This window comes from Fictibacillus solisalsi, assembly GCF_900103485.1.
GTDB lineage: Bacteria > Bacillota > Bacilli > Bacillales > Fictibacillaceae > Fictibacillus_C > Fictibacillus_C solisalsi.
Window position 1 is genome coordinate 1 of sequence record NZ_FNHW01000008.1, and the last position, 54,734, is coordinate 54,734.

The 54,734-nt window shown below is 45.3% G+C and carries 57 protein-coding genes, 2 tRNA genes and 2 rRNA genes; 1 reads left to right on the plus strand and 60 read right to left on the minus strand.

Features of this window, described 5'->3' with window-relative positions; all coding sequences use genetic code 11:
- The 49 genes from BLT53_RS23205 to metG form a co-directional block, all read right to left on the minus strand.
- A 16S ribosomal RNA gene (locus BLT53_RS23205) occupies positions 1–220 on the minus strand; the annotation flags it as partial.
- 377 nt (positions 221–597) lie between these two features.
- Entirely contained in the window at positions 598–2,091 is a 1,494-nt protein-coding gene (lysS, locus tag BLT53_RS23210; RefSeq protein WP_090239441.1) for a lysine--tRNA ligase, read from the minus strand.
- Between the two features lie 9 nt (positions 2,092–2,100).
- Positions 2,101–2,523, minus strand: coding sequence for a GreA/GreB family elongation factor (locus BLT53_RS23215; RefSeq protein WP_170834485.1), 423 nt, complete (start codon positions 2,521–2,523; stop codon positions 2,101–2,103).
- Between the two features lie 123 nt (positions 2,524–2,646).
- Entirely contained in the window at positions 2,647–3,642 is a 996-nt protein-coding gene (dusB, locus tag BLT53_RS23220) for a tRNA dihydrouridine synthase DusB (RefSeq protein WP_090239443.1), read from the minus strand.
- A 5-nt stretch (positions 3,643–3,647) separates the two neighbouring features.
- Positions 3,648–3,872 (minus strand): helix-turn-helix domain-containing protein, encoded by a 225-nt coding sequence (locus tag BLT53_RS23225; RefSeq protein WP_090239446.1) that lies wholly within the window; start codon positions 3,870–3,872, stop codon positions 3,648–3,650.
- Complete coding sequence (gene folK, locus BLT53_RS23230; RefSeq protein WP_090239448.1) at positions 3,824–4,354, minus strand: 2-amino-4-hydroxy-6-hydroxymethyldihydropteridine diphosphokinase; 531 nt, start codon at positions 4,352–4,354, stop codon at positions 3,824–3,826. The genes BLT53_RS23225 and folK overlap by 49 nt, the downstream gene beginning before the upstream one ends.
- Positions 4,351–4,698, minus strand: a complete 348-nt coding sequence (gene folB / locus BLT53_RS23235; protein WP_425284740.1) for a dihydroneopterin aldolase — start codon at positions 4,696–4,698, stop codon at positions 4,351–4,353. Before folB ends, folK begins: the two co-directional genes overlap by 4 nt.
- A 7-nt stretch (positions 4,699–4,705) precedes the next feature.
- Positions 4,706–5,569, minus strand: coding sequence for a dihydropteroate synthase (folP, locus tag BLT53_RS23240; RefSeq protein WP_090239464.1), 864 nt, complete (start codon positions 5,567–5,569; stop codon positions 4,706–4,708).
- A gap of 14 nt (positions 5,570–5,583) precedes the next feature.
- Entirely contained in the window at positions 5,584–6,444 is an 861-nt protein-coding gene (gene pabC, locus BLT53_RS23245; protein WP_090239467.1) for an aminodeoxychorismate lyase, read from the minus strand.
- Positions 6,432–7,028: an aminodeoxychorismate/anthranilate synthase component II gene (gene pabA, locus BLT53_RS23250; RefSeq protein ID WP_090239468.1), complete on the minus strand. Its 597-nt coding sequence runs from the start codon at positions 7,026–7,028 to the stop codon at positions 6,432–6,434. The genes pabC and pabA overlap by 13 nt, the downstream gene beginning before the upstream one ends.
- A 26-nt stretch (positions 7,029–7,054) precedes the next feature.
- On the minus strand, positions 7,055–8,440 hold the full coding sequence (gene pabB, locus BLT53_RS23255; protein ID WP_090239584.1) for an aminodeoxychorismate synthase, component I: 1,386 nt from the start codon (positions 8,438–8,440) through the stop codon (positions 7,055–7,057).
- 196 nt (positions 8,441–8,636) lie between these two features.
- Positions 8,637–9,569, minus strand: a complete 933-nt coding sequence (gene cysK / locus BLT53_RS23260; protein WP_090239471.1) for a cysteine synthase A — start codon at positions 9,567–9,569, stop codon at positions 8,637–8,639.
- 109 nt (positions 9,570–9,678) lie between these two features.
- Positions 9,679–10,560, minus strand: a complete 882-nt coding sequence (gene hslO / locus BLT53_RS23265) for an Hsp33 family molecular chaperone HslO (protein WP_090239473.1) — start codon at positions 10,558–10,560, stop codon at positions 9,679–9,681.
- Positions 10,561–10,596: 36 nt separating this feature from the next.
- Positions 10,597–11,373: a type III pantothenate kinase gene (locus BLT53_RS23270; protein ID WP_090239476.1), complete on the minus strand. Its 777-nt coding sequence runs from the start codon at positions 11,371–11,373 to the stop codon at positions 10,597–10,599.
- A 63-nt stretch (positions 11,374–11,436) separates the two neighbouring features.
- A complete protein-coding gene (gene ftsH, locus BLT53_RS23275) occupies positions 11,437–13,344 on the minus strand; it encodes an ATP-dependent zinc metalloprotease FtsH (RefSeq protein ID WP_090239479.1) in 1,908 nt (635 codons plus the stop codon).
- A 69-nt stretch (positions 13,345–13,413) separates the two neighbouring features.
- The gene (hpt, locus tag BLT53_RS23280; RefSeq protein WP_061975927.1) at positions 13,414–13,953 is read right to left on the minus strand and encodes a hypoxanthine phosphoribosyltransferase; all 540 of its coding nucleotides are present in this window, start codon (positions 13,951–13,953) and stop codon (positions 13,414–13,416) included.
- Positions 13,954–13,967: 14 nt separating this feature from the next.
- Positions 13,968–15,368: a tRNA lysidine(34) synthetase TilS gene (gene tilS, locus BLT53_RS23285; RefSeq protein ID WP_090239482.1), complete on the minus strand. Its 1,401-nt coding sequence runs from the start codon at positions 15,366–15,368 to the stop codon at positions 13,968–13,970.
- A 111-nt stretch (positions 15,369–15,479) separates the two neighbouring features.
- Positions 15,480–16,457 (minus strand): serine/threonine protein kinase, encoded by a 978-nt coding sequence (locus tag BLT53_RS23290; protein ID WP_090239484.1) that lies wholly within the window; start codon positions 16,455–16,457, stop codon positions 15,480–15,482.
- Positions 16,423–17,169: a VWA domain-containing protein gene (locus BLT53_RS23295; RefSeq protein ID WP_090239588.1), complete on the minus strand. Its 747-nt coding sequence runs from the start codon at positions 17,167–17,169 to the stop codon at positions 16,423–16,425. The genes BLT53_RS23290 and BLT53_RS23295 overlap by 35 nt, the downstream gene beginning before the upstream one ends.
- An 84-nt stretch (positions 17,170–17,253) precedes the next feature.
- On the minus strand, positions 17,254–19,749 hold the full coding sequence (spoIIE, locus tag BLT53_RS23300; protein WP_090239487.1) for a stage II sporulation protein E: 2,496 nt from the start codon (positions 19,747–19,749) through the stop codon (positions 17,254–17,256).
- Between the two features lie 257 nt (positions 19,750–20,006).
- A tRNA-Glu gene (locus BLT53_RS23305) sits at positions 20,007–20,081 on the minus strand.
- 25 nt (positions 20,082–20,106) lie between these two features.
- Positions 20,107–20,183: transfer RNA gene (locus tag BLT53_RS23310), tRNA-Met, on the minus strand.
- A gap of 361 nt (positions 20,184–20,544) precedes the next feature.
- A complete protein-coding gene (locus tag BLT53_RS23315) occupies positions 20,545–21,036 on the minus strand; it encodes a S1 domain-containing RNA-binding protein (RefSeq protein ID WP_090239489.1) in 492 nt (163 codons plus the stop codon).
- Between the two features lie 66 nt (positions 21,037–21,102).
- A complete protein-coding gene (locus BLT53_RS23320) occupies positions 21,103–21,483 on the minus strand; it encodes an FtsB family cell division protein (protein ID WP_090239492.1) in 381 nt (126 codons plus the stop codon).
- A gap of 10 nt (positions 21,484–21,493) precedes the next feature.
- Entirely contained in the window at positions 21,494–22,096 is a 603-nt protein-coding gene (yabQ, locus tag BLT53_RS23325; RefSeq protein ID WP_090239494.1) for a spore cortex biosynthesis protein YabQ, read from the minus strand.
- On the minus strand, positions 22,093–22,398 hold the full coding sequence (gene yabP / locus BLT53_RS23330; RefSeq protein WP_090239497.1) for a sporulation protein YabP: 306 nt from the start codon (positions 22,396–22,398) through the stop codon (positions 22,093–22,095). Before yabP ends, yabQ begins: the two co-directional genes overlap by 4 nt.
- A gap of 100 nt (positions 22,399–22,498) precedes the next feature.
- Positions 22,499–22,780: an RNA-binding S4 domain-containing protein gene (locus BLT53_RS23335; RefSeq protein ID WP_090239499.1), complete on the minus strand. Its 282-nt coding sequence runs from the start codon at positions 22,778–22,780 to the stop codon at positions 22,499–22,501.
- Complete coding sequence (locus BLT53_RS23340) at positions 22,781–23,053, minus strand: HU family DNA-binding protein (protein WP_061975945.1); 273 nt, start codon at positions 23,051–23,053, stop codon at positions 22,781–22,783.
- 114 nt (positions 23,054–23,167) lie between these two features.
- Positions 23,168–24,616: a bifunctional methyltransferase/pyrophosphohydrolase YabN gene (gene yabN, locus BLT53_RS23345; RefSeq protein ID WP_090239502.1), complete on the minus strand. Its 1,449-nt coding sequence runs from the start codon at positions 24,614–24,616 to the stop codon at positions 23,168–23,170.
- A 2-nt stretch (positions 24,617–24,618) separates the two neighbouring features.
- A complete protein-coding gene (locus tag BLT53_RS23350; protein WP_090239505.1) occupies positions 24,619–26,208 on the minus strand; it encodes a putative polysaccharide biosynthesis protein in 1,590 nt (529 codons plus the stop codon).
- Between the two features lie 363 nt (positions 26,209–26,571).
- Positions 26,572–27,108 (minus strand): stage V sporulation protein T, encoded by a 537-nt coding sequence (gene spoVT, locus BLT53_RS23355; RefSeq protein WP_090239522.1) that lies wholly within the window; start codon positions 27,106–27,108, stop codon positions 26,572–26,574.
- A 158-nt stretch (positions 27,109–27,266) separates the two neighbouring features.
- The gene (mfd, locus tag BLT53_RS23360) at positions 27,267–30,800 is read right to left on the minus strand and encodes a transcription-repair coupling factor (RefSeq protein ID WP_090239524.1); all 3,534 of its coding nucleotides are present in this window, start codon (positions 30,798–30,800) and stop codon (positions 27,267–27,269) included.
- A gap of 163 nt (positions 30,801–30,963) precedes the next feature.
- Positions 30,964–31,194 carry an anti-sigma-F factor Fin gene (gene fin, locus BLT53_RS23365; protein ID WP_090239527.1) on the minus strand — a complete coding sequence of 77 codons (231 nt, stop codon included), beginning with the start codon at positions 31,192–31,194 and terminating at the stop codon, positions 30,964–30,966.
- A gap of 76 nt (positions 31,195–31,270) precedes the next feature.
- Positions 31,271–31,831, minus strand: a complete 561-nt coding sequence (gene pth, locus BLT53_RS23370) for an aminoacyl-tRNA hydrolase (RefSeq protein ID WP_090239591.1) — start codon at positions 31,829–31,831, stop codon at positions 31,271–31,273.
- A 148-nt stretch (positions 31,832–31,979) separates the two neighbouring features.
- Positions 31,980–32,651, minus strand: a complete 672-nt coding sequence (locus tag BLT53_RS23375; RefSeq protein ID WP_090239529.1) for a 50S ribosomal protein L25/general stress protein Ctc — start codon at positions 32,649–32,651, stop codon at positions 31,980–31,982.
- A gap of 100 nt (positions 32,652–32,751) precedes the next feature.
- A complete protein-coding gene (locus BLT53_RS23380) occupies positions 32,752–33,705 on the minus strand; it encodes a ribose-phosphate diphosphokinase (RefSeq protein WP_090239532.1) in 954 nt (317 codons plus the stop codon).
- Positions 33,706–33,757: 52 nt separating this feature from the next.
- Positions 33,758–35,137 carry a bifunctional UDP-N-acetylglucosamine diphosphorylase/glucosamine-1-phosphate N-acetyltransferase GlmU gene (gene glmU, locus BLT53_RS23385; RefSeq protein ID WP_090239535.1) on the minus strand — a complete coding sequence of 460 codons (1,380 nt, stop codon included), beginning with the start codon at positions 35,135–35,137 and terminating at the stop codon, positions 33,758–33,760.
- Positions 35,138–35,554: 417 nt separating this feature from the next.
- Positions 35,555–35,845 carry a septation regulator SpoVG gene (spoVG, locus tag BLT53_RS23390; RefSeq protein WP_053356264.1) on the minus strand — a complete coding sequence of 97 codons (291 nt, stop codon included), beginning with the start codon at positions 35,843–35,845 and terminating at the stop codon, positions 35,555–35,557.
- Positions 35,846–36,011: 166 nt separating this feature from the next.
- The gene (locus BLT53_RS23395) at positions 36,012–36,389 is read right to left on the minus strand and encodes a RidA family protein (protein WP_090239538.1); all 378 of its coding nucleotides are present in this window, start codon (positions 36,387–36,389) and stop codon (positions 36,012–36,014) included.
- Entirely contained in the window at positions 36,386–37,222 is an 837-nt protein-coding gene (gene purR, locus BLT53_RS23400; RefSeq protein ID WP_090239542.1) for a pur operon repressor, read from the minus strand. The genes BLT53_RS23395 and purR overlap by 4 nt, the downstream gene beginning before the upstream one ends.
- A gap of 118 nt (positions 37,223–37,340) precedes the next feature.
- The gene (gene ispE, locus BLT53_RS23405) at positions 37,341–38,240 is read right to left on the minus strand and encodes a 4-(cytidine 5'-diphospho)-2-C-methyl-D-erythritol kinase (RefSeq protein WP_090239546.1); all 900 of its coding nucleotides are present in this window, start codon (positions 38,238–38,240) and stop codon (positions 37,341–37,343) included.
- Positions 38,241–38,368: 128 nt separating this feature from the next.
- Positions 38,369–38,545 carry a small, acid-soluble spore protein, alpha/beta type gene (locus tag BLT53_RS23410; protein ID WP_090239549.1) on the minus strand — a complete coding sequence of 59 codons (177 nt, stop codon included), beginning with the start codon at positions 38,543–38,545 and terminating at the stop codon, positions 38,369–38,371.
- Between the two features lie 118 nt (positions 38,546–38,663).
- Positions 38,664–38,924, minus strand: coding sequence for a biofilm formation stimulator Veg (veg, locus tag BLT53_RS23415; RefSeq protein ID WP_061975971.1), 261 nt, complete (start codon positions 38,922–38,924; stop codon positions 38,664–38,666).
- 241 nt (positions 38,925–39,165) lie between these two features.
- Positions 39,166–40,041 (minus strand): sporulation peptidase YabG, encoded by an 876-nt coding sequence (yabG, locus tag BLT53_RS23420; protein WP_090239552.1) that lies wholly within the window; start codon positions 40,039–40,041, stop codon positions 39,166–39,168.
- Positions 40,042–40,126: 85 nt separating this feature from the next.
- On the minus strand, positions 40,127–41,002 hold the full coding sequence (gene rsmA / locus BLT53_RS23425; RefSeq protein ID WP_090239554.1) for a 16S rRNA (adenine(1518)-N(6)/adenine(1519)-N(6))-dimethyltransferase RsmA: 876 nt from the start codon (positions 41,000–41,002) through the stop codon (positions 40,127–40,129).
- Positions 40,999–41,556, minus strand: coding sequence for a ribonuclease M5 (gene rnmV, locus BLT53_RS23430; protein WP_090239555.1), 558 nt, complete (start codon positions 41,554–41,556; stop codon positions 40,999–41,001). The genes rsmA and rnmV overlap by 4 nt, the downstream gene beginning before the upstream one ends.
- Positions 41,557–41,695: 139 nt before the next feature.
- Positions 41,696–42,928 carry a G5 and 3D domain-containing protein gene (locus BLT53_RS23435; RefSeq protein WP_090239556.1) on the minus strand — a complete coding sequence of 411 codons (1,233 nt, stop codon included), beginning with the start codon at positions 42,926–42,928 and terminating at the stop codon, positions 41,696–41,698.
- Between the two features lie 197 nt (positions 42,929–43,125).
- Positions 43,126–43,893 carry a TatD family hydrolase gene (locus tag BLT53_RS23440; protein ID WP_090239558.1) on the minus strand — a complete coding sequence of 256 codons (768 nt, stop codon included), beginning with the start codon at positions 43,891–43,893 and terminating at the stop codon, positions 43,126–43,128.
- A 205-nt stretch (positions 43,894–44,098) separates the two neighbouring features.
- Positions 44,099–46,060, minus strand: coding sequence for a methionine--tRNA ligase (gene metG / locus BLT53_RS23445; RefSeq protein WP_090239562.1), 1,962 nt, complete (start codon positions 46,058–46,060; stop codon positions 44,099–44,101).
- Between the two features lie 591 nt (positions 46,061–46,651).
- Between metG and abrB the strand changes: the two genes are divergently transcribed.
- The gene (gene abrB / locus BLT53_RS23450) at positions 46,652–46,936 is read left to right on the plus strand and encodes a transition state genes transcriptional regulator AbrB (protein ID WP_061975985.1); all 285 of its coding nucleotides are present in this window, start codon (positions 46,652–46,654) and stop codon (positions 46,934–46,936) included.
- A 47-nt stretch (positions 46,937–46,983) separates the two neighbouring features.
- On the opposite strand, the gene rsmI is transcribed toward abrB, so the two are convergent.
- The 11 genes from rsmI to rrf form a co-directional block, all read right to left on the minus strand.
- The gene (rsmI, locus tag BLT53_RS23455; RefSeq protein WP_090239565.1) at positions 46,984–47,871 is read right to left on the minus strand and encodes a 16S rRNA (cytidine(1402)-2'-O)-methyltransferase; all 888 of its coding nucleotides are present in this window, start codon (positions 47,869–47,871) and stop codon (positions 46,984–46,986) included.
- Between the two features lie 20 nt (positions 47,872–47,891).
- Entirely contained in the window at positions 47,892–48,635 is a 744-nt protein-coding gene (locus BLT53_RS23460) for a tRNA1(Val) (adenine(37)-N6)-methyltransferase (protein WP_090239568.1), read from the minus strand.
- Between the two features lie 64 nt (positions 48,636–48,699).
- Positions 48,700–49,053: a DNA replication initiation control protein YabA gene (gene yabA, locus BLT53_RS23465; protein ID WP_061975991.1), complete on the minus strand. Its 354-nt coding sequence runs from the start codon at positions 49,051–49,053 to the stop codon at positions 48,700–48,702.
- A 15-nt stretch (positions 49,054–49,068) separates the two neighbouring features.
- Entirely contained in the window at positions 49,069–49,896 is an 828-nt protein-coding gene (locus BLT53_RS23470; protein ID WP_090239570.1) for a PSP1 domain-containing protein, read from the minus strand.
- Between the two features lie 6 nt (positions 49,897–49,902).
- A complete protein-coding gene (gene holB, locus BLT53_RS23475; protein ID WP_090239572.1) occupies positions 49,903–50,889 on the minus strand; it encodes a DNA polymerase III subunit delta' in 987 nt (328 codons plus the stop codon).
- Between the two features lie 9 nt (positions 50,890–50,898).
- Positions 50,899–51,339, minus strand: coding sequence for a YaaR family protein (locus BLT53_RS23480; protein WP_090239574.1), 441 nt, complete (start codon positions 51,337–51,339; stop codon positions 50,899–50,901).
- 17 nt (positions 51,340–51,356) lie between these two features.
- A complete protein-coding gene (locus BLT53_RS23485) occupies positions 51,357–51,686 on the minus strand; it encodes a cyclic-di-AMP receptor (RefSeq protein ID WP_061975998.1) in 330 nt (109 codons plus the stop codon).
- Positions 51,687–51,709: 23 nt separating this feature from the next.
- Positions 51,710–52,351, minus strand: coding sequence for a dTMP kinase (gene tmk / locus BLT53_RS23490; RefSeq protein WP_170834486.1), 642 nt, complete (start codon positions 52,349–52,351; stop codon positions 51,710–51,712).
- Positions 52,348–53,790, minus strand: coding sequence for an aminotransferase class I/II-fold pyridoxal phosphate-dependent enzyme (locus tag BLT53_RS23495; RefSeq protein WP_090239579.1), 1,443 nt, complete (start codon positions 53,788–53,790; stop codon positions 52,348–52,350). Before BLT53_RS23495 ends, tmk begins: the two co-directional genes overlap by 4 nt.
- Positions 53,791–53,896: 106 nt before the next feature.
- The gene (locus BLT53_RS23500; RefSeq protein ID WP_090239582.1) at positions 53,897–54,094 is read right to left on the minus strand and encodes a sigma factor G inhibitor Gin; all 198 of its coding nucleotides are present in this window, start codon (positions 54,092–54,094) and stop codon (positions 53,897–53,899) included.
- 440 nt (positions 54,095–54,534) lie between these two features.
- Positions 54,535–54,650: ribosomal RNA gene (rrf, locus tag BLT53_RS23505) — 5S ribosomal RNA — on the minus strand.
- Positions 54,651–54,734: the final 84 nt, after the last annotated feature.

Here is a 54,734-nt window from a genome sequence, read left to right on the forward strand (position 1 = left end):
GAAACCGACTTTCAAAAAAGAAACAGGCGTTTCTCTTTATTATCCGGTATTAGCTCCGGTTTCCCGGAGTTATCCCCGTCTTACAGGTAGGTTGCCCACGTGTTACTCACCCGTCCGCCGCTAACATCAGAGGAGCAAGCTCCTCATCTGTCCGCTCGACTTGCATGTATTAGGCACGCCGCCAGCGTTCGTCCTGAGCCAGGATCAAACTCTCCAATAAAGTGTTTGATATAGCTCATAAAAATTTGTTTCAAATAAGAAATTGATGGAATTGTAAAATCCCTGACTTACCTGGCTTTTGTTTGGTTTTCAAAGAACATTTTGTCGAACAACTTCGTTGTTAAAGTCATTCGCCGTCGCTCATTGGCGACTTTATTATCATATCATGTCGTTCAAGGCTTGTCAACAATCTTTTTAAAAAGTTTTTTTAAATCATTTTGTTGATGCTTTTCAGCAAAGCGCCTCAGCGACGAATACTAATATACCACCTATTTAAATCACTTGCAATACCTTTTTAGAAAAAAGTTTGGTTTTCTTTTTAAGCAAAGAAAAAACAGCCCGCAAGTCCTTGCAGGCTGTTTTGATCACGTAGCATTTTTACTTTTCACTATGGCGCATTTGCGGGAATAAAAGTACATCACGGATGGATGGTGAATCGGTCAAAAGCATGATCAGACGGTCAATCCCGATTCCAAGACCCCCGGTAGGAGGCATCCCGTACTCAAGTGCTTCTACAAAATCTTCATCCATCATGTGAGCTTCGTCATTTCCTGCAGCACGCTCTTTGAGCTGTGCCTCAAAGCGTTCTCTTTGATCGATTGGATCATTCAGCTCAGAGAAGGCATTAGCATGCTCACGGCCAACGATAAACAGTTCAAATCGGTCAGTAAACCGCTCATCCTCAGGGTTTTTCTTGGCAAGCGGTGAGATTTCTACTGGATGCCCGTAAACAAAAGTAGGCTGAATCAGCGTTTCCTCGACAAAGTGTTCAAAGAACTCGTTGACAATGTGCCCGTAGGACATACTGTCTGTCACAGGAACCTTGTGCTCTTTTGCAAGAGCAAGAGCTTCTTCCCTGCTCATCTGAGGCCAGAAATCGACACCTGTCACTTCTTTAACTGCATCAACCATATGGATTCTTTTCCAGCGTGGTTCAAGGTTTACTTCATACTCGCCGTATTTTACGGTTGTGCTTCCGTGAACATCCTTGGCAATGTGTGCGATCAGATTTTCAGTAAGCTCCATGATGTCATGATAATCAGCATATGCTTCATAAAGCTCAATCATTGTGAATTCAGGGTTATGGCGTGTAGACACACCCTCATTACGGAATACACGGCCAATTTCATAAACCTTTTCCAGGCCGCCCACAATGAGCCGCTTCAAGTGAAGCTCAATAGCAATACGCATATAAAGTTCCATATCAAGCGCGTTATGGTGTGTAATGAACGGACGTGCCGAAGCTCCGCCCGGGATGGAGTGCATGGTTGGAGTTTCCACTTCCAAATAGCCGTGATCATCCAGGTAGCGTCTCATGGAACGAATAATTTTACTGCGGGCAATAAAGGTATCCTTTACTTCAGGGTTCATGATCAAGTCAACGTAACGCTGGCGGTAGCGCTGCTCGACGTCCTTCAAGCCATGGAATTTGTCAGGAAGCGGACGGAGTGACTTTGTAAGAAGCTGAAAATCTTTCGCTTTTACAGAAAGCTCGCCTACTTTGGTTTTAAAAACAGTACCTGTAATTCCGACAATGTCCCCGATATCAATAGTATTGAACAGTTCATACTGTTCTTCCCCAACCGCATCGGTTCTTACGTAGATTTGGATTTGTCCTGTAAGGTCCTGAACGTGAGCAAAACCTGCTTTTCCTTTTCCGCGCTTGGTCATGATGCGTCCGGCGATTGTCACTTCAATACTTTTCTCATCCAATTCTTCTTTTGAAAGATCCTGATACTGCCCAAGTATGTCCTTGGCACTATGCGTACGTACATACTTTGTACCAAATGGATCTTTACCGCTTTCGCGGAGGTTGTTCATTTTTTCTCTGCGGACCCGCAGCAAATCATTTAATTCTAAATCCTGGCTCATGGAATTCTCCTATCTTTTGCAGTTTTGTATACTAATGATTTCATATGATATTTTTCCCCCGGGAAGGGAGATATAGATTTTTGAGTTCAACGGTTTGCCAAGAACAGCCTTGGCTACCGGAGAATCAGAGGCAATCTTGAATTCCCTCGGATCGGCCTCAAAAGGATGTACGATTGTATAGGTCATTTCGTCCTGGAATTCGAGTTCAAGCAATGTAATGGTGGAACCGATTTCCGCTGTATGGCCGGGCTCTTTCTGGTTTGAAAGAATTCGGGCATGAAGAAGCACATGTTCGAGCTGTTTAATTCTCTTATCCAAAAATATTCCTTTTTCCTCAATCGTGCATGCTTCCTTTTCATCGATCAAGCTTTTCAGCTCATGTTTAAGCCTCCTGGTGCCTTCATTCGTAAGCAAAACCATTTCTTGGGTCATTTGCTTCTCCTCCATATCATTAATAAATAATATCTTGTGAAAACACCAGGAAGCCGGATATTTAGATAATATAAGTGCAACAAAAGCCAGAAATAGTTCTGGCTGGTCCTATCAGGGTAGAGATCAGCTAACTTTGTCAGCCGGGGTTGCTTCTACTTCTTCAATATAATCATAAAGAAGCTTGCTCATTTCTTCCCTTGTTGTTTTTGTATTCACTTCGTTACGGACAGAGCCGGTTTTTGGAAGTCCTTTAAGATACCATGCGGCATGTTTTCGCATTTCGCGAACCGCTACATACTCCCCTTTAAGGTCAATCAGGCGATCCATGTGCAGCATGCAGATGTCGATTTTTTCTCTTGGGGTCGGCTCTTCAGGAATCTCTCCTGTTTCCAAGAACTTGACAGTACGGTACAACATCCATGGATTACCGAGTGCTCCGCGGCCAATCATCACGCCGTCCACGCCGTACGTTTCAAGCGCATGCTTTGCATCATACGGTGTTTCAATATCTCCGTTTCCGATGACCGGAATAGAAACACTGTCTTTTACTTGTTTAATGATATCCCAGTTTGCCCTTCCTTCATACATCTGAACACGGGTACGTCCGTGAACCGCTACTGCGGCACCGCCGGCACGCTCAACCGCCTGTGCATTCTGGACAGCAAAAATGTGGTCCTCGTCCCAACCGACACGCATTTTAACGGTGACCGGTTTTTGTACCGCATCAACAGTGGCCGCCACCATCTCGTAGATTTTATCCGGATCCAGCAGCCATCTTGCTCCGGCATCACACTTTGTAATCTTAGGAACAGGGCATCCCATATTGATATCTATAATATCGGCATTTGTGTTCTTGTCTACATACTTTGCAGCGGCAACAAGCGATTCCCGCTCTCCCCCAAAAATTTGAAGGCTTAACGGTTTTTCCCGTTCATCGACATAGAGCATCTTCAAAGATTTTTCGTTTTCATGCAGAATTCCTTTGTCGCTGACCATTTCGGCACAAACAAGTCCCGCGCCAAAATCCTTTGCGATCAGACGGAAAGCCGGATTGCAGACACCTGCCATTGGAGCAAGCACCACCGGGTTTTTCAGCTTAATTCCGCCGATTTCTAACACGTATATCACCTCACTTCATCTCGAACATAGTCTTGCGTTAATTCATCTATAGAAACTTGAAAGATTGCAGCAATCTTTGTGATCAATTCTTCCTTTGGCTTCCGGTTTCCGCGCTCAATTTCTCCAAGTATGGAAACGGAAATACCCAATTCCCGCGCAAGGCCCTCCTGTGTAAAGCCCTTTAACTTTCGAAAGGCCCGGATTCTTCTGCCCCACTTTTCTTCTTCCATCTGTGTACACCTTCTTTATTCTGCAGCTGTTTGAAGAGAACCCCAAGCGGTACTTCCTCTGTACCGGGGTATGTGAGATCTGGAGCAATCTCAAGCAACGGAATCAGTACAAAAGCACGTTCCAGCATACGTGGATGCGGAATGTGCAATGTGTCTGAATGTATACGTTCACTATTATACAACAAAATGTCAAGGTCAATGGTTCTTGGTCCCCATCTGATTTTCCTGATTCTTTCCAGTTTGTTTTCAATTTTCTGGGTAATGCTCAACAGTTCTTCTGCTGAGAGGCCTGTTTGCAGCCGAGCCGCTATATTCAGGAAAGGAGGCTGATCGGTATAGCCTACAGGGTCTGTCTCATACAGAGCCGAAACAACATTGACTTCGATGTCCGGATGGTTCTCCAGTTCTTGTACCGCCTGACGGATGTATTCCTCGCGGTTGCCAAGATTGGAACCGAGTGAAAGATAGACGATGTTCTTCATGCTCTGCCCCTCGTTATCTCAATGGCGACCGAATCATAATGGCCCGGAATGGGCGGATCGGGTTTGACCACTTTTACGGTACATTGCTGAACAAGCGGATAACTGGAAAGAAGGGTAGCCGCGATACTTTCAGTCACCGTTTCCACAAGCTTTTTCGGTTCGCCTTCCACGATCTCCTTCACAGTTGCATAAACATCGCCATAGTTGACGGTGTGTTCCAGATCATCGGTTGTTCCGGCAGATTGAAGATCCAGCTCCAGGATCAGATCCACCTTAAACCGCTGCCCCAGCTTGTTTTCTTCCGGAAAAACACCGTGATACCCATAAAAAGAAAGACCGTTCATATATATTTTATCCAAGTGGACTCATCCCTTTTCCAAGCATGGCATCCATCATCTTGGCCATGCGGCTCATTTCTTTAACATCATGAACCCGGACGATGGAACAGCCCCGCTCAATCCCCAGACAAACCGTGGCGCCTGTTCCTTCCATCCGCTCATTGACAGGAAGGTCGAGCGCGTTGCCAATCATAGACTTTCTGGACGTGGCGAGAAGGACCGGATACCCCATTTCCACAATCTGATTCAGATTACGCATGGTCTCGAGGTTTTGTTCATAGGTTTTGGCAAAACCAATTCCCGGGTCCAAAATAATATTCTCCGGCCTGACGCCTTCTTTGACACAGATGGCAATACTCTTATTTAAGTCAGCAATGATGTCGGGCATCAGCTCATCGTAATCACGGTCGGGCCGGTTATGCATCAGGATGATCGGAACATTAAGGCGAGCCGCGGTGGCCGCCATCTTGTCATCCGCCTTTGCTGCCCACACATCATTAATAATATGGGCTCCCGCCAGAATCGCCTTCTCCGCCACCTCCGCTTTATAGGTATCAATGGATAAAGGAACCTGAACCGCCCGAGAGACCGCTTCAATCACAGGAATGACGCGGCGCAATTCTTCTTCCGCCTCTATCTTTTCACCGCCAGGGCGGGTTGATTCTCCACCGATATCAATAATGTCCGCCCCGTCAGCTACCATTTGCCGGGCGTGTTGTATGGCTGTTTCGATTGAGTTGAATTTTCCCCCGTCAGAAAATGAATCAGGAGTCACATTCAAAATCCCCATCACATGCGTCTTTTTTGAAAGATCAAGTGTATACGGGCCGCAGGAAATGAGATGGTTAGAACTCTTTGTTGTGATAGCTTGTCCCATTATAGGCTCCCCCTTTATGCTAATTCATCAATACTCCATAATTCCTTACTGCATGAATGGTATAAAAACAATAACGAATGCAACACCTTCCCACCGGCACCCGGAAAGTCTTTTCCTTCAAATCTTTTAACCGGCACCATTTCCTGAATGGAGTTGGTGAGAAAAATTTCGTCAGCCCGAAGCAAATCCTGCGGCGTGTAGAACCCTTCCACTGCTTCCATATCAAGCTTGGCAGCCGCCGCCATAATAAATTGCCGTGTAATGCCGTTCAAGATGCCGGTGCCGATCGAAGGAGTGAAGAGCTTTCCATCCTTAACCCAGAATACATTGGAGACCGTCCCCTCACTGGCAAACCCATCCTCTGTTAAAAAAAGCCCTTCCTGTTCAGCCGGCCTTTTCAGCTCCCTTTTTCCAAGAATGCTGTTCAGATAGTGATGGGATTTCAAGCGGATCCTGCCTTCCGGTGTATTTCTTCGCGTCTGCAGAACCATCAGCTCTTTTTCGATAAATGGCCCTTGTTCAGGAAGCGGTTTCCCATAAATGATAATGGTCGGTTTTTGGTAAGGCTCCGTTTGAAGCCCGATTTCACCGATTCCCGCCGAGATATTGAATCGTATATAGGCATTCTTCCATTTATTACGCCTCATCAACCGCTTTGTTTCCATCCAGGCCGCCGAGCTGTCCACCTCATATTTGATGTTAAGCTCGACAAGTGCCTGCTGGAGACGGTTCATATGGTTTTCCCACAGAAACGGATGTCCATTATAAACCCGGACGGTTTCAAAAGCTCCAAGCCCATACATATATCCGTGGTCAAATGGAGAGATTGATGCTTCATTTTTACTTACAAGTTTTCCATCTATTAAGAGGTACATACCTTGTTCCCTTTATTTTTGTATTGATCGATAAAATTACGGAGCAGCTGCTTGCCCGCTCCTGTCATAATGGATTCGGGATGAAACTGTACGCCTTCCACCGGCAGGGTTTTATGCCTGATGGCCATGATTTCATCTTCAGCCGTCCATGCCGAAATATCAAAACAGTCAGGAAGCGTTTCTTTTTTTACGGTAAGGGAGTGATACCTTGTTGCAGTAAACCCGTTCTCCACACCACTGAAAATTGTATGGTCATCATGATGGATCGCAGACGTTTTACCATGCATCAAACGCTCCGATCGGATCACGTCTCCTCCGAACACCTGTGCAATGGACTGATGGCCAAGACAAACACCGAATATAGGAATTTCCCCTGAAAACCGCTTGATGACATCCATGCTGACACCTGCTTCATTCGGAGAGCAAGGGCCAGGCGAAATCATCAGGTAATCCGGCTTAAGAGCTTCAATCTCTTCAAGCGTAATTTCATCGTTTCTCTTGACTACCAATTCTTCTCCAAGCTCACCCAAATACTGCACCAGGTTGTACGTGAATGAATCATAATTATCGATCATTAAAATCATTTCTCATCTTCCTCCTCTAAGCTCTGCTAAACTAATTCATAACTTTTTTCTTCGCTTAATTCCTTTGCCCGCCATAGTGCAGCTGCTTTTTTCAACGACTCTTTATATTCCGCTTTGGGATCGGAGTCAATGACAATGCCGGCTCCAGCCTGGACATGGGCCATACCGTCCTTGCAGACCATCGTCCGGATCGCGATGTTCAATTCTGCATCTCCATCAAATCCAATCCATCCGATAGAGCCAGTATATACCCCTCGCCGCACAGGCTCAAGTTCTTCAATGATTTCCATCGTTCTGATTTTTGGGGCACCAGTGATGGTCCCCCCCGGAAAGGTTGCTGCAATGAGATCAAATGCATCACATTCCTTGCGCAGCTTGCCTTTTACATTGGAAACAATATGCATGACATGCGAGTACTTTTCAATGGTCATGAACTCATCCACTTCAACACTGCCATATTCGCTTACTTTCCCAAGGTCGTTTCGTTCCAGATCGACGAGCATCACATGTTCCGCGCGTTCCTTTTCATTTTCGATCAATGTCATCGCCAGTCGGCGGTCCTCTTCTTCCGTTTTACCTCTTGAGCGGGTTCCTGCTATCGGGCGGGTGCTGATCTGATCTCCCCTTTTTTTGACCAGCAGTTCCGGTGAACCGCTCACCAGCTGAAAGTCCGGTGTATGAAGATATCCCATGTAAGGAGAGGGATTGAAACGGCGAAGCTCTTCATATATTTCAAAAGGCTGCGACATTAATGGCTTGGACTGCCGCACGGAAAGGTTGACCTGAAACACATCTCCAGCAGCAATATATTCCTTTACCGTTTTAACAGCCTCCACAAAACGTTCCTCCGACATCGAGACCGATTCCTGCAGAAACGGAAAATGAACTTTTTCCAACGCAGTTCTTTGCTCTGGCTGTTGCCGCGCACTCCATAGCTGCACATATTGCTTCAATCTAAGTTCCGCGCTGGTTCGGTCCTTTTCCTCGAAATGAACCATAATAAAAAGCTGTTCCTTTTCGTGGTCATAAACAAACACATCGTCAAATACGAGAAGCAAAACATCAGGCAGATTCAAATCATCCTCTGCCAGTTCCGGAAGCTTTTCGATTTCACGCGCAACATCATAACTGAAATATCCGATGGCGCCTCCTTTAAAATCAGGAAGGCCGGGAACGGCTGCAGTATGAAAAGAGGATAGCCATTCTTTTATGATAGGCAGCATATTGCCTTTCTTTGTGACTGTTTTCCCCTTATGCATGATGTTCACCTTGTTGTTTTTCCCTGAAATAAAAGCCACAGGCGACACCCCCGCGATGCTGTATCTTCCGCTTCGCCCGCTTTCGAGAAACACGTGATGTGGTTCTTTTGCCGAAAGAGCTTTATACCGTTTAAACCACTCATTTTTCGGCATGGCCAGCGTCTCAAAAATAACGTGACGATCTGACTTGTTTAAGTTTGGCACACCCTTCACTCTCCTGATCTTTCTTATGGATACTATTGTAACTGATGATGTCACGAAAGTGGTGATAAAAATCCTGCAATTTTTTGGGAACCCAGCGGAAAATTACTCACAAAAAAAGCCGACAACATGTCGGCTTTCACGTGATTTACTCTGCTTCGTCAAATTGGTACAAAGGTGTGCTGAGATAACGTTCGCCGTTACTCGGAATAATAGCGAGCACTTTTTTGCCCTTGCCAAGCTTTTTCGCCGCTTTAAGAGCGGCTGCAATTGCTGCACCAGAAGAAATTCCTCCGAGGATCCCTTCTTCCCTGGCGGCACGGCGCGCATATTCAAACGCTTCATCATTGGTAATTTGGAGAACTTCATCATACACGGAAGTATTTAGCGTATCCGGTACAAATCCGGCACCGATTCCCTGAATTTTATGCGGCCCAGGCTTTCCGCCTGATAGGACAGGTGAATCCGTTGGTTCCACAGCATAAAGCTTGATCTCAGGGAATGACTCCTTTAAGACCTCGCCGGCACCCGTAATCGTTCCGCCGGTTCCAATTCCTGAAACAAAACCGTCAAGACCATCCGGGAATTGAGCAACAATCTCTTTCCCTGTTGTCTTGCGGTGGATTTCCGGATTCGCCTGGTTTTTAAACTGCTGAGCCAAAAAGTACCCGTTTTCCTGGGATAACGCCTCTGCCTTACGGATGGCTCCTCCCATTCCTTCAGCTCCCGGAGTCAGAACCAGCTCAGCTCCAAAAGCGCGAAGAAGGTTTCTGCGTTCCATACTCATTGTATCCGGCATAACAATTACCGCTTTATATCCTTTTGCAGCCGCCACCATGGCAAGACCAATTCCCGTATTGCCGCTTGTTGGTTCAATCAATGTATCGCCAGGCTTTAAGGCGCCTTCTTCTTCTGCTTTTTCAATCATAGCGAGAGCAATTCGGTCTTTTACACTGCTTCCCGGATTCATGAATTCCAGCTTCAGATAAACGTCTGCAGCCTCTTCATCTGCCAAACGGTTCAGTTTGACAACCGGTGTTTCCCCGATTAGTTCTGTAATTGAATTTGCTATTCTTGCCAACTTAATCACGCTCCTAAATAATCCCGAGTAATTTCATTGGATTAAGTTTACCAATAATACGAATCGTCTGTCAATTCTTCTGCCCATCTTTAGACCTACAAATTTCGAACTATTTGCTTTCTGTATATAGCTCCTCAAGATCTTCAGCAGAGAACAAGTACGTCTCATTGCAAAATTGGCAGTGAGCTTCTGCCTGGCCGTCTTCTTCAATCATTGCCCTGATTTCCTCTTTACCTAATGATATGAGCGCATTGGCAATGCGGTCACGCGAACAAGTACATTGAAATGACACTGGCATCTTATCAAGCAGTTTCACATTTTCTTCTCCAAGCAGTTCAAAAAGAATTTCTTCCGGGGTAAGCCCTTTTTCCACCAGCTTTGAGATCGGAGGAATGGCTGTAATCCGCTCTTCCAAAAGATCAATGATCGCATCTGAAGCATTCGGCATCACCTGTATCACAAATCCGCCGGCTGCAAGGATGCTGTTGTCCGGATTAACAAGCACACCCACTCCTACAGAGGAGGGCACCTGTTCGGAGGCAACAAAATAGTACGTGAAGTCATCCCCGATTTCACCGGAGACCAGAGGCACCTGACCTGTAAAGTTATCACGCAGACCCAAATCTTTAACAACGGAAAGAAAGCCCTCTTTCCCTACCGCACGGGCAACATCGAGTTTGCCGTGCTGGTTTAATTCAAAGTGGACTTGAGGGTTTGTAACATATCCCCTTGATTGCCCGTTTGGATGAGCATCCACAATGATGGCTCCGATGGGTCCTCCTCCCTCAATCTTTACCGTAATTTTGTGCTTATCGCTCTTTAGCATGGAGGCCATCATGGTGCTTGCCATCATCGTACGGCCAAGTGCCGCAGACGCTGTCGGCCATGTTTGATGTCTGCGCTGAGCTTCACCGACCATTTCTGTTCCTCTCATTGCATAGGCACGAATTTGCCCGTCAAAAGCCAAAGCCTTGATTAAATAATCCTGCATTTTTATCACCTGTCCTTATTTTTCCGCTCAGAAATGTTACCATTGCGTTCTGCGGTTTTTTGTATATATGAGTTGAAGCCCTTTTAATGTCAAATAGGGATCTACAATATCGATTTGCTGGCATTCCTCAGAAATCAGACCGGCCATCCCTCCGGTAGCCACGACCTTTGGATTACTTTTTTCCTGAGCCTTTATTCTTTTAACAATACCCTCAACCTGTCCAACATATCCAAATAAAAGTCCTGACTGCATGGCACTGACTGTATTTTTGCCAATAATATTATCCGGCTTGGCGAATTCAATTCTTGGAAGCTTGGCCGCGTTTTTATAAAGACCTTCTGTGGCAACATTGATGCCCGGGGCAATTGCACCGCCCATGTATTCCTTGCGCTCATTGATGTAGCAATACGTGGTGGCGGTACCGAAATCCACGACAACAAGCGGTGACCCGTAATAATGGATTGCTGCCACTGCATTGACAATCCGGTCCGCTCCCACTTCCCTGGGGTTTTCGTATTTGATATTCAGCCCAGTCTTGATGCCAGGGCCGATAACAAGCGGTTTTTTATAAAAAAACTTGATGCACATCCGCTCCAGCGTTGCCATAATATGCGGCACTACCGAAGAGATGATAATGCCTTCCACTGCTTCCCGTTTAATTTCAGCGTGGCGAAAAAGGCTAAGAATAAGCATTCCGTATTCATCCTCGGTTTTTTCCCTGGAGGTGCTGATCCTCCAGTGATGCTTCAATTCGTTACCTTCATATATGCCCAGCACGATATTCGTATTTCCTACATCAAAACACAAGATCATGGAAAATCCCCGCTAACTTTCAAAAAGGATGCCTCTGCGATGAGAGACATCCTTTTTGTGATTTTAATCCTCTTTACGTTCTTCTTCATCCTTTTTGTGGATGGTTACTTTCACATCATTTTCCGGAGAAGAGATCACTTTTCGCTCAGGAAGCTTACCGGTTTTCACAAGCTCCTTGATTTGCTCCTCATCGAGGGTTTCTACATTGAGTAGCGTTTGAGCGATGATTTCAAGCTTATCGTTATGCTCTGTAAGAATTTGCTTACAACGCTCATAAGAATCCTTGATGATGTTCTGGATTTCCATGTCAATCTCATGGGCGATTGCATCACTGTAGTTTTGCTCGTTGTTAAAGTCGCGGCCAAGGAATACCTGTCCGCCTGAGCTGGAACCAAACTGCATTGGCCCCAATCGGTCACTCATACCGAATTCGGTTACCATGCGACGGGCAATGCCTGTCGCACGCTGGAAGTCGTTATGTGCACCAGTGCTGACTTCGTTAAATGTGATTTCCTCTGCTACACGTCCGCCAAGGAGACCAACAATCTTATCAAGAAGCTCTGGTTTTGTCATAAAGTAGCGATCCTCTTTCGGAAGCATAACGGTGTATCCGCCAGCCTGGCCGCGAGGTACTACAGTTACTTTGTGAACGGTGTCTGCACCTTCAAGCACCAGGCCGATAACGGTATGACCGGCTTCGTGATAGGCGACAATATTCTTTTCCTTTTCAGAAATAACACGGCTTTTCTTTGCAGGACCTGCGATAACGCGATCGATCGCCTCATCCACATCGTCCATATTAATTTTCTTCTTATTCTGCCTTGCCGCGACAAGTGCCGCTTCATTCAGCAGGTTCTCGAGATCCGCACCGGAAAAACCAGGTGTGCGCATCGCAATGGTTTTCAAGTTCACTTCTTCACTTAAAGGCTTGTTGCGGGCATGCACACCAAGTACCTCTTCGCGTCCTTTTACATCTGGGCGGTTAACCGTAATCTGACGGTCAAATCGTCCCGGACGAAGAAGGGCAGGGTCCAAAATATCCGGACGGTTGGTTGCGGCGATGATGATGATTCCTTCATTGGCACCGAACCCATCCATTTCAACAAGCAACTGGTTGAGCGTTTGTTCGCGCTCATCATGTCCGCCGCCAAGCCCAGCACCACGCTGGCGTCCTACTGCATCGATCTCATCAATGAAGATGATGCAAGGGGCATTCTTTTTGGCGTTTTCAAACAAGTCACGTACACGGGATGCACCGACCCCGACAAACATTTCAACAAAATCAGAACCTGAAATGGAGAAGAAAGGAACGCCTGCTTCCCCTGCAACTGCACGGGCAAGCAATGTTTTACCTGTTCCAGGAGGTCCCACAAGGAGCACCCCTTTAGGAATTCGCGCGCCAAGAGCGGCGAATTTGCGTGGATCTTTCAGGAACTCAACCACCTCAACCAGTTCCTGTTTCTCCTCATCCGCTCCGGCAACGTCTTTGAACGTTACCTTTTTCTTTTCTTCATTGTACAGTTTCGCTTTGCTTTTACCAAAGTTCATTACACGGCTGCCGCCGCCCTGAGCCTGGTTGAGCAGGAAGAAAAACAGGATGAAGATGATGACAAACGGAATGATGGACGTGAAAAATGTTACCCAACCGCTTGTTTGTTCTTCTGGCTTGAAATCAATTTTCGCTTTGTTCGTAAGCGCAGTAAGCTGTTTCATGGACTCATCAGAATCCGGAGTATAGGTTTCAAAAACCTCTCCCTGTTTGTAGTTGTCAAGCTTACCTCTGACGACATAAACGCCGCCTTCAGGCTGGTATTCAATGCTGTCCACACGCCCATCCTGAATGTACTGCGTTAACTGATCATAACGAATTTTCTTTACTTCATTGTTGGTTCCGTTAAAAAAGCTGACGACACCAACTACAACTAAAAAGATCAACAAATAGAATATGGTGTTCCGGAAGATCCGATTCATTCCTTACCTCCTCAACGACAATGAGACGATCCATTACATTTATTAATGCATGTTAAATAATACACAGAATTACTTTTCATATACTTCAGGTTTTAAAACCCCGATATACGGCAGGTTGCGGTAGCGTTCGATATAATCAAGCCCGTAACCTACTACAAAGGCATCAGGTACGATAAAACCAGTCAGATCCGGCTTAATGTCCACTTTTCTGCCCGTCGGCTTATCCAGCAAGGTCACAATCTTCACCGAATTGGCATTGCGGTGTTTAAAGAGCTGGACAAGATAGCTCAGCGTAAGACCGCTGTCTATAATATCTTCGACAATGATGACATCGCGTCCTTCAAGGGATGTATCAAGGTCCTTAATAATTTTGACCTCGCCTGAAGAAACGGTTGATGCCCCATAGCTGGACACCGCCATGAGATCAATCTCAAGATGAATATCCATCCGTTTGATCAGATCGGCCATAAAAGGCAGGGCACCCTTTAACACTCCAACTACAAGCGGAAACCGATCCTGATAATCCTCTGATAACTGCTTTCCGAGATCCTTAATCTTTTCCTGAAGCGCTTCCTCGGAAATTAATACTTCTTTAATTTCATCATGCATGCTGCTTTGGCCTCCTAGACGTCCTGGCAGAAATTTTGAAACTGTAAGACTAACCATTGCTTGGGACCGCCTGATGGTTGTACTTCGCCATGCTTTATACCTGGAATCCAGATAATGTTCCCCTCCCCGTCTTGCAGGATGGGCCACACATCGCGTTTCTCCCTTTCAAGCTTCTGGTCAATAAAGATATCTTTTACCTTCCGGGTCCCACCCTCTCCCGGCAGCGCCATTCGGTCACCGGATTTGCGCGTTCTCACAATGATTGGCAGACTTACACTTTTTACATCACATACAAAAACATCTTTTCCCCTTTTCTCATTCGGATACTCTTCTTTATACACAGCGGTAATCACTCCGACTGGAAGCTCCAGCTTTCCCGGGATATTCAATTCCAACTGATAGCCGGCTTGTCTTTCGGACGGGCCAAAAACGAGCCTGCAACGGTCATAGGAACGGATGACGTGTAAATCCTGCGGAAAATGAAGTCGGCCGGAAGGATGGTCACTCCTGAGTAAAGTTAAAAAGCTTTCCTTATGTATGGAGGAAAGAGATGAAGGTGTTTGCTTATATAGATAGTTTAATATTAGTGTAATCGCCCTTTTTTGTAAAGGAATTGGCATGCCCAGAAATTTGCTTACAGAGACCTCGACCAAGGAAGCATTTTTCTCTGAAATAGCCGCTTCCAGGCCTTTTTCAGCCTGCTCGGTTAAATACGTTTCATCCTCATAAAAAGTTTCACTTATTTGCTGAAAGCGAAGATGAACATTTGGATTTTCTTTTTTTAAAAAGGGAAGAACATGGTGCCTGAATCGATTTCTGACATAATCGTCCGTTTCATTGCTCGGATCCCTTCTTGGGAAAATCTTATGTACTCTACAATAATGCTCTATTTCGGCCTTTGTTATTCCTAGAAACGGCCGAATAATGCGCGAGGCTCCAAATGGCCGGCTGGCCCGCATTCCGCCTAGAGCGGTTCCTGAACTTCCTCTTGTCATCCGCATCAGAACGGTTTCGGTCTGGTCATCGCCATGGTGGGCAAGCGCGACCGAATCGGCATCAAAACGCGAAACAACTTCCGCATAGAAAGCATATCTGCATTCTCTTGCTGCTGACTGTGTACTGGACAGGCCATGCTCCTTTTTGTAGGCTGCTACATCCACCCGGGTGCTTTCAAACGGAATGCCGTTCTTTTCGCAATACGTCTGGACGTACAAAAGGTCTTCGTAGGATTCATTGCCTCTCAGCATATGATCCACATGCACGGCAATGATCTTCAGACTCTCCCCCTTTCCCCTGTTCCATAAATAATGAAGCAGTGCCATGGAATCCGGTCCGCCGGAAACGCCAACGGCTATCGTCTGCCCCTTCTTGATGAGCTGATGTTTTTTCATAAAGTGATCGACCGCCTGAAGCATTTCCTTTCTCTCCTTATCCGGCGCATCCTGATGCTTCGCCCATTTTTTTACTTTAAACCTTCCGTAAGTATAACAAAAGGAGACCGGTGCTGAAAGGATTTGCCATTTGCATCACATGGTTTGGCTGATCAGATAAAACAGATAAACAATAAACAGGAACGAGCCCAAAAGAACGGTTTCAAACATCATCGCTCTTTTTTTCTTCTTTTTTACTTTTTTATGAGCCGACCGGCCGCTTGCGCCAGATGTCGTCTGGGAAGGAGCTGACACTTTGCTTCTTCCCTTATTATTCAGGGAAGAAACCAGATCATTTCGCATCTCTTCAGCACTTTGATATTTACCGTACAGCCCTTTGAGTAAGATGGATTGGTAGTTTGTAAGAAGAGGGCTGCTGCGGATCACTTCCTTCAGCTGCTGCCGCCCGTCTTTCTTTTTTTCAAAGCGGCTTGGAAAAGCCAGGTTGACCATGATCATACAGGCTGAAAATAAATCATAGGACGGTTCTGCTTTACGTGTACCCAGGCTCCAATAGCCTCTGTCGAAAAATTCCGTATACTCCTTGATTGACCGTCCGATCTGCGTGGTCCCCCCCACGTCGATCCAACGGATGCGTGACGGTGGGCCAACCACAAGAAGATTATCCGGTTTAAGGTCACCAAACACCCACCCTGCACGGTGAAGCATACTCAAATCGGTCAGCAGCTGCACGAGGAGAATACCTGCCCATTCTTCACTGTGGTTTTTCATAAATTGAAAGAGAGAGTCTCCCTTAAGGTATTCCATAACATAAAAAGGAACCTGCTGGCCGCCCGTAACATAATCATCCACATCGATTAAAGAAGGTCCAAGGATTTTGCCCTGGACCCTCGAAAAATGCTTTAACACGTTCACTTCTGAGATGATTGCCATGCTGTCATGCCCGGTCTTGACCGCTACTTTTCCGCCTTTGCCTGAAGCAAGGTATACTGTGCCTGTGGCTCCCGAACCAAGTTCTCTGATGATGGAATACTCGTTACGGTGCCATTTTCCGGAAATAATATCTCCGGAATGAAGTTTAGAAACCTGACCCTTCGGAGTATTCTTCTTCATCACCTGTGATCAATCTCCTTTTTGAACGCCTGTTTGTAAATTCATGGATCGCAGCCTTAATGGCCGGACCAGTCGGTGTAATGCCTCCTGACGAAATTTTGGTGAAAGCCTGGGTCAATGAATTCAGCTTGGGCGTCCAATCTATCAAAAGCTCGGTTTCGTCTCTTTTACCTGGGAACGCAAACAGCGCAAATTGATTGAAGCCGATCCTCGAGTTCAGCGAGATAGAAAGATCAATAAGTGATTCCTGAACGGTAGCAAGCTTCTTTTCCATGCTGCCTGATGCATCCACGAGAATAATCAGCTCGAGATCCATTGTTTCACCAAGGTCATCCACCACTTCCATTACCTCTCCCCGCTTTTCAGGGGGCAGGTCTTCGATGGTCGATTCTTTGCCGAGTATCTGCTGAAGCTCACTGTTGATGACACCGTGAATGGTCTGAGTCATTCCCTTCTTGGTTACCATCTGTACGGTCTGAGACAGCTGGGTCGTATACACAATCTGGCTGATGCCGCCTCCGGACAGGGCAATCTCCTCTACTTCCCGAAGTCCTTTCTGATGATATTCAGGACTGTTCTCCTCCAAGATTCCAATTACATTTATCGTAATGCCATGCTCACGCGCGAGCGCCGCCATGGCGATGGGGTCCTCTCCGTGATTGGAGCAGCCATCGGTAATGAGCAACACTTGACGCAGGGTACCTTTTTTCATTTCCATTTAAAAAAACTCCTCTCATCGAATGCTGTTATCATCCTTGTCACCGATGAGAGGAAATATACTTTTGATCTATGAAAATTATTGAGCTTTTGGCCGTTTGATGTTGATTTTCGGGAAATGGGGGATGGAGGCCCATTTGGGAACGTTCCGGTTGATTTTGGTGACGACAACGGTCATGTCATCTTCGATGGTGTTGGATCCGGTGCGTATGACTTCCTCCATCAGCAGGTCTGCAACCACCTGGGGATCATCCGTGCCAATCTCTTTGATTTTACGCTTCATCCAGGCATCGATGTTTTCTACATGCTTGGGCCCTTCGTAAATGCCGTCACTCATCATGATAAGCAGATCCCCAGCTTTTAACTGATCGCTCACAACATCCACATCAAACTCCTCAATAATGCCAATCGGAAGGTTGCTCGCCTCAATGATCCGCACCTGATCTCCCCGTTTCACAAAACTTGGCGAAGAGCCGATTTTTAAAAATTTCAGCGAGGCATCCTGCAGATCGATCATGGCGAGATCCAGTGTTGAAAAAATCTCATCGGTTGTACGGAGTGAAAGCACCGAATTTACCGACTTAATCGCCACTTCTTCATCAATACCCGATTTTAAAATTTTTTGCAGGAGCTCCAGTGTCTCATTACTTTCCCGGAAAGCCCGTTCGCCATTGCCCATTCCATCAGAGATCGCCACCGCATATTTTCCGCCGCCAAGCTCCATGGTTGAATGGCTGTCTCCTGAAAGCCATGCTCCTCCCTTTGCCGCAGATGCAATGCCCGTTTCAATGACAAATTCGCGCGCTGAACCAAACGCCACATGGCAGTAGCCATTCGGATAAAAATTACAATCCTCTTTTTTCACCACAATGGTCTCCTGCAAAATATCAGACAGAAGAGGAGCAATAATTTTTTCACACTCCCCGCTGCCATTGCAACCGGGGAGACTCATCTCAATATCTACATTTGAAGCTTCCAGACTGTAGACATCAATATGTCCCAGCTCAATTCCCGCATTCTGGATCGCCTCCTTAATCTGCTCTTCCTGCACTTGGTGATTGATGTGCTCCCGCTGGATTTCTTTGGCGAAGTCTCCCATTACCTGTGACACGCCGAGCAGTTGATTGGCCACCAGTTTCCGGCTTTCCTGAACCTGCTGCTTCAGCCTCTGGCTTGCCTGGTATTGTGACAGCTCTTTGGAGATGGATTCTGTAATTTTTTGCGGTTTTACACAGTGCTTCTCCCACTCCAGTTTCAGCCTTCGGTCTTTAATTTCCTGATATTGTTCCTGCTCAGTCATAATCTGGGTCATCATTTCATAGGTTTTAGTAAAATTAACAGCCCAGCACTGTTCTTTTTTAAAACAAGTCTGGCAGGTTTTTTCCGTTACATTGCTTAAAAACAAATCCACCTCATGATCTTGATATTCATCGTAGGCACTTTCATTGTACGAAGCAAAGGAGTGGGAAAGAGCCTGAAACATGCTCGAGAACTGCTCCACCCTGTTAGCTGTGACATCCCTGATTTTTTTTACATATTGCTGCTGTTCATTGGAATGCTCTCTTGTACCCGGAACATAGCGGGCGATGCTGTGAATCACCGCCTGCGGCGTCAGCAAAAAGAGCCCAATCGCAATGGCAGATTCAATCAGCGTTTTGGTTATGGCAACATTCCCCTCCCCATAGAGGCCGATCAACAAGGTTCCGATTAGCAGCCCGATGCCCACCCCGAGCCGCTTTCCTTCCTTCAGCAAACCGCCCAGCAATCCTGAAAAGGCAAGGAGGCTCATCTGATAGAGGCTGCCCACATTTGCCAGACTCAGAATCAAACCTGTTACCACACCAACAGTTGAACCAATAGCAGCTCCGCCTACAAACGCGAACATCAGTACCAAATATCTAGAAACAATGTGTTCCACGGAATAATGATGGATTTCCCACCCGATGGTCCCGGTCATGACAGAAGCCAGCAAAATCATAAAACAGATAATTTCTTCATTCTTTAAGGATTGGGGGATCCGTTTTAAATTCAATAAAGGAATGCTTTGTAAAAAGATGAGGGTCAGCACAAGGGAAAGGCCCGCCTCCACTGCTCCCATCATATATTCACTAATCTGGGGAGGCCCTGAAGTAAAGAAGACGGTTCCGATCCTGGCCGTAAAACTGCTAAGAAATACAACAGCCGGCACCCATCTCATGCGGTTCTTTGTAAACATGTCGGCCATTTTCTGATAGACTGCATACACCACAACGCCCGCAAGTATGTAAAGCGCATTCATTGGAACATGAGACAACGCACCAGCTACGAGCGCCACTATAGCAAATCCCGTTCTTTCTTTGCGCAAAATAAACACAGAAGCGATCAACGGCAGGGCAAAAGGAGTAATTTCCGATAAAATCATGGCTCGTCCAAGCAAGAAGCCGATCGCAAACAACAATAGTCTCCAATTCAACAGTACACCTTCCAGCTTGCTCATGAAGCGCTTGCTAATACCGTTTGACACACTTTGTGTTTTCTCCAGCCAAACCATCGCCCGCATGGGTTCCATCACATTCCTGTCCGCCTTTTGATACATCCTCCACACCACCCATTTAGTTTTTGTGTGTCCCATTATAACCACAGGCTATTCACATTTTTTGTCAAACGGTTAGAGCATCTCTCAAAAACTTCTCGACGTACAAATACAAAAATCATGTATTTGCATTGTACAAATACAAAAATCATGTATTTGCATGTACAAATACAAAAAAACCCTGCATTTGCAGAGAAGGGCTTCTCCTCAAAATGCAGGGTGTATCATTCTATGTATGAGTTTTTTTCTTCGAAAAAAAATGGTGACCCGTACGGGATTCGAACCCGTGTTACCGCCGTGAAAGGGCGGTGTCTTAACCGCTTGACCAACGGGCCAACTTGTGCTTTTTTGTAGAAAAAATGGTAGCGGCGGAGGGGATCGAACCCCCGACCTCACGGGTATGAACCGTACGCTCTAGCCAGCTGAGCTACACCGCCATGTTAAAGACACAAATAGTATATTACAAGAACCCATGCCCCCTGTCAACGTTTTTTAAAAAGAAATTAAGAAAAAGTTGAATCCGCACAATTTTTGGCAAAGGATCTGCTTAAGAGCTTTCCACCGGGGAATCCTATGTAAAAAATCTTTATGGATCCTCGAAAAATGAACATCACATTTGCTTTATGCCATGTAACGATGCCGCAAGAAGCCGCTGCCCCGGTAAAAGCGAGCATCTGAACGGAAGTTAAGCCTCTAAAGGCTGTCTGGTAAAAAAAAGAAAAGGCCTCTCTTTTTCAAGAGAAGCCTTGGATATATAGTATAAGGTCGTAAAGCTTGAGCATTCAAATCAGCAGCTTGTTAGCCTCGGCGCGCTCCGCGTCCGCCGCGTTTTGACTCAGTTTGGCGTTTTAATGTTGCCAGACGGTCTTCACTGTCTTTTAAGAATTTACTCATTTTATCTTCAAATGTTACAGCCGTGTTAAAACCACCATTGCCGCGAGGTGAACCTTTGCGCTGTTTGTTAAATCCGCCTTTTGACGGTCCAAATCCACCGCTTTTCGGTGCGCCATAGTTTCCTTTGTTCGCTCCGTAGCTGCTTCTCGTCGGTGCCGGATTATCCTTTGCTTTCTTGATGGATAAGCCGATTTTGCCATCTTTTTCGATATTCATGACTTTAACTTCGACTTCATCTCCGACTTTTAAGTGGTCATTGATGTCTTTAACATAATTGTCTGCAACTTCACTAATGTGCACAAGTCCGGTAGTTCCTCCTGGCAGCTCGACAAACGCTCCAAAATGAGTAATCCCTGTAACCTTACCTTGCAACTTGCTGCCTACTTCAATTGACATGAAGAAAATGCTCCTCCTTAGGTATTCATAAGTTTACTTTATTATACATGGGTGAAATTCGGGATGTCAATCAGACGAAGATTCGCGTGTTTTAAACACGATCTCCCCCTTCTTGGACATGAATAGATCACGCCGCGCGATTTCCCCGATATAATCAACGTCTTTTAGTTTATGCGCTTCCTCTTTCAGTTGTGCCTTCTTTTCCTTCGTTTGCGCTAACTTGGACTTCATCTGCTTTTCCTGCTTCCCTTTCTCTGCAAGGGTAGACATTTGTGATGTGATGGTTGAAAGCATGGCAAACGCAAGAACTGAAAAAATGACCAGGAAAGCCGCCAGCCTGCGGTATAAACCACGTTTCCTCTTTGCGTCAATCTTTTGCTGGAGATGATGTTCCTTCACGTAGCCCGTATTTAATTCAGTGATGTTCTCTTTATTAAACTGGACCATGTATAACCTCCTATTTCTCCTTCTTGCGGAACCAATTTTTGACTGTATTCTTCAGAGAAATAAGAATCCCTGCTTTTTTTAGCCAATTACCTTTTAAATTATACCATGTTTGCTTGGGAATGAAACGTAAAATCAGGCTAAATAACCAATTTACCGGCAAAAAAATGATTTTAAGAACGATCCGGACAAGGGCCCAGACCCAGCGTCCAGCCAATAGACCCAGCGCAAAAATAATCGAGATGACCCATTTTACCGGATAAATGATAAGAGCAAAGAGGAGCCGGACAAAAAAACGATACAAATTGCTTATTAACGTGATCAGCACTTCCAGCACCTTTTTATAGCTTGTCTGAAAAAGGGCCTTGTACATACTGAAGCCGCACAGAAGGGCAATAAAAACATACAAACGGAGATTGGCATGGTTTACATGAAGGAGCACATAAAATACAATCAGGGCCTGCAGCAGCCAAAAGATGGTGTCATTGATAAAATGCAGCCAGTACCATTTCCGGCGTTCATGGACGAAGCGGCCATAGGTATCAATGGCCATTCCGATCCAGATTCCCGCGGCTGCCATAGCCAGCATGGTTTGAAACTGTACAGAAAGGGTCATTTGAAGAGCTTGCCAAAGAATCCTTTAGTTTTTTCTCCGCTCTGCTGGTCCAGGTAGACCAGATCGAACACTTTTCCTTCAATGGACACCATGCCTGACTCCACATCCAGGTTTTTCATTTTCAAGTTTGTACCCCGAATGGCCAGAAACCCCATCGTTGTCTCAAGAAGGAATTCTTCGTTATCAAAGCTCTCCACCTGTTTCACACCAGTGATCTCCAGCTTCTTCCGTCCTACCATCTTCACATCATGATCCGGGTTCGTGTTTTTATTTAATGAGCCATAATCATAGTATTGGTCCATTTTAATCCCCCTCTTTCGCTATATGTTTATGAAAAGGGGGACAACTTTAGAACAGGCCACATTTTAAGAATCAAAAACCTGCCCAATTAAAAAGAAGAGCCTAAAATTTAGGCCCTTCTTCCGTTGATTGAAGTGATTCTTCATTGATGATGGTATACATCCCGGCAGCATCCTCTTTCTTCGTGAACTCTTTCAGCTCATCCACACGGACAGTGACAAGCTTCTGGCCAAAGCGGATCTTGAGTTCATCTCCGGCTTTCAAAACCGAAGAGGATTTTGCCTGTTTGCCATTAATGGCAATTCGCCCTTGATCGGAAATTTCTTTCGCCACCGTCCTGCGTTTAATCAATCGGGAGACTTTAAGAAATTTATCCAGACGCATTTACTTTACAGCTTCCTTAAGTTTGTTTCCCGGACGGAAAGCAGGAACCGTTGACGCAGGGATGCTGATCTCTTCCCCGGTCTGAGGATTGCGTCCTGTACGGCTAGAACGCTCTCTCGTTTCGAACGTTCCAAATCCAACAAATTGTACTTTATCTCCGCTCTTAAGCGCCTCTGTAATTTCATCAACAAGTCCACTTACAACCACTTCAACGTCTTTCTTTGTTAAACCTGATTTTTCTGCAATATTGGTAACTAGTTCATTTCTGTTCATTTTAATAGCCTCCTTAGCATTCTTTCAAAAGATTCGGATAAGGTCCAGAAAACTTAAGGGTTCTGCTTGCTCTGAAACAATATTCTCTAAGGAAAAAGAGATTCCTTCCGGCTTTTATAAATTTTCTTTCGCCTGATCCCAGAGTTTATCCATCTTCTCAAGCGTTGTGTCCTGAGGAGTTAGCCCTTCCTTCGCAAGCTCCGTTTCAATGTACCGGAACCGCTGGCAGAACTTTTGATTCGTTAAGGACAGGGCCTCTTCCGGATGAATGCCATAAAAGCGGCCAAGATTGACCATGGTAAACAGCATGTCCCCAAACTCCCTTTTGCGTTCCTCATCGGTCTGTGCAGTTTTCCATTCGTCAAATTCTTCTCTTAGCTTGTCTACGACCGGCGTTATCTCATCCCAGTCGAAACCGGCTTTTGCTGCCTTTTTTTGATAATCATAAGCTTTATGAAGGGCAGGCAATCCTTTGGCCACGCCGTCCAAAAGAGAGGTCCGGTGGGCATTGCCCTTTTCGGCTGACTTGATTTCCTCCCAGTTTTTCAGTACTTGATCCGCTGTCTCTGCTTCAACATCACCAAAAACATGGGGATGGCGCCGGATCATTTTCTCAGCAAGGACGGAAATTACATCGTCAATGGAAAAATAGCCGTCATCCTCTCCGATCTGGGCGTGCAGCAGCACCTGAAGCAGCACATCTCCCAACTCTTCCACCAGATGCTCATCGTCTTCTTCATCGATGGCTTCAATAACCTCATATGCTTCTTCTATTAAATAGCGTTTAAGGGATTCATGTGTCTGCTTTTTATCCCATGGGCAGCCGTCGGGCCCGCGCAATTTGGCAATAACACCACGCAAATGTTCAAAGTCCTTGAACAGCATGCTGTCATCACTAACAGGCGGAACATAAACCGCTGTCAGGTTGTTAAGTTCCACCGACCGGTCCAATTCGTGCAGCGGAACATAGTGAACGGACTCGCTGGCACTTCCCGCAGCTGTCACGACCGCAACTTCGAAATCGTCAGGGTACTTGTCCATGAGCGTCAGTTTTACATCAGACGCAATAAACCCGTCATACACCTGAACAATAATAAGATGGTTGCGAACCTGGATCTGCTCCTTCTTCAAACTAGTCCCGTCCAGTATTTGGCACCCTTCAATTGGATCAATCTTCAAAGCCGTATACATTTCATCCAGAAAGCTTTTTCCTCCGGCGACTTTCACCTGGATTCCCTTGCCCTCTGCTTCTTTTAGCAGGATTTGGACCGTCTGCTCGGCTACAAGCGGATGCCCCGGAACTGCATAGACGATGTCTTTTTCAGTAGCTTTTTCAAAAAGGACAGAGGTAATCTCCCGGTAAACCGCTTCAAAACCATCATGTTTTTCATAGATGTCGTCAAAAAAAGTCATGCGGATTTCTTTTTGAAGCTCCTCTACTGCCGGATGATCCTTTGTGCGGACATATAAATGATCCGTCTTCTGCAGCAGACGGTATGCTCCCAGGGTGAGCTGTTCAAGATCTCCTGCTCCTAAACCAACGATGGTAATTGTATGAGACACGGTTAACTCCTTCTTTCTTTCCAGCGGCTCATTACATGCCGGATTTTTTGTAATTTGGGAATACGCATAAGGTCATCTGCTCTAAACACCTTGGCCAGCAGCAATGCGGCTAACAACACGATTCCCCCTCCTGCACTGGAGCCCAGGGAAATGACGGCGCTGGCTGTGCGGGTCTCGGGCAGCACTGCAGCTAATCCTGATTTGGCGAGCCAGGCTGACACTGCCATAAGGGCGACTGCACTTCCAATGCGCACCCCATAAAACCTCTCCACTGTGGCAAACCCGGTCCTTTTTTCAAGAAAAAAGAGGTTAATGCCTGTTGCCAAACAGGATGCAAAAACGGTAGCAGCACTTGCTCCTAGCGCATGAAAAGACGGCATCAGAACGGCATTTCCAGCAATTTTAAGTAAAAATGCCAGTAAAACACTGATGACAGGATAAACGGTCAATCCAAGCCCTTGAAGCAAGCCAGTTGAGGTCAGGAACAAAGAGACCGGCAAAATCGATATTCCGAGCACAGCGATCTCAAGGGATCCCTCTTTATTTTCAAACAGCATGGTATTGACCGGCTCAATAATGACCGCAAGGCCAGCAGCTGCAGCCAGTCCAATAATAAAAACAACCTTGATCGACAGGCCGCAGATTTTGCGTACACCTGCAGCATCTCCACGCCTTTTTGCCGCTGCCACCGCTGGGACAGCGGCGAGGGAAAGCGACGTTGCGATCACTGTTCCAAGTTGAAGAAGAGGCTGTGCTCTATCAAAAATGCCTTTTATTTCCCTGGCATTCTCTAAAACGATACCACTTTTACCGAGAAAATTGACAAAGGTAAACGCATCAGCGAGCTGAAACAGCAGCAGGATCATGGAGCAAAGGGACAGCAGCAATCCTGCAGACAGCAGCTGAACACTGCTTTTTCCAGGCAAAGTTAAGCGAGGGCGCATCCCTCTTTGTTCCTTTTGCTCCCTACGGAAAAAGAGGAACAAGACGAGAAGCCCCGCCAGCGCCCCTACAACAGAGCCTGTGGTCGCAGCTGCACCTGCTGTATAGACACTGTACCCCTGCGACATAAAGTAATAGGAAAAACCAATGATGCACAAAACACGGACGGACTGTTCAACCACCTGGGAGCAGGCCGTCGGCTTCATCTGTTCTGCGCCTTGAAAAACCCCTCTGAACACGGCCACAAACGGCACAAGCAAGTAAATAAAGGATGTAGCTTGAATCGGCAGCTGCAAACGGGCATCACCCATCCAGCTGGCAATGTGGGCAGAGCCGAAGAAAAGCAAAACAAACAAAAGGATGCCCGCAGCCAAAAACGCGGGAAACGCCTCCTGAACCAACTTTTCCCGATGGGCTGCCATCTCTCCCGATTCAGACAATATGCGGGACAGCGCAACCGGGAATCCCGCCAAAGCAAAGGTTGAAGCTATCCCGTAAAAAGGGTACACCTGCTGAAACACATAAAAGCCGGTATCCCCCGTTATATTCTGATAAGGAATGCGATAAACCACACTCAATATTTTTACAATAACCATGGCAAGCGCCAGCACAACCGCACCCTGCCATATCTGTTTCGATTGATCGTCCATACCTTCTCCTAACAAAAAATAACATAACGTACAACGTATTATAGCATGGAAAAGCTGAAGTGACCGTTTAGAGATGAAAAGCGCTGGAGCACTCCCGTCACAACACGCTTTTTGTGTTGAAACGGGAGAGCGAAGCGATCGAATCTCTGGTCACTGAAGCTGGATCAGGAAAAGCTGAAGCCGCTGTTAAGAGACGACAAGCATTGGAGGACTTCTGCATAAAACGATTTTTGTTTTCTGCAGGAGGCCGAAATGATCGAGTCTCTAGCGGCTGAAGCTGGATCAGGAAAAGCTGAAGTGACCGTTTAGAGATGAAAAGCGCACGAAAGACGACAAAAAAGAAGGAGCCGAGGCACCCTTCTTTTAATGTTCCATTTGCCGGGCAAGAAAGCCGGCTGCTGTTTCTGCAAGCTTTTGCTCAAGCTCTGTCATTTTTTTGCCTTCTTTCGATAGAAGGGTGACAACACCAATTGGGTCGCCGCTGGCTACGATGGGGGCAATAACATAAGATGAAGACTCTGAATTTCCGTCAACCATTTCCACGTCCGTGCTGCTGGCCTCAAGCACCGACTTACGGTCGTTCATGGAAGTCTCTACGACCTTCCCGATTCCTTTATTCAAATAATCCTTCTTGGATCCTCCCGCCACCGCAATATACGAGTCGCGATCAGCGATGAGAACCATATGCCCAGAGCTGTCAGCCAGGGATTCTGCATATTCTTTCGCAAAATCGCCAAGCTCATTAATCGGCGAATACTTCTTCAGGATGACTTCCCCGTCCCGGTCTACAAAAATCTCTAAAGGATCGCCTTCTCTGATACGAAGCGTGCGGCGAATCTCTTTTGGAATAACAACCCGGCCAAGGTCATCAATACGGCGTACAATGCCTGTTGCTTTCATTGAATAGTGCCCTCGCTTTCACAAGATGTAATCACTGGATGTATTGCATAAATGAAACCTTCTTTTGGAGATTGTTCCATTCTCTGCTGTTATTATTTGTTACCTTGCGAGTTCTATGCATAAAAAGCACTTTGTTTTTTAGCCGGGGTTATCCTCTTTTACGATCCTGCCTTCGCCTTATCCTTCTTTACGCTTTTTAACCTTTTCAATACTTTCTCCATTGCTTGAAGCAGCTCTTTGTCGGAAATACGTTTTTTGTTAAATACAATCTTGAGCTTTTCTTTTTCCACACCAAGGTTGATGAAGCGGCCGATTTTATTGACGATCTCAAACAGTTTGGCTCCATCCACTTTTTCTGTTGCTTCTGCTGACAGGAGAATTGTTACCGTATCGCCCTTTTGTTCGATGCTTTCCGCTTTCTCCCGCTTGGCCAGCTCTTTGATGCGTGCAATTAACAGCAGGCATTCCACTTCTACCGGATAATCGCCAAAACGGTCGATCAGGCTGTCATGGAGCTCATCCACATCCTGCAGAGAGCTGGCCGCTTTAAATTGCTTATACATATCAATCTTTTGCTTACTGTCTTCAATATAGGAAGCAGGAATATAAGCATCCACTTCCACGTTAATATCGATAACAGGCGCCGCTGCCTTCGGTGTTCCGCCTTTTCGTTCTTCAATGGCTTCCTGCAGCATTTGGGAATAGAGATCGAATCCGACAGAATCAATAAACCCGTGTTGCTGCGCTCCCAGCAGGTTACCTGCTCCGCGGATGGTTAAATCCCTCATGGCAATTTTAAATCCAGAACCGAGTTCGGTAAATTCCTTGATCGCCTGAAGTCTTTTTTCTGCTACTTCCGTCAGCACTTTATCCCGCTGGTAGGTGAAGTAGGAGTAAGCGACACGATTGGAACGGCCGACACGTCCTCTCAACTGGTACAGCTGGGAAAGCCCCATTTTATCAGCATCATAAACAATCAATGTGTTCACGTTTGGAATATCCACACCGGTTTCAATGATGGTCGTGGACACCAGAACATCTGTGTTGCCTTCAAGGAAATCTAGCATAACGGATTCCAGCTCGTTTTCCGACATTTGGCCATGAGCAACACCGACTTTAACATCCGGTATGAGAGACGAAATCTGCTCGGCCATCCGGTCGATGGAATCGACACGGTTATATAAAAAGTAAACCTGTCCTCCACGTCCGAGCTCGCGTTCAATCGCCTCTCTGACAAGCGAGGCATTATATTCCACCACATACGTCTGGACAGGGAAACGGTTTTCCGGCGGGGTTTCAATAACCGACAGATCTCTGACACCCAGCATTGACATGTGGAGGGTTCTCGGAATTGGTGTCGCCGTTAACGTTAATACGTCAACATTGGCTTTTAGCCGTTTAATCTTTTCCTTGTGGGTCACACCAAACCGCTGCTCTTCATCAATGATAAGAAGGCCGAGGTCATGGTATTGGACATCCTTGGAAAGAAGGCGGTGTGTACCGATGACAATATCCACCGTCCCGTTCTTCACTCCTTTTGTCACTTCCGTTTGTTCTTTTTTTGAACGGAACCGGCTGAGTGATCCGATCGTTATCGGGAATTCGGCAAACCGTTCGCGGAAGGTTTCATAGTGCTGCTGTGCCAGGATGGTCGTCGGTACCAAAAAGGCAACCTGTTTGCCGTCCATAACTGCTTTAAATGCAGCACGAATCGCGACCTCTGTTTTTCCATATCCCACGTCTCCGCACAGTAGGCGGTCCATCGGCCGGGTACGTTCCATATCGGTTTTGATTTCGTTGATGGCCCGGATCTGGTCGTCTGTTTCCTGGTACGGGAACGAGGACTCGAATTCCTGCTGTTCGGCACCATCTTTACCAAAGGCATAGCCGACGCTTGCTTCCCGCTCCGCATACAGCTTGATCAAGTCATCGGCAATATCCTGCACCGAGGACTTAACCTTGTTCTTAACCTTCTTCCAATCGCTGCCGCCCAGTGCGTAAATTTTCGGTTCCTTTGCTTCAGAACCGACAAACTTCTGCACCTGGTCGATTTGTTCAACCGGCACGTAAAGCTTATCGTTGCCCGCATATCGGATATGCAGGTAATCTTTGTGAACGCCTTTGATCTCCAAGGTTTCAATTCCCAGATATTTTCCGATCCCGTGGTTCACGTGGACAACATAATCTCCAACCTTAAGCTCTGAATAGCTCTTGATCCGCTCGGCATTGGACATCTTTTGAGAGCGGACGGGACGCCTTGCTTTCTTTGTGAAAACTTCCTCTTCCGTAATCACCGCAAGCTTTTGCTTGGGCGATTCGAAGCCGCTGGAAAGGTCTCCAATCACAATCTGGTTCACTTTCGGCTTCAACGCTTTGTCGCTTGAAATCACGCTTGCATCCATATCGTAATCCGCAAGCACCCGTTCCAGACGCTTTGCCCGTTCCTCATTTGCCGCAAGAAAGACAATTGTATAGTTCGTTTTTTTCCATCGTTCCAGCTCACCCTTCAGTACATTAAGCTGTCCATGAAAATTTTGCATGCTTTTACTTTCCACATTCAAAATGTTTTGTGGATTCGTATGTGGAACATGGCGCAAGAAAAGAGAAAGGTAGATTTTTTGATAAGAGGTATGCAGAAGAATGTCGCGGTCCTGCGACAGACGGATATCTGTAAGAATCTCACCTTGCATCAGCATGGAGGTGTGCCATTCGGCTTCTTCTTTTTCAAGCTGATTGGACATTTCCTCCACACGGCTCACTTCATCCATAACAATGATGCTGTCATCCGGTACATAATCCAAAAGACAGGCCGGCTCATCATAAAACAGGGAAATATATTTATACATCCCCTGAAACCGCTGCCTTTCCTTGAATTGTCCCATTTCATAGTTCATGTGCTCGACAAGGGATTCTTTCACCTGCTTGTCTTTTACCTTTTTCAGCGTGGATGCGAGCCCCGCTTCCATCTTGTTAACGACACCATCAAATTGTTCATCATAAAGCAGGATTTCCTGTGCAGGACCGATGGTGATTTTTTCTGCCTTTTCATCGGATCGCTGTGTATCCGCCTCGAAATAACGGATGGAATCAATCTCCGTATCAAAGAGCTCAATCCTGACAGGCATCTGTTCGGTTAATGAATAAATATCGAGAATGCCACCCCGCATGCTGAATTCTCCTGGGGCTGATACCATGCTCACCCGCTCATAACCGATCGCTATCAATGTATTTAAAACGTGTTCAACGTCTATATCCATTCCGGTTTTAAAATGCAGCTGGGACGTTTTCCAAACCTCTTTTGGCGGCAAAAAACGCCGTACTCCGGCGATCGGGGCAATCACAACACCCTTGTCACGAGAAGTTAAAAAGTTCAATACTTCCAGGCGCTGTGCCTTTAATTCCGGACTCGCAATGGCTATTTCCGAAGAAATAAGGTCATTGACGGGATACAGTAGAACATCTTCTTCCGGAAGAAGACTGCAAAGGTCCTCATACAGCTTTTGAGCCTGGTACAAATTGTGGGTAATCACAAATTGGGTTTTGCCGGTCTCTTCATATAAAGAGGCAATCAGCAGTGTTCTTGCTGATCCGGACAGTCCCGCCACAAGCTGTTCCTTCAAATTCTCCTTCAGGCCGGTCAATACCGCCTGAAAATCATCGCCTTGGCGATAATGCTGCTTCAATCCTAACATGTAAACCTCCCCCCTGACGAAATACAATTCTCCGTATTCCTCAGTACTATGTTGTATATGCTTCTTCTTCGTATTTCTTGCTTTTTTCCCCTTTTACACGCCAAGTATTCCCTTACGCCCTGTAAATAGAAAAAGGCCTTGGCTTGCTGCCAAAGCGTCTTTCTTATTGAATAAAAGAATGGAGCGCATAATAATCCGGGTTTCTGTCGAGCGCTTCATGACAATCCTCGCAAATAGTTTTGACGTGAATTTCACCTTGCTTGTCATACTCAATCATCGTCTGCCTGTCTTCCGCGGACAGCTCATGAAAGCCAAGCTGCTCGGCTGTCAGACCGTTATGATCCAAACGCCCGATGTGCTTTCCGCAATGGCGGCACTGATAATGAATAGCCACGTTTTTCAGCCCCCTTATCCGGTTCACTAGCATATGATATGTTACTACCATTATGAACGGAATAGGGGGTTTCTATTCAGCCGTTGTACTTATTCATGACACGTGTAAATGGCATGGAAAGAAAGGCTTCACAGGCGTCCGCGGAGCGTTCCACTGTCTTCTCGACAACAGGAACATCTTCCTTTGAAAAAGGGTTCAATACATAGTCGGGAACAGGCTGGGCGTTTTTCGGACGGCCGATGCCGAACCTGACCCTGTTGTACTCCTGTGTACCGATATGGGCGATGATGGACTTCATTCCATTATGCCCTCCGGCGCTTCCCTTTTCCCTTAACCTAAGCTTTCCTGCCGGAGTATCCAGATCGTCATAAATCACAACCATGTCCTCGACTGGCAGCTTAAAATAATCCATAAAAGGACGAACGCATTCACCCGATAAATTCATATATGTGATAGGCTTCAACAGGTAAACTTTTTCTCCGTTTATAACACCCGTTCCATATATACCTCTAAACTTTGTTTGGTTTAACGGAATATTGAAACGCTGTGACAATTCATCAATTACCCAAAACCCGACATTGTGGCGGGTTTTTTCATATTCCCGGCCTGGGTTGCCGAGACCTACAAACCATTTCACCATGAAATCCTCACTTTCTCAAAGAAAAGCCCTTTTCTGTTACTTTTATTATACACGAAACACTCTCACTCATTAATCAAGAAACCTTATATCATAAACAAACGGTGCAGCTTGTATGCTGCACCGTTCGAGTATGGTTAAGGCGATCTTATTCCTTTGTTCCATCACCGTTATCTTTGTCTTCTTCATCCACGGCTTTACCTTCTGCATCTCCGCCTGCATCCGCTTCAGCTTCTTCCGCATCTTCTGCGTCTTCATCTTCGGTTTCAGCAACAGTCGGAGGTGTTACCGTAAGAACCACTTCTTCCTCATCATCCATAATTTCGTAGGCGGATGAGGTTGCAAGATCTTTCACGAGGAAGGAATCCCCGATGTTAAGATTTTCAGCATTGACTTCGATGTGATCCGGGAAGTCATTCGGCTTGGCTTTAACCGTTACCGTATGAAGGATACGCTGTAGAACGCCTCCTTCTTTCACTCCCGGTGATTCCCCTGTAACCGTAAGAGGCACATCGGATTCGATTTCCTTCTTAAGGTCTACAACGAGGAAGTCAACGTGTGTCACTTCATTTTTCAGTTGGTCCCGTTGAATTTCCTGAACCATAACGGACTGTTTTTTACCATCGGTATTAAGGGAAATTACCCCGTTAAGTCCCTGGTCTTTTAATACTTTTATAAATTCGGTCTCAGTAACCGCTACTGACTGAGGTTCTGTGCCGCTTCCATACACTACTGCAGGCACATCTCCATTTTGCCTTAGTTGAGTGATATAAGAACGCTTTGTGGTATTTCGTTGATTGGCTTTGAGTTCTGTTGCCATATTATTTCACCCTTCCTAAATATAAGTCTCTATAAGAATTACCCTATTTATCGAAGTTTAAAACAAGCAAGCAAAAAACCTGGGCGAAAAAAGCCTGGCCTTAATCAAACAATTTAGAAACTGATAGCTGCTCATGCACACGAATAATTGCTTCACCAAGCAACGGTGCCACAGAAAGCTGTGTTACTTTATCCGTGCGTTTTTCTTCTGGCAATACGATCGTGTTGGTAACAACAAGCTCTTTGATGCGCGAGTTTTGAATACGCTCAATGGCCGGACCTGAAAGCACCGGGTGGGTACAGCAAGCATAAACTTCCTTCGCCCCATTTTCCACAAGTGCATTTGCCGCAAGCGTGATCGTTCCGGCGGTATCAATAATGTCGTCAATCAAAATGGCTGTTTTGCCTTCAATATTACCAACAATATTCATGACCTCTACCACATTCGGGCGCGGACGGCGCTTATCAATGATAGCGATCGGAGTTTTCAGGCGGTCTGCCAATTTACGGGCACGTGTCACACCACCGTGGTCCGGTGAAACGACAACGATATCTTCAAGTTTTTTGTCTTCAAAATAATTGGCAAGAATCGGAACACCAAGAAGCTGGTCCACCGGGATATCGAAAAAGCCTTGAATTTGGGTAGCATGAAGATCAATTGTAATCAATCTTGTTGCACCAGCGGTTTCAAGAAGGTTTGCTACTAGTTTTGCTGTAATGGGCTCACGGGCACGCGCTTTACGGTCCTGGCGTGCATATCCGTAGTATGGGATAACCACATTGATCGTTTTAGCCGAAGCACGCTTGAGTGCATCAATCATGATAAGAAGTTCCATAAGATGCTCATTCACCGGAGCGCTTGTCGATTGAATAATATAAACCTCGCTGCCGCGGATACTTTCTTCAATATTAATTTGAACTTCCCCATCACTGAAGGTAGTGACAGAGCTTTTTCCAAGATCAATACCGATATGCTTTGCAATTTCCTGGGCGAGTTCGATATTGGAATTTAACGTAAAAACCTTTAACGTAGAATCAACATAACTAGTAGCCATTAACACCTATTCCTTCCGTTTTTTAACTGCTTGCTCAATTATTTTGAAAGCATTACGCTTTATTGTTGTCTTTGAATTTGGAAACATAATTTTCTTTGTTCGTTTGACGGCTTCTGGCAATCGAAAGTGCTTCTGAAGGAACATCTTCCGTAATGGTTGAACCAGCAGCTACGTACGCATTTTTCCCAACTGTCACAGGAGCAATCAAATTTGAATTACAGCCAATGAATGCACCGTCTTCCACTTTGGTGAGGTGTTTGTTTACCCCATCATAGTTTACCATAATTGTGCCGCAGCCGAGGTTAACATCTCTGCCAATTTCTGCATCTCCCACATAGGTAAGGTGGGATGCTTTGCTGCCTTGGGCCATTACTGATTTCTTTACTTCTACAAAGTTACCGATTTTAACCTGGTCTTCAATGGAAGAAGCCGGCCGTATATGAGCAAATGGGCCGATATTGACTTCATTGCCCACTTCACTGTCGTGAACCACTGATTGCTTAATGGAATTGCTATTTCCAATCGTGCTGTCCTTGATCTCACTGTTTGGGCCAATGATGTTATTATCGCCAATTCGGGATGTCCCGGTAATCATGGTGCCTGGATAAATAACGGTATCCCTGCCAATGACTGCATCTGCAGAAATATAAGTCTGATCCGGGTCCACGAGTGTGACACCATTTCTCATGTGGTTTTCATTAATTCGTTTTTTCATCGTTTTCTCTGCTTGCGAAAGTGCCACACGGTCATTAACACCTAGCGTTTCATCAAATGACGGCGTTTGGTAAGCTGCTACGGTTTCCCCCTGCTTTTGAATGATTTCAATAACATCCGGAAGGTAATATTCGCCTTGGGAATTATCATTGTTTACAGAAGAAAGAGCCTCAAATAAGGCCTTGTTATCGAAGCAGTAGGTTCCTGTATTGATTTCCTGCACCAGTTTCTCTTCATCTGTTGCGTCTTTGTGCTCAACGATCCGCTCAACCGTTCCGCTTCCATTGCGAAGGACCCGGCCGTAGCCTGCAGGATCTTCGGCTTTTGCAGTCAAAATGCTGACTTTTGCATCGGCGGCCTGGTGTTCATCAATCAGTTTTTGCATGGTCTCTGCAGTAATCAGAGGCGTGTCTCCGCATACCACGAGCGTAATGCCTTCCTCGTTGGACAACGTTTCTTCCGCTTGCATTACAGCATGTGCCGTTCCAAGCTGCTCTTCCTGAAGAACATACTCTGAAGCGTCTCCTAGCTGGTCTTTTACTTTTTCAGCTCCGTGGCCTACCACTGTTACGATCTTCTTCATGTTAAGCTGAGAGATTTGATCGACCACATGTTGTACCATCGGTTTGCCGCAGACAGGATGTAGTACTTTATATAGACTGGATTTCATTCTTGTTCCTTGACCTGCAGCTAACACTACTGCATAGCGATTACTCATAAATGACCTCCACTAGTATTTACTATTATTCTGGTAATATTCCATTACGAATATATCTTATAATCACAGCCATTTCAAGAAATGTGAAGAAGTTGTCAAGGGATTGTTAAAAAGCGGAAGCGCCTTGCTCAAAAGTGACAGACGTTGGAGTTTTCGAACACAATACGTTCTTCTGTATTTTGTGAGAAAGCGAAACGGCAGAGCTTTTAGGCGCTGGAGCTGGATTCGTTAAAAAGCGGAAGCGCCTTGCTCAAAAGCGACAGACGTTGGAGTTTTCGACCACAATACGTTCCTTGTATTTTTGCAGGAAAATGGAAAGGGGCTGGTGCAATCTGGAAGGAAGACGGTGAAACGGACGTAAAGAACGCTAAAAAAAAGAACCCCATTTTGGTAAGGAGTTCTTTTAATCATTAATTATCAGGATGCTCCTGCTTCTTCAAAAGCAGATTCCATTTCACCCATTCTGTGATACTCCGTCAATACCGCGTTTTGGATCTTCTCGCGTGTACTCGACGTGATTGGGTGTGCAATATCTCTAAATTCTCCATCCGGCGTTCTTTTGCTAGGCATAGCAACAAACATTCCGTTGTTTCCATCAATCACACGTATATCATGAATAACAAACTCATGATCGATTGTAATTGAAGCAATCGCTTTCATTCGGCCCTCAGTGTTCACCCTTCTTAGTCGTACATCAGTCACTTCCATTCCAAACACCACCTTTTTCCATAAATAAGAACGTATAACAACATTTCTTCATTTCCTTGCAAAATCCTTCTATTAATATGAAAATTTTTAAAAAATTTTGTGAAATAAAAAATAGCACCTCTTCAAATGAAAAGGTGCTATTTTCCTATCTTCTAGATGGTCCTTCTTAGGACCTCACGAGTGCAATCACTTCGATTTCAATTTGAACGTCTTTTGGCAAACGTGCCACTTCCACGCAAGAGCGGGCCGGTTTATGGTCCGAGAAATATTCTCCGTAGATTTCGTTGATTTTGCCGAAGTCATCCATATTTTTAATAAAGACGGTGGTTTTCACAACCTGGTCAAAGGAAGAGCCTGCTGCATCCAGCACGGCAGCCAGATTTTTGAATACCTGGTGAGTTTGGACGTCAATACCTCCCCGAACGAGTTCCCCCTCTGCAGTCAATGGAATTTGTCCCGAACTGTAAAAAAGATTGTTTACAACCATTCCTTGTACATATGGCCCAATGGCTGCTGGTGCTTTCTCAGTCTGTACCTTATTCATTGTTCGCTCGTCTCCTTTTGGTTGAAATAATTCCCTTCTTCGACCTCTATTCGCTGTTCTTTTTCATTAACGCTTGCCAGCCTGGTCAGTGACACGTAATCGTCAACCAGTCGTTCTGCCCCATCCTGCGCTTCCACAAGCACGCCAATTCCTGCGACTTCAGCTTGAAACTCCTTGATCAGACTAATCATGCCACGAATCGTTCCGCCAGCTTTCATAAAATCATCAATGATCAGGACATTGGCGCCTTTTTGGATGCTTCTTCTCGCCAGTGCCATCGTCTGGATGCGCTTTGTGGAACCGGAAACATAATTGATGCTTACCGTTGAGCCTTCTGTAACCCTGCTGTTGCTTCTTACGATCACTACAGGAACATTAAGCTGCGATGCCACTGCATAAGCGAGTGGTATTCCCTTGGTTGCCACAGTCATGACAGCATCAATCTTTTGGTGGGAAAAGACAGAGGAAAACAGGCGTCCCACTTGATTGACCAGGTTTGGATTGCCGATGATATCTGTTAAATATAAATATCCCCCGGGCAACAGCCGTTCAGGATCCTCGAGCATATCGATGATTTCATGGATGATGGCAGATGCTTCTTCCTTTGAAATCGACGGAATGTATTTTACACCGCCTGCCGCACCGGCAACGGTCATGATTGAGCCGATTCCCTGGTATTCAAAGTTTTCCTTGATGATGGCCAAATCCTCACTGATGGATGATTTGGCAGATTGATACCGTTCCACAAAATAAGACAGTGGAATTAACTGATGCGGATGCTGCAATAAATAGGTGGTGAGATCAACCATTCTCCCGCTTCTTTTTAATTTCATCCTTTTCCTCCAAAAACCGAATATTTGAAGTTAATATACCATTTTCATACGGTTTTTATCAACAAAGAAATGGAAATCATTAAAATTAAGCGGGAATTTAAATGATTGTTCTAATTCACTATTTTTCCCGAGCGGAGTCCTTAAAGTCCTCCTGCCCTTCACCCAATAGACGTACAGCATAAACTTCCGTACAGAATCCTCTCAATCCATTATAGACACGGTTCACCCGGGATTCATGCTGAAACAGCCCAAATACGGTAGGGCCGCTGCCGCTCATCAGCACACCGTCTGCTCCAAGCCGGTGCATTTGATCCTTAATTTGTTTCACTTCCGGATACTGTGGTAGAGTGACCGTTTCAAGAACATTCCCGAGCTCCCTGCAGACCGCCTCGTAATCATAGCTCTCGATTGCCTGAACCATCGCATCAATATCGGGATGCTCGATATTTTGAACATTGAGCTTTCGGTACACCTCAGCTGTGGAAACCCCGATTGGCGGCTTGGCCAGGAGCACCCAGCAAGGCGGCGGCGGTTTAATGTGCTCAATATGTTCTCCTCTTCCGGTTGCAATGGCTGTACCGCCATACACACAAAAAGAAACATCAGAACCGATTTTTGCGCCGAGGACAGCTACTTCATCAAGCGTCAGTCCGAGATCCCAGAGTTCATTCAGGCCCTTCAGCGTTGCGGCGGCATCACTGCTTCCCCCTGCCAGCCCGGCGGCGACCGGAATATTTTTGGAAATATGTATTCCGACACCTTTCTTTACTCCAAACGTCTCTTTCAGCAGCATTGCCGCCTGATAAGCTAGATTCCGCTGGTCAAGGGGCACAAATCCGCCTGTGGATTCAATCGTAATTTTATTTTCCTCAAGGAGGGTCAGTTCTACACGGTCCGCCAGATCCACTGTAGTCATAATCATCTTAACTTCATGGTACCCATCTTCCCGCTTACCGAGAACATCAAGCGACAAATTGATTTTTGCCGGAGCTTTGATGGATATCTTTTTATCATTCATAAAGATTCCCCTATATCATTAATATATAATTTGATACTATCACAAATCGGGAGCAGCCTCTATATAGAAAAGAGACTGCGGCTAAGGGTCTACAAAAAAACCGGAGCATGGCTCCGGCACTCGCATATTTATTGTTGTCGGGATAGGTTCTGCTGTGCGATTTCAATTGCACGCTTCACCATATTGCCTGCATCCTTGGACTTGATGCCGCCCCAGCCTTCCTGCTGAACCGTATCATAAAACCCAAGGTCTTTGGCAAGCTCCATCTTGAATTGCTCAGACATCATTCCACGCCTTCTGCTCATGATGCAAACCCCTCTCATTAAAAAAATAAGCGATATGGATTAGTATTTTACGATTGGGGTATCGTTATGTATAAATAGGCTGCTTGAAAAAAGGCATAAAAAAAAGCAGTAAGAATTCTTACTGCCCGCTAACCACCTGGGATTCTTCTAAGAAAGTAAGTTCAACGGTTTCCGTTAATACGTCAGCGTAGCTGTAAGAAACACGTTCAAAAGCGTTGGTGTCCTGATCCAGTTTAATAATAAATACGGCAGGGTATGTTTCCTCCAAGGTACCAAGTCGCTCAATCGTTTTACGACGGCCTCCGTTAGCTCTCAGAGAAAGTCTTTTACCCACGTTAGACTCCAAAATTCGTCTAATGTCCACTATTGTTTTACCCATATCGGCTCCACCTCACTTAGACAAATTGTAACATAAATCGCTACTTTTTGTCAAATTAAAACTAAAATTATAGCAATTTTGAAGTTCGGATGTCAATGAAAAATTATCCTTTTTTTCACTTTTATTATGTGGGTAAATGTAAAAATTATGTATGAACACCAAAAAACTTTACAAAAAACACAAAAAAGCCCCAGCGAGGAGCAGCATAAGTCAGGCTGCTCTTTGCAGGCTGGAAGCCTTTTTATTGCATATAGGTCTGTGATTTGATTGGCATGCCAGTCCTCAAGAAGCCTTTCGTTTCAACCCCGCCCAGGCCTTCCCTTCCCGTAAGGGTGTTTCTGAGGACGTCCATCACATTCACATGATCCATAAATGACGTAAGACTGATCTTTGAAACAATATAGACCGGGTCCAGCGCATGAATATTAATTCGCGCTGGTGAACTTGCAAAATTGCTTCCTGCTTTGATTAATGATTCAAAATGGGATTGACAGGCACCGGCAAATATCATGAGATGGTCGAGCTGCGGGTACTTTCTGCGGATTTCCCTGACCGTGCGAACAAAAAACTTGGTATGGCGGTAGGCTTGCATATCCTCAATGGACCCTTTGCTTTTCATATACGCATCATGTCCGGTAATGACGAGAATATCGGGACGGACCTCATCTACAAGGGCCGGAACCTTCTCGGGCATCTCCGTCTCTTTGATATGAATTCCGTACACCGGAACACCCAGCCGTTTGTATAGTTCCAGGCATTTGCTGAGGTAAAGAGGATCACCGTCCACATGCAGCACCCGTCCGGGCAGTTCAAAATAAGATTGATCATATTCGTAACCGTTCGTTGAGAGGTACTCCCTTTTTTGCCGGAGCAGATAATAATCCTGCCGGAACAGCTTATAAGATGACTCTTCCTTTGCCTGGCCTTCCTGGCGTCTTTCATGCTGCTGCTGCTGCGACATGGCCACGAGATCAGCGACAGGAGCATCAGCCAAGAGACGCATTTCTTCCCCTGCCAGGTCAGCCACTGTTTTATCTTCATTAAAACCTACGATGCGGAACAACAAATCACAATTATAGGATGTTCTGCCAACCACTGCACCAATCTCAAGTTTCATCAAACTCCCCCTGTTTGGGAAAAAGTCAAATCCCAGTTACCATATTCTTATTAAAGATATGTAACCGGGATTCGAAACATGAGTCTCATTTTAAAAGAGGAGCCAATGCATCTGCAAGCTTGCCAAACTCCTGAATGGTCAGGGTCTCACCCCTTCGTTTCGGGTCAATCTCAATAGCCTGGAATACCTTTTCGAGCTCTTCACGCTTCTCTTTTAATGGAAGGTTATTGAGCAGATTGTTCCAAAGGGTTTTTCGTCGCTGTGCAAAGGAAGAACGAATCACTTCAAAGAAGAATTCTTCATCCTGCACCTGAACCGGAGGCTCTTTACGCAGTGTCAGACGAATTACAGCCGAATCCACATTCGGAGCCGGCACAAAAACCGTTTTCGGCACCTTCAGGACGGTCTCTGCTTCTGCATAATACTGGACAGCAATAGACAGGGAGTTGTACTCTTTTGTCCCCGGTTTCGCAGCAAGCCTGTCCGCAACTTCTTTTTGAATCATGCAAACAATACCCCTGATGGGCAGCTTTTCGGTAAGCAGCTTCATGATAATAGGTGTGGTCACATAATAAGGAAGGTTCGCCACCACCATAATATCCTCAATGCCTGAAAGCTCCTCCTGAATCACTTTATTCACGTCGGCTTCCAAAATATCCGAATGAATAACTTGAACGTGAGGATAAGGTGCGAGCGTTTCACTTAAAATGGGCAACAACCGCTGGTCAATTTCAAATGCTACTACCTTTTGTGAATGACGGGCAATATGCTCAGTGAGCGAACCAATACCAGGTCCAATTTCAATTGCTCCAGAATGTTCCGTCAGGTTGGCCTGAGCAACGATATTATTCAATATATTGCGATCGATCAAGAAATTTTGACCGAGACTCTTCTTAAATGTAAAGCCATGTTTCTTCAATATGGCTTTCATGCTTTGCGGATTCGAGATATCCTTCATCATTCCCGCTCCTCCTGTTGTATTTCAAGTATGGCATCAGCAAACTGCTCTTCTGTGATCTGAAACATCATCAATCGCTTGTGAAGCTGCTTACCATTCATATATCCAATTCTTAATCGCCTTCCCAGTTTTTCTCTTCTGGCCTTTGCCTTTGGCCCACCGATTAAGCCGGCCGAAACAAGATCATTCCATGTAATCCGTTCCACTTCTTCAATATACTCTTCCTTTACGTTATCGAGCGCTTCTCTGATGGATTCCTTGGAAGCATGCTCTACACCGAGCCCTCTTTTATTCTTTGCGATGGCTTCTTGTTTCGGAAGAAAAGCATGCTTGCAGCCTGGTACGTTGCTTGATATGATTTTTCGAATACGTTCACCGGGGTAATCGGGATCGGTAAAAATGATCACTCCCCGCTTTTCCTGGGCAAGCCGGATCTGCTCAATCGTCTCCTCGCTGATTTCAGAGCCGTTTGTTTCGAGGGTATCCGCGTTGACTGCATTCTTTATCACAGTGGTATCACTTTTTCCTTCTACCACAATCACTTCTTTAATTTTCATAATTTCCTCCCAGATAATGCAAAAAACTACTTTCTAGTATACCCTTACTTTCCTTTCAGGAAAATAAAAAGCAGAGGATCACCACCCAAACCCGCCGATCCGGGTTGGACGCCTCTCCCCTGCTTCCTTCTATTATGTTCTATTTAATAACTTTTACTTTTACTGATTTTCTTCCCCATTTTTCGGCTGCAGACTGTGAGGAAAAGAATACGTCGATTCGGTTCCCGTTAATCGCTCCGCCTGTGTCGGCGGCAACCGCATAACCGTAGCCCTCAACATAAACTTTACTGCCAAGCGGAATTACGCTCGGATCGACGGCGATTACTTTCGCATTCGGATTCGCATGCAAGTTTACGCCTGTTGCGGTCTTACCGGTGCACCCTGCACAGTTTGCCGTATACGCCGTGCTTGTTACATACAGTTCCTTGTCTCCAGAGGAAGACGGGCTGCTCTTTCCGCGGGATACGACAACCGGTTTTGCTTTCGGCTTCGGTTGTGGTTTTGGTGCGACTTTGGTTCCCACAGCGATCACTTTGTCTTTGCTGTCTTTCAGGGTTTTTTTGCTTTTTAGCTTGCGGGATACTTCCTTCCCGTTTTCAAGTACGACCTCATACTTTTTGGAAAGCCGGCCCTTTGAGCCCTCTTTCACTACTTTTTCCTTGCCCTTTGCCAACTTTCCGTCTTGGTGTTTAACCGTGGCAAACGGTGTATCTTCCTCCACTACATCGGTGACCTTTTTCACCCGGGTTACGTTAATCTTCAATCCGTCTTTTAGTTCGGTCTTTTTCGCTGGTTTCACGCGATCAAGATCTCCCAATTTTACTTTGTCTTGCTTTAAAAGGTCAGCGACCGTAGTCGAGGTGGTCCAAACTTGCTTTTTCTTGCCTCCAACAACAAGGTCTACAGAGACGGCTTGCTGCAGGTGGATTTCCTGCTTGTCTTCAATTGGTGTATTTAATGCAGGTTGTAATTTATCGTGCTGGTTCACGTTCATTTCGCGTTCACCTAAAAATTCTTTTACCGTATCGGCTGTTGACCACACTGACTGCTTTTCCCCGTCAACTGTAAAGTTCACACGGTGTGCAGGCGTGTATTCAATCTGCATTCCATCTTTAAGCGGCTCATTTAATCCTGGCGTGACCGCATCATGGCGGTTCAGTTTAAGTCCATAATCAGAAAGTGCATCCCTAACATTTTCAGCGTGCGAACTAAACGATTTCTTCTTTCCGTCAACCATGATGGAAACATCTGTTTTCGAAGTTTCATAGCTTACGAAACCTGTTGTCACAGCCAGAACGATGACAGCTGCAGCAGCCAATACGAGATTTTTCGTCAAAAATTCATAAAAAAGCTTTCCTTTGCTCCTGTTCATGTCCTATTCCCCCTTCACAAAGATTGAAGTATAATCGCAGATTTTTTCGTTGTCAAATCCCCCCTCATATTCAATTGATTGGCAAACACCCACTAATCGATTGAATGAGGGCGGGAAGAGCGGGGAAGCCTCCCTATCTTTTCCTTCACTCTTCCCTTGCTAATTGCTGGATTTTCAACGTTGATTTGACCGGGCACTCAGTCGCTGATCTGATAAAGGCGCTTCGCGTTTTCGGTCGTTTTTTTAACTAAATCTTCCAAAGGCATTTCTCTTAATTCTGCTATGGCCTCCGCCACATACTTTACATAGGATGGTTCGTTTCGTTTTCCCCTGAGCGGGTGAGGACTTAAGTAAGGACAGTCCGTTTCGATCAAAAGGCGGTCAATCGGAATCTCTTTGGCTACTTCCTTTGGCTTTTTCGCATTTTTAAAGGTCACAGGACCGCCAAACGAAATATAAAAGTTCATCTCTATGCATTCCTTCGCCACTTCAAGACTGCCGCTGTAGCAATGCATAATTCCGCCAACTTCTTCGGCTCCTTCTTCTCTCAGAATATCAACCACATCTTGTGTTGCCTCACGATTATGAATGATAATCGGCAGCTTCACTTTTTTAGCGAGTTGAATCTGCTGCCGGAACACGCGCTGCTGCACGTCCTTCGGTGATTTGTCCCAATGATAGTCCAGCCCCATTTCGCCAATGGCTACGACCTTCGGGTGGTCTGCAAGTTTTTCGATCCATTGCAGATCCTCCGGTGTCATATCCACCGCATCAACAGGGTGCCATCCTACAGCTGCATAGATAAAATCATATGTATCAGCCAATTTTAGAGCGCCTTTGATTGTCGGCTGATCGAACCCGACAACCACGATATGTGAAATTCCTTCATCCAAAGCTCTTTGAATCACATCTTCAAGATCTTCTTCAAACTGAATTGCATTTAAATGTGCGTGTGTATCAAACATGAAGATAACCCTCCCATAACACTTTCACAGTTTATCATACCTTTGTCCTATAACACCAAGTCGTACGTATAACAATTGCATTACAGAATTATTACATACTGGAAATTCAGCGGTAAATATAGGGATTTATCTGTCCTTTTCATTCTTTTTCTTCGTTTTTATACAAAAAAAAGAAGCCTTTTTAGGCTTCCCATTCGACGCTGTTCTATTTTACTTTTGCACCGTTCGGCAACTTTTGATCAACGGTTGCCAATGTGAGCTTGTCACCGGCCGAACCGGCAAGGATCATGCCCTCTGACAATTCCCCGCGCAATTTAACCGGTTTAAGATTGGTCACACAGATGACTTTTTGTCCGACAAGGTCTTCAGGACGGTAGAATTTTGCGATACCTGAAACAACCTGTCTTTTTTCATAGCCCAAGTCAAGCTGAAGCTTTAATAGCTTGTCCGCTTTCTTTACCGGTTCTGCTTCAATGACCTGTGCCACCCGAAGATCGACCTTCATGAAATCATCAATCGAAATCTCAGCGGATTCTTCCTTTTCAACCACAGGAGGCTCTGCTTTTTCTTCCTCTTTCGCTGCAGGAGCACCCCCCATTGATTGTTTAATATAACTGACCTCTTCTTCTGTTTCAAGTCGGGGGAAGATCGGGTTTCCTTTTTGGACAGTTGTTCCTCCAGGAAGCTTACCAAACTCAAACACTGTATTCCATTCTGTCAGCTCTCCTTTTTGGATGCCAAGCTGATTCCAGATCTTTGCAGGTGCATTGGTCAGGAATGGCTGAATAAGGATGGAGACGATTCGGATGGATTCTGCCAGGTGGTACATCACAGACCCCAAGGCTTCCTTGTCTTCTTCGTTCTTGGCCAAAATCCACGGCTGTGTTTCATCAATATATTTATTCGTACGGCTGACTAGCTGCCAAATGCTGCTTAATGCTACTGAGAATTCCATGTTTTCAAGAGATTCTTCTGTTTTCTTGACGGCCTCCTGAGCAAAATCAACAAGGCTCTGATCGTAATCTGTTACATTGCCCTGGTAGGCAGGAAGTGTACCGTCAAAATACTTGTTGATCATGGCAACCGTTCGATTGAGCAAGTTGCCAAGGTCATTGGCCAGGTCATGGTTAACCCGGTCGACGAAGCTTTCCGGTGTAAATACTCCATCAGAACCAAACGGAACTTCACGAAGCAGATAGTAGCGGAGGGCATCCAGTCCATAGCGGTTGATCAACGTAACCGGATCCACCACGTTTCCTTTGGACTTGGACATTTTTCCGTCCTTCATTAATAGCCATCCATGCGCAAACACTTTTTTCGGAAGCGGCAGATCAAGAGCCATCAGCATGATCGGCCAGTAGATGGTATGGAAACGCACAATCTCTTTACCCACCAGATGGACATTCGCCGGCCAGAAGTGTTTATACTTCTCGTCATTCTCAGAGCCATAACCGAGAGCTGTAATATAGTTGGACAATGCATCAATCCACACATAGATCACATGCTTCGGATTGCCCGGAACCTTCACGCCCCAGTCAAATGACGTACGGGAAACGGCCAAATCCTCCAGACCCGGCTTGATAAAGTTATTGATCATTTCATTTTTGCGGGATTCCGGCTGGATAAACTCAGGGTTCTCTTCATAAAACTGAAGGAGCCGATCCGCATATTTGCTCATTTTAAAGAAATAGCTTTCTTCTTTTACACGCTTAACTTCACGTCCACAATCCGGGCATTTCCCGTCAACGAGCTGAGTCTCCGTAAAAAAGGACTCACATGGCGTACAGTACCAGCCTTCATACTCGCCAAGGTAAATATCTCCCTGGTCAAGCAGCTGTTTGAAGATTTTTTCAACACTTTCCTTATGTCGGTCTTCCGTGGTGCGAATGAAATCATCGTAGGAAATATCAAGCTTTTCCCACAGCTCCTTGATTCCTGTAACAATTTCATCCACATACTGCTGCGGACTTACATTGTTTTCTTCTGCCTTTTGCTGAATCTTCTGGCCGTGTTCATCGGTTCCTGTCAAATACATGACATCGTAGCCCTTTAAGCGCTTGTACCGTGCAAGAGCATCACCCGCAACAGTTGTATACGCATGGCCGATATGGAGTTTTCCGCTGGGGTAATATATAGGCGTTGTAATATAAAATGTTTTTTCTCCCATAATAAATTCCTCCGGTATAAAAATTTAATAAACTATGAAAAAAGCCCCTGCATAAGGAGGGACATGTTATTTACAGGAAAAGTGGGATAAAGCGCACCTATTCGATTGGGTAAATCAGAAAAAGTGTAAAAAAATGTTTCTTCTGGGACATAAAATACAAAGCAGGTGCGAAATCACTTTATGTAAATACTTTCATTATGCTCTTTTCTTCACTCAAAATATACCTAATACCACAAAGTGATGTCAAGGTATACAGGATGTACAGGGAAGAACAGGCTAAGAGGGTATTTTTTAAAAGTCAGTTTTGTCGAAAATTGACGAATTTATCAAACGTAATTTCCAGTAATAAATTTGAAAATAAAACATAAAATTCTAAGCCTTTTTTTACCTTTTCCCTTCAACATTCTGATATGATTGAATCTAAGGAAAACAGGGTAAATAGATAGAGAAATTTTTATTTACAAAATAGTTGACCTAATCTGGAAATATTGTTATGATGAATCCGTAAGATTTTGTCGAATTCTGACGATTATATAAATATAGATAAAGTTAGGTTTAGATATTCTACTATTCGGGAGGAGATTACTAAAAATGAAATCTACAGGTATTGTTCGTAAAGTTGATGAGCTAGGACGTGTGGTAATTCCAATCGAATTACGCCGTACTCTTGGAATTGCAGAGAAAGATGCTTTGGAAATTTATGTTGATGATGACCGCATCATCCTCAAAAAATACAAGCCTAACATGACATGTGCTGTAACTGGTGAAGTTTCTGATGACAACTACTCACTTGCTGGCGGAAAAATCATTCTTAGCCCAGAAGGTGCAAAAGAAATCATGAACGAACTTCAAAAACAACTTCAAACTTCAAAATAAAAAAATGGCCTCCTGTCGATCAGGAGGCTTTTTTATATCCCTTTATTTTATTCTTGTTCGATGTGATAGGCCTGATAGACTTCCCGCTTGGATACGTTTCTGTCCGCTGCAGCCCGTTTTATCGCATCTTTGCTTTTTAGCTGTTCCTGTTCGATGTAATGCTCGACATGTTCAACCATGGTGAGCGGTTCCCACCATTTAGTCTCCGTATTTTCTTCATTCTTTTCATTTTCGGAGCCTTCAACAATGAGGCAAAATTCCCCTCTGACCTCTGTGTTTTTCGCCCATTCCAGAACTTCCGTTAAAGAACCCCTGATAAACTCTTCATACTTCTTGGTTAATTCTCTGGCCATCGAAAGCTGGCGGTCTCCGAGCACTTCAAGCATAGCTGAGAGCGTTTCTTTTAATCGATGGGGAGACTCATAAAAGATCATCGTAAACGGATAGAACTTTAACCGTTCCAACTGTTCCCGTTTCTCTTTTTTACCACGGGGAAGAAATCCATAAAAGTAAAAGTCCTTTGTATCCAGTCCCGAAGCAATCAAAGAGGTCAGGGCCGCATTGGCTCCCGGCAAAGGAACCACAGGAATGTTCTCCATTAAAGCGCTGACCACCAGCTCATAGCCTGGATCAGAGATGGCGGGCGTTCCGGCATCGGATACGATCGCGATGGTCTTCCCTTCCTTTAACCGGTCGATTATCTTCATGCCGCTTGCTTCTTTATTGTGTTCATGATAGCTGAGAAGCGGTGTCTGTATCTCGAAATAATTGCAAAGCTTTTTAGTCTGCCGTGTGTCTTCCGCTCCTATGTAATCAGCTTCCCTCAAGATCCGAATGGCACGGTACGTCATATCCTCCAGATTGCCGATCGGTGTCGGAACCAGGTAGAGTACACCTGTTTCATGTTGCTCATGGTAGCTCTTTTGCTGCCACATAACTCATTCCTCCTTCCTTCTTATTTTCCGTAAAAGACGGTCTTCAATTCTTCCGTGTACTGCCCGTCTTCTCCATAAACCGTAAGCGGCGGAAGGATGTGAAGGTCCGGCCTGCCATCCTTCATGCCTTCAATCAGCAGCATGTTGGCTTCACTGCCTTTTTTCGGATGGATAAATTGAAGCCTCTTTGGCTCCAGCCGATACGCCCTCATGGTGCTTAAAATATCCATTAAACGCTGAGGCCGGTGAACAAAGGTGACCTTCCCGCCCTGTTTCACGAGTTTACTGCTTACCGAGACGACGTCTTCCAGCGTACAGTAAATTTCGTGCCTGGCGACAGCGAGGTGTTCATTTTCATTATGATCTTTTCGATTAGCTGACGGAAAGTAGGGAGGGTTGCATACAACCGCATCAAAACGGCCATGTCCCAACGTTTCAGGGAGATTGACAATATTGTCCGTCACCATGCTGATCTGATCCTCAAGGCCGTTCAGTACAATACTCCTTTTTGCCATATCGCTCAGCCGCTCCTGAATTTCTACGCCAGTAATTTGGGCCTTGGATCGCTGAGTCAACAGCAGTGCCACCGCTCCATTCCCGCTGCAAAGGTCAATAATCCTTCCTTTTTGGATGGGAATATAGGCAAACCTGCTCAGCAATACTGCATCCAGGGAAAAAGAAAAAACGCTGGGGCTTTGAATAATTTTCAGGGACTCGTCCACCAGATAATCCAGACGCTCATCTCCTTGTAACCGGCTCTTCATTTCATCACTCTTTTCGTATTTTTACCCTTACAACAGAAAAGAGTCTTCCCCATTGGAAAGACTCTTATTTTTTATTAAGGAATGAAAGACAGAACAGGCAGTCGCCCTCTGTTCGTACACTTCCGTAATGCAGATTGCAAATATGAAATCCTTCTTGATACAGCCTGGCCAAGTTGTCATAGCCTTCCCCGATATCTGCCGATTCTTGTGACAGTGACCGCTTTTTAACAGAGGATTTGGATCCCTTTTTTTCCTGTGGTTTCAGAGCACTTCGCAAATTGTAATTTTCCATTTGCAGGTTGTGATTCTGTTCCAATAAGGCGACAAGGTCTGCTTTTAAGTCTCCAATTTGCTCCGTTAAAGCTGCCAATTGCTGCTCCATATGGGTCACCCGGGAAAAAATTTGATCTTTCTCCACGTGCTTTCCACCTCATTATTCTGTAGCTTGCGTAAATAATTCCTTTTCTTTCATGAGCTCATCAATTGTGTATTCTGTTACTTTTTCAAGTTCAGGCAGATCGACCTGTACAAGTTTCTCGAGCATATTCAATCCTACCACGCGACCTCTTCCGTCAGGAGTAGCAATATACTCTCCAACATCCGGAAGTTCTTTTTTGACTTCTTCATAGTAGTCGTTTTCATACTTCAAACAGCACATTAAACGGCCGCAAAGTCCGGAAATTTTCGCTGGATTCAGCGAGAGATTCTGATCTTTGGCCATCTTGATTGAGACGGGTTCAAAGTCACCAAGAAAAGTTGAACAACAAAGCATTCTTCCGCATGGACCGATTCCGCCAAGCATTTTGGCTTCATCGCGAACACCGATTTGACGAAGTTCAATCCGTGTTCTGAAAATGGAAGCAAGATCTTTAACAAGTTCACGGAAATCGATGCGTCCATCCGCTGTGAAATAAAAAATAACTTTATTTCGGTCAAATGTATACTCAACATCCACCAATTTCATATCCAGCTTATGCTCGGTGATTTTCTCAGTGCAAAGATGAAAGGCTTGTTGGGCAGCTTTTTTGTTCTCTTCCACCGCAAGTGTATCTTTTTCGTTTGCGTTTCTTACGACTTTTTTCAAAGGAAGTACAACATCATTCTCCCCAACTTGCTTCTTGTCTATAACGACTTTTCCGTACTCAATACCGCGTGCTGTTTCGACAATTACGAATGATTCATTTAAGATTTCAAGGTCGCCAGGATCGAAATAGTATATTTTTCCCGCTTTTTTAAAGCGGACACCAACTACTTCATACACAGGCTTTTATCCCTCCCGTAATCGTAAAACCAGCTGCTCCATGAGGAGCTGTGGGTTTACGTTTGCACCTAGACGCTGCTTGGCTGTTAATACCGCCAGCATGTTCTCACTGATTCGTTTCTGTGAGGTATGTAGAGCTTGTTGCTCCAACGCCTGCCGCTGATCGACAAATACCAGGTGCTCCGGCTCCGAAAGCTGTATAAATAAAAGATCTTTGTACCAGATCAATAAAAGGCTTAATGCGTTGTCGAGTTGATCTCTTTCCTTAAAAAACGACAACCAGTTTTCCTGTAATGAAACAAGAGCCTGGTTGGGACGACTCCTCAACTCTTCAGTTAATTGTATCACTTTGTCTCGTGCTTGTGCAAACCACTCTTCCCTACAAATTTCGAGCGCTTCTGACGTATCATTCGTCAGGGCCGCTGCCATGGAAGCCATCGGCAGGGAAATTCCCTCGTTCTGAAGAACTCCGATCAGCTGATCGGAGGGAAGCGGTGAAAAAGAAAGCACCTGTGAGCGAGACATAATCGTTTCAAGCAACCGGTGCACCTGTTCAGTCAGTAAAATGGCGATGGTAGAAGAAGTAGGCTCTTCCAGAAATTTCAGCAGACTGTTGGCTGCCTGGACAGTCATTCGGTCGGCATGTTCGACAATATAAACTTTCTTTTCCGACTCCATGCCGTGATAGGCAAATTCCTTTTGCAGGCCGCGTATTTGATCGATCTTAATGGATTGTCCGTCGGGCTGAACAACATGAACGTCGGGATGATTGCCTGAATCAATCCGCTTGCAATCCTTGCATTCTCCGCAAGGTTCAACATCCGTTTGCTCCCTGCATAAAAATGTTTTTGCGAGCTGCAGGGCCACGTCCATCTTGCCGGTGCCATGGCCCCCCTCAAAAACATAAGCATGAGCGAGACGGTCTTTCCTGACAGTGTTTGTTAACGTTTTAACAATCCTTGGCTGACGTTTACTTAATTGTTCCCAGCTCATTTTTTCCACCTACATATACAGATTAATCAATAGCCCTTTCATTTCACCGATCTGATCAAGGAGGCTGATTGATTTTTCTTCTTTCTTTATCATCGTATCGGTCATTTCGAGCAGTTTCGTGTCAATCTCCTGAACCAGCCGTGATGTCTGCAATCTTCCCTGGCTGTTCCACCCTTTGTGCTGTTTAAGGTTCATGCCGAAACTTACGGCTTCTTTGACAAATCGCTGAACAAGCAGCTTGTATTGTGTGAAATCTTTTAATGTCTGGCTCCGGATGAGACGCTCGCCTTGTTTTTCAACATCTTTAAAAAGCGTTCCCAATTGTTCGCTTTGCAGCTTTTTCTGTTGAGTGGCTACGGCTTCCCCAAACGAAAGACCGCTTTTCCCGTTTCCTTTGGTTTCCGCCATCCTGGTCTCAACCACCGTACGGGAATCCTGGCCGATTTTCATTTCCATTCCTCCATTATTTAAAACTGCTGAAAACTTTCGATCGGTAGAACAAACACTGTTGCTCCTCCAACTTCAACTTCAACAGGATAAGGGACATATGCATCTGCGTTGCCGCCCATAGGAGATACAGGGGCAACCAACTGATTGCGGCTCTTGCAGTTTTCTTTGATGATTTCCATGACACGATCCACCTGCTGATCTTCCACACCAATCATAAATGTCGTGTTTCCTGCCTTCAGGAACCCTCCTGTTGTCGCAAGCTTGGTCGCACGAAATTCATGTTTGACAAGGGCATCTGCCAACCGGTTGCTGTCTTTATCCTGTACAACTGCAATGATCATCTTCATCTTTGTATCCCTCCTGTTTTTTATTAATTATATCGGTTCGCTAGAAGCAATTTAATATCCTTTATGATCACATCAAAAACTTCATCTTCCGTCTGATTTCCATCGACAAGCAGGAAACGCTCCTTGTTTTCTTCATAAATTTTTTGAAAACCGGATCTGACTCTTTCATGGTAATCAAGCTCTTTCTGCTCAATACGGTCCAGCGCTTCCCCTGAGTACCGGCTTACCATGCGCTGTCTCCCGATCTCGGGTGCAACATCAATAAGATAGCTTCGGTCCGGCTTTAGTCCGCCGGTTGCAAATCGGTTAATGCGGGTTACATCCTCTACGGGAATACCGAGACCATACGCCTGATAAGCGACGGAAGCATCCACAAATCGGTCGCACAGGACCAATTTCCCTTCCTTTTGAGCAGGGATGATTTTTTCCTTTACGTGCTGTGCACGAGATGCGGCATACAGCAGTACCTCAGTTTCATCCGCCATTTCCGGATGGGCCGGATCCAGGATTAACGACCGGATTTTGTCACTCACCGCAGTTCCCCCCGGTTCCCGGGTTAAAATAAAGGGAATGGAACTTTCCTTTAAAAACTCCGCCAACTTTTTGATTTGGGTGGATTTTCCTGACCCATCAGGGCCTTCAATGGTTATAAATAATCCGTTCACAAGCACTCTTCCTTCTGTTCTGCAAATACGTATATTTTATGTTCCTGTCCTCCATGAAACCTTGCACCCTGGCTGGACAAGTACTGATATTCTTTAATCATGACTTCTGTGATCCGTTCCCCTTTGGCAATCAAAGGAATGCCAGGCGGGTACGGAATAATTGCTTCTGCCGCAATAGAACCTGCTGCCTCTTCAAGAAATACAAGCCGTGTCTCCATTTGCGCCAATTCCTTGTAACTCTTTTCAAGAGCACTGATCTCAGCCGATTGGGCGATCATCGGAGATTGACGAAATTGTTCCTTGTGAAACATTCCTTCCGAAACCGCATCCCGTATCGTTTGAATGACTGCATTCGAATTCTGAATCTCTCCCAAGGGAAGAACAAACAATACATTGAAGGGATCAGCAAGTTCAGTATAAATTCCCTTTTTCTCAAATATATGCTGTAGTTCATATCCCGACAATCCCACCGTACTCTGTACCGTAACCTTCAATGGATCCATTCTGCACCCTGGTGAAGCTTCCAGCACACGAAAACCGTCAAGCTCGGTTAAGGAGCGGCGGAAATGAGCTGTATCCTGCCTGATTTTTTTAAAATCATCAGTAGAAAGATTCGCTGTATACGCTCTGGCCAGATCAAGAGAGGCCATAATGGGATAGGAGGGTGAACTTGACTGAAGTGCTTGTAAGTAATGTTTTACCCTTTTATCGTCGATTCGAAAACTGTTGCAGTGCAGGTAGGCCCCCATTGTCATCGCAGGCAGGGTCTTATGAGCAGAATGCACAACCATATCCGCTCCGGCGCTTATCGCACCATCCGGAAAGTACTCACTGTGCCCTAAATGAGCACCATGCGCCTCATCCACCAGCACAACCAGATTTTTATGATGCATATATTCAACGATTTCGGTCAAATCTGGAACCATACCATAGTAGTTGGGAGAAGTAAGCAAAATTCCTTTGGCATCAGGATACTTGTCCAGTGCCTTTTTCACATTTGAAAAGGAAATTCCTGTCGCAAAATGCCCTGCAGGGTCCACTTCCGGTGACAAAAAAACAGGCCTTAATCCAGCCAGTTCCAGTCCGTTCAGCACGGACTTATGGCAATTCCGCTGAATGAGAACTACATCCCCTTCCTTAAAAGCCGAAAACAGCATGACTAGATTTCCTGCCGAACTTCCGCCAACAAGGAAGTAACTATCCTTCACATTGTAAAAATCAGCGGCTAGCTGCTGTGCCTCATGAATCGCTTCTGTCGGTTCATGAAGATCATCAAGCCCCGACAGTTCTGTCACATCAAAGGGAAGAACAGAAGAAAACGCCTCAGCGAGCTGAAATCCTACAGTCCCGTTCTTGTGGCCTGGTACATGAAAAGACCATTTTGTATGCTGACGATGCTGCACAAGGGCATCGTACAATGGTGTTTGTTGTTGTCGCATCCTGTTTAATCCTTTGGTCATTAAATGTTTTGCTTAGCTTTATTTTAGCATAACTTCTTACCCTCTGCTTCACGTCCAAAGAGAAAACAGGCCGTTGGCGGCCTGTTTAGACAGAGGAATTTACCAGTTTCAGTTTTCGTAATTGCTTAAGATAGTGTTTATAATACTCGTCATTGGTCTCAGCAGAAACTATTTTTTTTTCACAATCCATACAAATGTACTGATGTAAAATATGAATGCCTGTTTGCTTCCTTTCTTCGCAAACTAAGCACATTTCCCCTGCTTGCTGTTTTGATGAATCCATTTTTCATCCACCTCCGTTACTCCCATTCTTTCCAGGGTGAAGCTCCTCTATACTCTCGTATCTTACTAAACTCGTTTTTTCTTCTTGGGCTCTAGTTCAATGTATGTAAAATGGAATTTGTTCGTGTCTGTCTCCGAAAATTAAAGCCCTTTTCAGGGTTTTTGCTGAAAAATTGGTTCTTTTTCCTGATCGTGGATTTAAGGTTTTTGATAAGGAAAGAGCTTTTGAGGTGGTTTTTAATTTTTTTGAAAAGGGGCTTTTGATGCGGCCGAAGCTGAATCCAGGGGTATGGGGGTTTTTGTTTTATTCCCGCGCCGCTGCTTAGTTGCGGTTTGACTCAATGAATTGCGGTTCGACACGATTTACTTGCAGATCACGTCATTTTCATTCCACGACAAAACAAAAAAGCACCGCTGATTTCTCAGCAGTGCTTCGTCTTTGCCCGGCAACGTCCTACTCTAACAGGGGGAAGCCCCCAACTACCATCGGCGCTGAAGAGCTTAACTTCCGTGTTCGGTATGGGAACGGGTGTGACCTCTTCGCTATTGCCACCAGACATATATCGGTTTGTGATCAACGGCGATCTTCTTCGTCGCTGACAAACCTTTTATTTTTGAGGCATATTCCCTCAAAACTAGAT

What these genes read in the sequence shown, in the direction of transcription:
- lysS (WP_090239441.1), bottom strand. Translation starts at nt 2,091, where the DNA reads ATGAGCCAGGATTTAGAATTAAATGATTTGCTGCGGGTCCGCAGAGAA.
- BLT53_RS23215 (WP_170834485.1), bottom strand. Translation starts at nt 2,523, where the DNA reads ATGACCCAAGAAATGGTTTTGCTTACGAATGAAGGCACCAGGAGGCTT.
- BLT53_RS23225 (WP_090239446.1), bottom strand. Translation starts at nt 3,872, where the DNA reads ATGGAAGAAGAAAAGTGGGGCAGAAGAATCCGGGCCTTTCGAAAGTTA.
- folK (WP_090239448.1), bottom strand. Translation starts at nt 4,354, where the DNA reads ATGAAGAACATCGTCTATCTTTCACTCGGTTCCAATCTTGGCAACCGC.
- folB (WP_425284740.1), bottom strand. Translation starts at nt 4,698, where the DNA reads ATGAACGGTCTTTCTTTTTATGGGTATCACGGTGTTTTTCCGGAAGAA.
- folP (WP_090239464.1), bottom strand. Translation starts at nt 5,569, where the DNA reads ATGGGACAAGCTATCACAACAAAGAGTTCTAACCATCTCATTTCCTGC.
- pabC (WP_090239467.1), bottom strand. Translation starts at nt 6,444, where the DNA reads ATGTACCTCTTAATAGATGGAAAACTTGTAAGTAAAAATGAAGCATCA.
- pabA (WP_090239468.1), bottom strand. Translation starts at nt 7,028, where the DNA reads ATGATTTTAATGATCGATAATTATGATTCATTCACGTACAACCTGGTG.
- pabB (WP_090239584.1), bottom strand. Translation starts at nt 8,440, where the DNA reads ATGCCGAAAAATGAGTGGTTTAAACGGTATAAAGCTCTTTCGGCAAAA.
- hslO (WP_090239473.1), bottom strand. Translation starts at nt 10,560, where the DNA reads ATGCAGGATTATTTAATCAAGGCTTTGGCTTTTGACGGGCAAATTCGT.
- BLT53_RS23270 (WP_090239476.1), bottom strand. Translation starts at nt 11,373, where the DNA reads ATGATCTTGTGTTTTGATGTAGGAAATACGAATATCGTGCTGGGCATA.
- ftsH (WP_090239479.1), bottom strand. Translation starts at nt 13,344, where the DNA reads ATGAATCGGATCTTCCGGAACACCATATTCTATTTGTTGATCTTTTTA.
- hpt (WP_061975927.1), bottom strand. Translation starts at nt 13,953, where the DNA reads ATGCATGATGAAATTAAAGAAGTATTAATTTCCGAGGAAGCGCTTCAG.
- tilS (WP_090239482.1), bottom strand. Translation starts at nt 15,368, where the DNA reads ATGCTTCAGGCGGTCGATCACTTTATGAAAAAACATCAGCTCATCAAG.
- BLT53_RS23290 (WP_090239484.1), bottom strand. Translation starts at nt 16,457, where the DNA reads ATGAAGAAGAATACTCCGAAGGGTCAGGTTTCTAAACTTCATTCCGGA.
- BLT53_RS23295 (WP_090239588.1), bottom strand. Translation starts at nt 17,169, where the DNA reads ATGAAAAAAGGTACCCTGCGTCAAGTGTTGCTCATTACCGATGGCTGC.
- spoIIE (WP_090239487.1), bottom strand. Translation starts at nt 19,749, where the DNA reads ATGTATCAAAAGGCGGACAGGAATGTGATGGAACCCATGCGGGCGATG.
- BLT53_RS23315 (WP_090239489.1), bottom strand. Translation starts at nt 21,036, where the DNA reads ATGTCAATTGAAGTAGGCAGCAAGTTGCAAGGTAAGGTTACAGGGATT.
- BLT53_RS23320 (WP_090239492.1), bottom strand. Translation starts at nt 21,483, where the DNA reads ATGGTCCAGTTTAATAAAGAGAACATCACTGAATTAAATACGGGCTAC.
- yabQ (WP_090239494.1), bottom strand. Translation starts at nt 22,096, where the DNA reads ATGACCCTTTCTGTACAGTTTCAAACCATGCTGGCTATGGCAGCCGCG.
- yabP (WP_090239497.1), bottom strand. Translation starts at nt 22,398, where the DNA reads ATGGACCAATACTATGATTATGGCTCATTAAATAAAAACACGAACCCG.
- BLT53_RS23335 (WP_090239499.1), bottom strand. Translation starts at nt 22,780, where the DNA reads ATGCGTCTGGATAAATTTCTTAAAGTCTCCCGATTGATTAAACGCAGG.
- BLT53_RS23340 (WP_061975945.1), bottom strand. Translation starts at nt 23,053, where the DNA reads ATGAACAGAAATGAACTAGTTACCAATATTGCAGAAAAATCAGGTTTA.
- BLT53_RS23350 (WP_090239505.1), bottom strand. Translation starts at nt 26,208, where the DNA reads ATGGACGATCAATCGAAACAGATATGGCAGGGTGCGGTTGTGCTGGCG.
- spoVT (WP_090239522.1), bottom strand. Translation starts at nt 27,108, where the DNA reads ATGAAAGCAACAGGCATTGTACGCCGTATTGATGACCTTGGCCGGGTT.
- mfd (WP_090239524.1), bottom strand. Translation starts at nt 30,800, where the DNA reads ATGTTAGGATTGAAGCAGCATTATCGCCAAGGCGATGATTTTCAGGCG.
- BLT53_RS23375 (WP_090239529.1), bottom strand. Translation starts at nt 32,651, where the DNA reads ATGGCAACAGAACTCAAAGCCAATCAACGAAATACCACAAAGCGTTCT.
- BLT53_RS23380 (WP_090239532.1), bottom strand. Translation starts at nt 33,705, where the DNA reads ATGGCTACTAGTTATGTTGATTCTACGTTAAAGGTTTTTACGTTAAAT.
- glmU (WP_090239535.1), bottom strand. Translation starts at nt 35,137, where the DNA reads ATGAGTAATCGCTATGCAGTAGTGTTAGCTGCAGGTCAAGGAACAAGA.
- spoVG (WP_053356264.1), bottom strand. Translation starts at nt 35,845, where the DNA reads ATGGAAGTGACTGATGTACGACTAAGAAGGGTGAACACTGAGGGCCGA.
- BLT53_RS23395 (WP_090239538.1), bottom strand. Translation starts at nt 36,389, where the DNA reads ATGAATAAGGTACAGACTGAGAAAGCACCAGCAGCCATTGGGCCATAT.
- purR (WP_090239542.1), bottom strand. Translation starts at nt 37,222, where the DNA reads ATGAAATTAAAAAGAAGCGGGAGAATGGTTGATCTCACCACCTATTTA.
- ispE (WP_090239546.1), bottom strand. Translation starts at nt 38,240, where the DNA reads ATGAATGATAAAAAGATATCCATCAAAGCTCCGGCAAAAATCAATTTG.
- BLT53_RS23410 (WP_090239549.1), bottom strand. Translation starts at nt 38,545, where the DNA reads ATGAGCAGAAGGCGTGGAATGATGTCTGAGCAATTCAAGATGGAGCTT.
- veg (WP_061975971.1), bottom strand. Translation starts at nt 38,924, where the DNA reads ATGGGTAAAACAATAGTGGACATTAGACGAATTTTGGAGTCTAACGTG.
- yabG (WP_090239552.1), bottom strand. Translation starts at nt 40,041, where the DNA reads ATGAAACTTGAGATTGGTGCAGTGGTTGGCAGAACATCCTATAATTGT.
- rsmA (WP_090239554.1), bottom strand. Translation starts at nt 41,002, where the DNA reads ATGATGAAGGATATCTCGAATCCGCAAAGCATGAAAGCCATATTGAAG.
- rnmV (WP_090239555.1), bottom strand. Translation starts at nt 41,556, where the DNA reads ATGAAAATTAAAGAAGTGATTGTGGTAGAAGGAAAAAGTGATACCACT.
- BLT53_RS23435 (WP_090239556.1), bottom strand. Translation starts at nt 42,928, where the DNA reads ATGAACAGGAGCAAAGGAAAGCTTTTTTATGAATTTTTGACGAAAAAT.
- BLT53_RS23440 (WP_090239558.1), bottom strand. Translation starts at nt 43,893, where the DNA reads ATGTTTGATACACACGCACATTTAAATGCAATTCAGTTTGAAGAAGAT.
- metG (WP_090239562.1), bottom strand. Translation starts at nt 46,060, where the DNA reads ATGGGAGAAAAAACATTTTATATTACAACGCCTATATATTACCCCAGC.
- abrB (WP_061975985.1), top strand. Translation starts at nt 46,652, where the DNA reads ATGAAATCTACAGGTATTGTTCGTAAAGTTGATGAGCTAGGACGTGTG.
- rsmI (WP_090239565.1), bottom strand. Translation starts at nt 47,871, where the DNA reads ATGTGGCAGCAAAAGAGCTACCATGAGCAACATGAAACAGGTGTACTC.
- BLT53_RS23460 (WP_090239568.1), bottom strand. Translation starts at nt 48,635, where the DNA reads ATGAAGAGCCGGTTACAAGGAGATGAGCGTCTGGATTATCTGGTGGAC.
- holB (WP_090239572.1), bottom strand. Translation starts at nt 50,889, where the DNA reads ATGAGCTGGGAACAATTAAGTAAACGTCAGCCAAGGATTGTTAAAACG.
- BLT53_RS23480 (WP_090239574.1), bottom strand. Translation starts at nt 51,339, where the DNA reads ATGAAAATCGGCCAGGATTCCCGTACGGTGGTTGAGACCAGGATGGCG.
- BLT53_RS23485 (WP_061975998.1), bottom strand. Translation starts at nt 51,686, where the DNA reads ATGAAGATGATCATTGCAGTTGTACAGGATAAAGACAGCAACCGGTTG.
- BLT53_RS23495 (WP_090239579.1), bottom strand. Translation starts at nt 53,790, where the DNA reads ATGCGACAACAACAAACACCATTGTACGATGCCCTTGTGCAGCATCGT.
- BLT53_RS23500 (WP_090239582.1), bottom strand. Translation starts at nt 54,094, where the DNA reads ATGGATTCATCAAAACAGCAAGCAGGGGAAATGTGCTTAGTTTGCGAA.